This window comes from Photobacterium sp. SKA34, assembly GCF_000153325.1.
Lineage (GTDB): Bacteria > Pseudomonadota > Gammaproteobacteria > Enterobacterales > Vibrionaceae > Photobacterium.
In genome coordinates, this window is record NZ_CH724143.1 from 309987 (window position 1) to 367657 (window position 57671).

The following is a 57671-nucleotide window of genomic DNA, read 5'->3' on the forward strand; positions in this document are numbered from 1 at the left end:
TGACGGGGGCCCGCACAAGCGGTGGAGCATGTGGTTTAATTCGATGCAACGCGAAGAACTTACCTACTCTTGACATCCAGAGAACTTTCCAGAGATGGATTGGTGCCTTCGGGAACTCTGAGACAGGTGCTGCATGGCTGTCGTCAGCTCGTGTTGTGAAATGTTGGGTTAAGTCCCGCAACGAGCGCAACCCTTATCCTTGTTTGCCAGCACATAATGGTGGGAACTCCAGGGAGACTGCCGGTGATAAACCGGAGGAAGGTGGGGACGACGTCAAGTCATCATGGCCCTTACGAGTAGGGCTACACACGTGCTACAATGGCGTATACAGAGGGCTGCCAACTAGCGATAGTGAGCGAATCCCAGAAAGTACGTCGTAGTCCGGATTGGAGTCTGCAACTCGACTCCATGAAGTCGGAATCGCTAGTAATCGTGAATCAGAATGTCACGGTGAATACGTTCCCGGGCCTTGTACACACCGCCCGTCACACCATGGGAGTGGGCTGCACCAGAAGTAGATAGCTTAACCTTCGGGAGGGCGTTTACCACGGTGTGGTTCATGACTGGGGTGAAGTCGTAACAAGGTAGCCCTAGGGGAACCTGGGGCTGGATCACCTCCTTACCTAAAGACTTGCTGTTTAATGCAGTGTCCACACAGATTGCTTGGTTAAAATGTAAGAGAGCCACTTAATGTTGCCCAACAACATTAAGTATGAACATTGTCCCGTTCGTCTAGAGGCCTAGGACACCGCCCTTTCACGGCGGTAACAGGGGTTCGACTCCCCTACGGGACGCCAATGGGTCGTTAGCTCAGTTGGTAGAGCAGTTGACTTTTAATCAATTGGTCGCAGGTTCGAATCCTGCACGACCCACCATTTCCTTTCCACGAAGGAAAGCTAGTTTGAGTTTACTTTTTAAAGTGAAAACAAATAGCAACTATCGTGGGCGATTAGCTCAGTTGGGAGAGCACCTCCCTTACAAGGAGGGGGTCACTGGTTCGAGCCCGGTATCGCCCACCACTTCTTTCTCAAGAAGTAAAATATGGGGCTATAGCTCAGCTGGGAGAGCGCTTCGCTGGCAGCGAAGAGGTCAGCGGTTCGATCCCGCTTAGCTCCACCACTTTCTAAAGACATTCTTTGAGTGTGATTAGAAAGTGGATCTTTAAATAGAAACACAATGCTCTTTAACAATCTGGAAAGCTGACTAGTAAATTCAATCGATAGATTGATTTTAAAAAATGTTTTTATCTTTAGATAAAAACGAGTTCTCAAACAATACACATTCAAGTGTCTTGTATCGAGTCCGGCGAAAAACCAACGTTTAATACTTTTTTGATCGAAGTGTTGAACACAAACCTTGGTTGTTTGAACATACGAAACCTCTTGGGGTTGTATGGTTAAGTGACTAAGCGTACACGGTGGATGCCTTGGCAGTCAGAGGCGATGAAGGACGTATTAACTTGCGATAAGCCCAGAGAAGGTAGTAAAAACCGGTGACTCTGGGATTTCCGAATGGGGAAACCCACGTGCATAAGCACGTATCGTGTTGTGAATACATAGCAGCACGAGGCGAACCGGGGGAACTGAAACATCTAAGTACCCCGAGGAAGAGAAATCAACCGAGATTCCGGTAGTAGCGGCGAGCGAAACCGGATTAGCCCTTAAGCTAGTTCTGCGTTAGGTGAAAGTTCTGGAAAGTTCTGCGATACAGGGTGATAGCCCCGTAACCGACAACGCATTATCAGTGAAAACGAGTAGGACGGGACACGTGATATCCTGTTTGAATATGGGGGGACCATCCTCCAAGGCTAAATACTCCTGACTGACCGATAGTGAACCAGTACCGTGAGGGAAAGGCGAAAAGAACCCCTGTGAGGGGAGTGAAATAGAACCTGAAACCGTGTACGTACAAGCAGTAGGAGCCTACTTGTTAGGTGACTGCGTACCTTTTGTATAATGGGTCAGCGACTTAATTTTAGTAGCAAGGTTAACCGTTTAGGGGAGCCGTAGGGAAACCGAGTCTTAACTGGGCGTCATAGTTGCTAGGATTAGACCCGAAACCGAGTGATCTAGCCATGGGCAGGTTGAAGGTGAGGTAACACTTACTGGAGGACCGAACCGACTAATGTTGAAAAATTAGCGGATGACTTGTGGCTAGGGGTGAAAGGCCAATCAAACTCGGAGATAGCTGGTTCTCCCCGAAAGCTATTTAGGTAGCGCCTCGGACGAATACTACTGGGGGTAGAGCACTGTTAAGGCTAGGGGGTCATCCCGACTTACCAACCCTTTGCAAACTCCGAATACCAGTAAGTACTATCCGGGAGACACACGGCGGGTGCTAACGTCCGTCGTGAAGAGGGAAACAACCCAGACCGCCAGCTAAGGTCCCAAAGTTATAGCTAAGTGGGAAACGATGTGGGAAGGCTCAGACAGCCAGGATGTTGGCTTAGAAGCAGCCATCATTTAAAGAAAGCGTAATAGCTCACTGGTCGAGTCGGCCTGCGCGGAAGATTTAACGGGGCTAAGCTATACACCGAAGCTGCGGCAATGAAGTTTTACTTCATTGGGTAGGGGAGCGTTCTGTAAGCCGTTGAAGGTGAATCGTAAGGTTTGCTGGAGGTATCAGAAGTGCGAATGCTGACATGAGTAACGATAAAGGGAGTGAAAAACTCCCTCGCCGGAAGATCAAGGGTTCCTGTCCAACGTTAATCGGGGCAGGGTAAGTCGACCCCTAAGGCGAGGCCGAAAGGCGTAGTCGATGGGAAACGGGTTAATATTCCCGTACTTCTTATAATTGCGATGGAGGGACGGAGAAGGCTAGGTGAGCCTGGCGACGGTTGTCCAGGTCCAAGTATGTAGGCTGATGGTTTAGGCAAATCCGGACCATCTTAAGGCTGAGATACGATGTCGAGACACTACGGTGTTGAAGTCATTGATGCCATGCTTCCGGGAAAAGCTTCTAAGCTTCAGATTATAAGAAATCGTACCCCAAACCGACACAGGTGATCAGGTAGAGAATACCAAGGCGCTTGAGAGAACTCGGGTGAAGGAACTAGGCAAAATGGTACCGTAACTTCGGGAGAAGGTACGCTCCTAGCGGTGATGAGACTTGCTCTCTAAGCTGCCGGGAGTCGCAGATACCAGGTGGCTGCAACTGTTTATTAAAAACACAGCACTGTGCAAAATCGAAAGATGACGTATACGGTGTGACGCCTGCCCGGTGCCGGAAGGTTAATTGATGGGGTTAGACTTCGGTCGAAGCTCTTGATCGAAGCCCCGGTAAACGGCGGCCGTAACTATAACGGTCCTAAGGTAGCGAAATTCCTTGTCGGGTAAGTTCCGACCTGCACGAATGGCGTAATGATGGCCACGCTGTCTCCACCCGAGACTCAGTGAAATTGAAATCGCAGTGAAGATGCTGCGTCCCCGCGGCTAGACGGAAAGACCCCGTGAACCTTTACTATAGCTTGGCACTGAACATTGACCCTACATGTGTAGGATAGGTGGGAGACGTTGAAGCAACCGCGCCAGTGGTTGTGGAGTCAATCTTGAAATACCACCCTTGTATGCTTGATGTTCTAACGTTGGCCCCTTATCGGGGTTACGGACAGTGCCTGGTGGGTAGTTTGACTGGGGCGGTCTCCTCCCAAAGAGTAACGGAGGAGCACGAAGGTGGGCTAATCACGGTCGGACATCGTGAGGTTAGTGCAATGGCATAAGCCCGCTTGACTGCGAGAATGACAATTCGAGCAGGTGCGAAAGCAGGTCATAGTGATCCGGTGGTTCTGAATGGAAGGGCCATCGCTCAACGGATAAAAGGTACTCCGGGGATAACAGGCTGATACCGCCCAAGAGTTCATATCGACGGCGGTGTTTGGCACCTCGATGTCGGCTCATCACATCCTGGGGCTGAAGTCGGTCCCAAGGGTATGGCTGTTCGCCATTTAAAGTGGTACGCGAGCTGGGTTTAGAACGTCGTGAGACAGTTCGGTCCCTATCTGCCGTGGGCGTTGGATGATTGAGAGGGGCTGCTCCTAGTACGAGAGGACCGGAGTGGACGAACCGCTGGTGTTCGGGTTGTGTCGCCAGACGCATTGCCCGGTAGCTAAGTTCGGAATCGATAACCGCTGAAAGCATCTAAGCGGGAAGCGAGCCTCAAGATGAGTCATCCCTAGACCTTTAAGGTCTCTAAAGGGTTGTTGAAGACTACAACGTTGATAGGTCAGGTGTGTAAGTGCTGCGAGGCATTGAGCTAACTGATACTAATTGCCCGTGAGGCTTAACCATACAACACCCAAGGGGTTTTATACGGACTCCAAGTACACTTGAACGTGTAGAGAACAACTAGTTAGATTTTCCCAGATTGCTATTTATTGTCGATGATAATAAATAAACCGAATTTGCTTGGCGACCATAGCGTTATGGACCCACCTGATCCCATGCCGAACTCAGTAGTGAAACGTAATAGCGCCGATGGTAGTGTGGGGTCTCCCCATGTGAGAGTAGGACATCGCCAGGCTTTAAATTTAAGATATTCGTTTTGAGCTACGAGTATCGGATAAAACGAAAGTTTTATCTCCGTGTGGAGCGGTAGTTCAGTTGGTTAGAATACCGGCCTGTCACGCCGGGGGTCGCGGGTTCGAGTCCCGTCCGCTCCGCCACTTATATTAAGCCCTAGTCGAAAGACTAGGGCTTTTTTACATTTGGAATAAATGAGTTAAATGTATTTGAGTGAGTTGCTAGTTCAGTTGGTTAGCCTCTTTATTGGAGAGCTTAGCGACCTGTCACGCTGGGGGGCGCGGGTTCGAGTCCCGTCCGCTCCGCCACTTATTAAGAAGCCTCGCTAGAAATAGCGGGGCTTTTTTTCGTCTGTAGAAAATGGAAATGATAGTTAAGCTTTTTATTAAGACGCTTAGGCAACTCCCGTAATCTCGAGTACCAGTTTAAGATCTCAGTAGTTTTTCGTATGACCTGATGGCTGATAAGGTTCATATAGTTATCAGCTCAGGCTTTTGTTTTATGTTGTGTTGGAAACGAAGGTAAAGTGTTGAGGCAACAATAAAAGTGATTAGCTCTGCGATAGGTAAAGCAAAAAGAAATGAGATACTTGGGATAACATTTGCGAAGAGTAGAAGTAGTGATACAGGTAAAACTAACCCTCTTGATAAAGCGATAATCGATGATTGAAGAGGTCGGTGCATCGCTGTGAAATAACAAGATAGTAAGACATTTATTCCGCTAAAGATAAAACAGGGCCATATAACGCTTATGTAACTTAATGCTAATTGATAGGCGTCAGACTCTGTATTTTCAATGAAAAGCTTCGTTATTGAATCTGATACAGACAGCGCACTTACTATTAATAGTGTACTAATACTTATCACGGTAACGGTGGCTAAAAGCATGAATTGGTTGATGCGTGTGAAATTTCTTGCTCCATAATTTTGGCTTACCAGTATATGAAGAGCATCGATAATGCCGTAAAACAGCATCATGCTAATAAATAACATATAGTTTGCGACAGCGAAGCCTGAGATAGCGGTATTATCCTGCTCTTTCATCAATAGCCAATGAATAGTGAAAATAACAATACCGACAGAAATTTCATTGATATATTCTGAAATCCCATTAAGTAATCCTCTGAAGTAAGGCTTCAAGCTTGAATAACAGAGCTGAAATTTAATCAATCTTTGTTTCTTAGTGAAAAAAGTACAGAGGACTGATAGCTGTATGATCTGTGCTATACCTGTTGCCCAAGCGGCTGATTGAATTCCCCACTGAAAATAGCCAAGAAAAAGAACATCAAGCATGATATTAACGACAGAGCCCAAGACTAAAGCTGTTGTTGCTAGAGTTGGAAAGCCATCTGCGCGTACAAAATAATATAAAACCATCGTGGTTAGTTGAATAATGAGTACGACTGATATTACTTGGAAGTAAGCTTGAGTAAGGGGTGTTAATTGTTTATCAACACCAAGAAATAAAAATAAAGTCTCATTGAAAAATAAACTAATAATCGCCATCAAGGTAGCGAATAAAAAAATAGAGATTAACGATAAGGTAAAAATACCATTAGCCTCTTTATAGTTTCCTTCTCCGATAAATTTTCCTGCAGTTACTGTCCCACCAATAGCCACCATTAGACCCAATGCAAACATGAATGTGATGTAGGGAATAAGAATATTGATAGCAGCTAAAGCTTGAGGACCCAGATATTTACCTACAAAGATCCCGTCGACCAAACTTGCAGTAGTAATAGCAAGTAATGCAATGAGTGCAGGAAAAGCAAACAGGAAAAAAGTACTAATGATAGGGCCTTGAGTGACCTTGTTATACGTCATGATTTTTATGTTTTATGAATGAGCTTAATTATCCATTTTGAAGCGTTTCAATCATAAGTACGAGCATTGAAGTGCCATGCTTTGCTTCCGCATACATTTTTGTGTAACAAATGTAATCATTGTTGAAATGAGAATTAATATCATTAAAAATATTTAACTAATTTCTTATTTATCAATAAATAGTCGGTTCAACATGATGTTAACAGCAAAAAAAATAGCTGAAGTCGCTTCATTTCAGGCCCTCTTTAATTGTTACTTAAAAGAATGTAAGCAAGATTTATGGTATCGAACTGATGCGTGGATGGAAAAAAATAAATTATGTTGTTCACCATCGTGTCAGTGGATTATTGAAATAAGCTTGCCTAAAGAACATGTAGTTATTGCCGTTGAAGTGACTTATAAAACCATTGTTGGTCGCCATGCTTTTGGTGATATTTGGTCAAAAAACAATGATGAAAATTGGTATACCATCTCTGAAAAAGAAGCTGCAATTACGCTTTTAGATTCTTTTTTTGAGCACAAGACAATGTCACTAAAAAAACAGGAACTATTGATTCGCCTGTTAGAAAGTATGTCGCTCATGGAGTATTTTTTGGCGGAATATATGACAAAAAATGCACCGCCTTCTCGTTGTTTTATTGATGTTGAACAGAGTTTAGTTTTTGGACATTGGCAACATCCGACGCCTAAAAGTCGTCAAGGGATGCTTGATTTTCATCATCAATATTATGCGCCTGAATTAAAAGGGGAGTTTGCACTTCATTACTTTAATGTTGCCCGCTCTTTGATTTGCCAGCGCTCTGCATTATCAATTTCAGCTGAAGAGATCATCGCTTCTTCTCTAGAAACCTCAGACTTACAAATCTCAGATGAGTTTATAGTCTTGCCTATGCATCCGCTACAAGCGCAAAAATTATTACATGATCCCGCCATTCTGGATTTAATGACTCAGGGGCTAATTATTGATAGCGGACAGCATGGTTGTAAGTTCACAGCAACGTCCTCTGTGAGATCGCTATATAGTGCGCATTTATCTTGGATGTATAAGTTTTCGATACCTGTGAAAATTACGAATTCTCTTAGGGTAAATAAACGTCATGAACTTGATGCTGGCGTAGTTATGGCTGGACTATATCGTAAGACGGGATTTAGTGGTGATTATCCTAGCTTTAATGTTGTGACAGACCCTGCATACGTCACCGTATTATTACCAGAGCAAGAAGAAAGTGGTTTTGAAACTATTATTCGAGAAAATCCATTTCAGGCGGGTCAAGATCAGGATGTTCTTACTATTGCAGCATTGACACAAGATCCGCTACCAAATCAATCATCGTTATTAGCCTCCATTATTGTTGAATTGGCTACGAAAGAGCATTGCTCTGAATCTCATGTAGCGATGCGATGGTTTGCCCGTTATTGGGATTGTGCGATAGATCCTATGATCCGTTTGTATGATGAGCATGGCATTGCTTTAGAAGCACACCAACAAAATAGCGTTATTCAATTAGAGAGTGGTTATCCATCGAATTATTATTTCCGAGATAACCAAGGTTTCTATTTATCAAAAAGCTACCGCAGTTATTTAGAAAGTATGGAGCCTGAATCTAGCCGTGTTCATGACTTGTATTTTGATGATGAAATGATCTGTGAGCGATTCACTTATTATTTAATGATCAACCATCTATTTTCGATTATTGGTCGACTAGGCGCTGATCATATTATTGATGAAGCTTTATTACTAAATTTTGTTAAGCAACGGCTCACCGCATTACATAAATCATTATTGGGTGGCGGTAAATTATTTGTCGAGCAATTACTAACAAATAAGCAATGGGCAATGAAAGCGAATTTACTGACACGTGTCCACGATGTCGATGAATTAATGGTTGAGAACGAACAGGCGATATATTGCTACATCGATAATCCATTTATAACAGCTGATACCACAAGTCAGATAAAGGAGGTATCAGATGCCATTGCCTAATTGTCTTACGCTAGAACCTGAACAGAGAATCATTAAGCAACTTTTTGAAGCCATCATGTTTGAACAATTGGTTGAAATTGATGCTTGCTCTGAGAATGGTCACAACACGTTTACTTGGATCATGGCGGAAAAGCATTATCACGTTCGTGGTCACATTGGCGATTTTGGGCGTTATCGTTTAGATATTTCAACCTTAACTATTGATGGTCAACCTCAGCTTATCTCACAATCTTGGGAAGATATTGTTCGAGACTTGCCCGCCCTTGAGCAAGTTAAGTTATCTATTATCGAAGAGTTTAAACAAACCTCCAATTTTTGTCGCTGGAATCAAGACCATATTCCAGCTCGTGTTTCACGTCGGCAGGCAAGCTTTATTGAGTTGGAAACACAACTTGATGAAGGACATCCTTATCACCCATCTTTTAAAGCGCGAACAGGGTTTAACTTTCTTGATCATCAATGTTATGGACCTGAAGCTGGGGAATCATTTTGTTTGCACTGGATCGCGATAAAAAGAACACATTTTCGTTCACATTTACCTGATGAGCATGATCGTTTTTGGTCTAGTGAATTAGATCAAGAACACTGGCAAACACTTAGCTTTATTTTATCTCAGCAGCAAGGAAACTGGCAGGAGTATGCTTTATTGCCTGTTCATCCTTGGCAGTGGCGTCAATTACACAAAGAAGATTTTCCATCTTTACTTGATCAGAAAGTTATTATCGATTTGGGAGAGTTAGGGGACCAATATGTTGCTTCGCAATCGGTCAGAACTTTACTTAATGTGAGTAATACGGCAAAAGCCAATATCAAATTGCCATTGAATATGGTGAACACCTCTTCTAAGCGAACCTTAGCAGGTTATTCCGTTTGTTTGGCACCAGAGATATCAACATGGCTTGAAAACATTGTTAGTCAAGACCCTGAGTTGTCAGGATTAGACATATTAGCCGAATACGCTGGCGGGATTTATGTACCGTTTGGGAAAACAGTGGAGTGTGATCCTTTAAGTGACCAATTGGCGGTTATTTTTAGAGAAAGCTTAGAAAACAAATTATCGCCTGAGCAAACGGGGGTACCATTTAATGCGTTGATGATGGTCGAGCAAGATGGTAAACCATTTATTGATCATTGGATTGATAAATATGGCTTAGTGCCGTGGCTCTCGCAACTTATTGAGGTGGCAGTGATCCCAATTTGGCACTTATTGGTCAAGTATGGGGTGGGGACGGAGCCGCACGGACAAAACATGGTATTGGTTCACCGCCATGGTTGGCCTGAAAAGATTATTATTCGTGATTTTCATGAAAGTGTTGAATATCACTCAGAGTTCCTTAGTACTGAGTTTCCGGCACCTGATTTAGAATTATTAGAACCAACCTTAGCCAAGGCACCTCTAGATATATTTTATGCCATGAGTTCGGTAGAGCTTCTGCGTGAATTAGTAATGGATACCTTGTTCATTTATAACCTCGCAGAGGTTTCTCACCTAATTGAATGCCATTACGGTGGAACGGAAAGCCAGTTCTGGCAACTGGTTGAAAATAAGCTCGAACAGTACAGCGCTACGCATCCAGCGCTCGCTGATCGGATAGCTCAACTCGATTATCAATCTACTTCAATTGCAACAGAATCATTATTAGCTAGAAAATTTCAGGCTAAGAAACAAGAGTGTCACCATATCGTGGCGAATGCGCTTTCGTGCGCTTTTAAATAATAGGGATATTATGATTTACGTTAACGATGATTATATCGATAGTGCTTTTTTCTCACAGTGTTTCCAAATATTTTCAGCGCACCCTCAGTTAAAAGATTGTGCAGGAAAACGCGTTGCCGTGTGCCTACAAAATCCTGCTCAGCTGCTGGCGCTTTGTTTATATTTAAAAAGAAATGGTGGGTCATTTTATCCTATTTTAGCAACGACTCCGCGTTTAGCCGCAAAGCGTTTAGCAGACAAAGCAAACTGTCATATCGTTATCTTTGATATTGAGCTGACGGGACTGACTCTAAAAAGAGAAGACAAAGATCAACAAGCAGTGTTAGTACAAACTAGCTCTGGGACAACAGGTGAGCCGAAAGTGATCACTCGCTCTTGGTTGTCTATTGATGAAGAAATTGAGAGTTATGTGACAACCTTTACTGCACCTCAGTTCATGACCCCTTTAATTGCTTGTCCAATTACCCACTCTTATGGATTAATTTGTGGCGTACTTGTCGCGCTCAAGCGTGATTTAGTGCCTGTGATCATTACCAACATTAATCCTAAATACCTATTGAGAAAATGCTTAGATAATAGTGAGCACTTACTGTATTCGTCGCCAAGTTTACTGCATTCCCTTGTACAACTATATCCCAAACAAGAACAGCTAAATGCTGTAATGACGTCAGGAACGGTACTACCGCAAGCTTGGTTTGAAGCGATAAAGGTACGAAGTCAGTATTTATTCCAGCAATACGGCTGTTCTGAAGCGGGTTGTATTGCCGTCTGCGAAAGTCCTGACTATGCCAATCAAATGGGTTTTCCACTTCCACATCTAAGGGTATCAGCAGGGAGTGATGTAACGTCCCCACAAGAGATCGTCGTATCTAAAAATAAGCGTGATATTAAAACTCAAGATCTTGGTTTTTTTGATGTGCAAGGGCAGCTATGTTTCGTTTCCCGTAGCGATGACATGATCAATGTTTCTGGGTTGAATGTGTATCCACAAGATGTGGAAAACGTTGTGATGGAATTGGCTGAAATTACAGATGCGGTGGTATTTAAGCGTGCTGATGAGTTATCTGGTGAGCGTGTGTGTTTGCAGTTTGTGGCAGATACAATGATTGAACCAAGCCGTATTCGTCAATGGTGTGGAACGCGTTTAGCGAATCACCAGTTACCTGTAGATATAGAGCAGCGCGAGATTATCGAAAAAGCGTCAAACGGAAAGATAAATCGAAAAGCGTTATCACAAAGTAGTGTTTCAATTGCAGCGATTGGTTAAGGAAGAAAAATGCAGCGCGAAGAGATGATCCAAGCTATTAAAAAAGTGCTTGAAGAAAATATGCAAAATAGCCATATGGCGCTTTTTAGTCCATCAGCCAAATTGAATGAAGAGTTGTATTTAGATTCAGTGTTGATACTTCAGCTTATTTTACATTTAGAGCTCGATTTAGGATTGACCGTACCAGAGCAACATATTACAGCTGCAGATTATGCGACAGTTGCGAGCCTAGCCGACTTCCTCTGCCAAGTTAACAACGAGTCAGAGCTCGCACAGAAAGAGCCTGAGGTTGAATTTGAAGATGTAAAAGTACATTGCTTTGTTAGTTGTGTATGTGAAGCGTTAAAGAGCAAAGGCATTGATCATCGACCATTTTATTTTGCGGTATGGGATGCGACGTTTGATGTCAGTGAGCACTACCAACTGCAATACCATAGTGACGATATTAATCACCAATTATTTATTGATTGGTACCAACGTTTGTTTGGTGGCGAGCTTATCGCTTGGTATGAAAGTGAGAAAACCAAGCACGCGAATTTAGCAAGCATGAGAGCGTTACTTAATAATAAATCGAACCAAGATCACTTGATGGTGATGCTCGATCTTTATCACCTTCCTGAGCGTGAAAATAAATTTAATCAGAACCCATTTCCCCATTACGTTATGTTGACGGAAACAAGCACGCCAGAGCATTGGTTGATGTGGGATCCTGACTTTCGTTGGCAAGGTGAAATTTCACAAGATCGTATTGAAAATGCTATCTCTCAGCCGACTGTTGAGGGGGGGTATATTTTTAATGAAAACGCTCTGCACGATGCGCCGTTAAATGTGGTGCAAGATTATTTCAAGCTTTGCTTTATTGAAGATAAAAACCCGCTGACAAATGCCGTTCGTGAAATTATCCAAGCTCACATTGATGAAAAACAGGAGATTAGTTTATCAGATCTCCCACTTGCTTTACGTGAATTAAAAGTTATCGCGGTGCGTAAATATGCCTATGAACATGGCTTTGCTTATTTTGGTAGAGCGTTAGGTCAAAGTGATGATGATTTTGAATATTGGTGTGATGTTATTGAAGAATTAATTCAAACCTATACCAGTATTCAATATCAAGTAATGAAAATGGCAGAGACTAAAGATCTTAACTTATATATAGGTATTCAATACCTGTTGGATAAGCAAGACAGAACAGAAAAGCGTATTAAAAAAGGGTTATTTGATATGTATTCCGATTGGTGTGAATTAAACGACTTACCGTGTGATTCTGTTATGGAGGTTTGTTGATATGCAATTATCTATTTGTACTATTTCGTTTCGTCATCAATTAATGTCATTAGAACATTTAGCGCAATGGGCAAGATGCCATGACTTTCAAGGTATCGAGCTTTGGGGAGTACATGCCATAAGCCTGGAGTCACAACCTCAATACGATGCTCAATGGTTAAAGGAAATGGGACTCTCGATTTCGATGCTAAGTGATTACTTACCCTTAGTGGGGGACCCAATAGTCTCTCAACAAAAGTGTGCGCATATTTTTAAGTTAGCGAATTATTGGAACACAAATAAAGTACGTACTTTTGCGGGGCATCAAGCCAGCGATAAGGTTAATAAAAATGACCGAGAAAAACTAGTTACAAGACTACGGCATATTTGTGAATACGCGCATCAACAAGGGGTAAATGTACTTGTTGAAACCCATCCCAATACTTTAGCGGATACGACAGAATCAATTCTGCAGCTTTTAGATGAGGTTTATCATCCAGCTTTAAAAATTAATTTTGACAGCTTACATGTTTGGGAATCTGGTGCTGATATTAATTATTTCCATAATCAAATTAGTGATTTTGTCGATCATTACCACTTAAAAAATATCGCTTCCCGAGAATATTTAAATGTGTTTTCACCTGATAACGTTTATTCGCCAGCAGGTAGTCGTGAAGGAATGACACCTTTATTTGAAGGGGCATTAGATTATCAACATTTTATTGATGGATTATCTCGAAATAAAAATGCAACAGCATCACTTGAGTGGTTTGGTAATAATGTAAAGCAAACCTTAATAAATGATAAAAAAGCATTAGATAGATTTAGTACGAATATAAAACAGGCTGAATTGCTGTTTTAGTTTTAATTTGTATTTAACTTATTTCGATAAATAGTCATTGATTATAAAAAAACGCTCGTATACTATCAGATGTATAAGTGATAGTGATAACCATTATCAATAAAATGACAGGTGTTTGGCTAGGGATTGGCATGAATATAGATAAGGTCCATCATTCAAGAACAATCTTAATTGTGGAACCTGATCATAATTATGGTCAGCAGTTAATTGAACTGTTTTGGCGTGAAGGTTTTGTGATCAAACGTTGTCAATCTGCACTTGAAGCTGAAAACTTTTATAAAAATGCGATAGTAGATCTTATGTTGGTCTCTAATCAATTACCTGAAATGAAGGGGCTTACGTTTTTAAAACAGTGTCGACAAGTTTCTCATATTCCTTTTGTCTTATTAGCGGATAACTATAGCGATACAGAATGCGTAAACAGTTTCTTCCATGGTGTAGATGATTATATTTCTCGTAAACAGCCGATTAAGGAAGTCTTGTGTCGTGTTATTGCGATTTTAAGGCGTATTCAGCACCGGCAATTACCGTCAAATAAAACCAAGTTATTAATTGTTGATGATTTGAAAATGGATAAGCAAAGCTTAGCAGTCAGTTATAAAGAAACCACATTATCAATGACACCAATTCAATTTAATTTACTTTGGACATTAGCTTTTCAACAGAATCAAGTACTGAGTAAAGACTATTTATACCGACAAGTATTGTCACGTGAGTTTAGTTTATATGACCGCAGTTTAGATATGCACTTAAGCCGAGTTCGGCGAAAATTAGTATCGGCAGGTATGCCTGTTGAGCGACTGAAAACGTCTCATGGCGTTGGTTACAGTTTTAGTTAATAGAGAAAAAGCTCTTATCGAAAGGTAAGGGCTTTTTCCATATTTATTAAGTGGTTGTGCAGTTGTAACAATTGTAAAAAGTATTTACATCTTAGTGGTTAGAAGCAAAATAATGATAATTATTATCATTAAGAAGTGGAAATTAAGATGTTGAAAGGATGCAAATTCAAGCTGCTACCGACAACGGTTGCTGTTTCAAGTGCGTTGTTTACACAAATTGCGGTTGCCGACTCAGAAGGTGAACATGAAAAAATGGTTGTAATGGGGAACCCATTACAATCGACAGAAGTGTTTATTGATTCTGAGCAGCTTGAACGACAACAAGCCAACGATATCAATGATATTTTCCGCACAGATTCCGAAGTCAGCATCGGTGGTGGTACTGGCGTTGCTCAAAAGATTTATGTTCGTGGTTTAGAAGATAGCCAGCTAAACGTGACTATTGATGGTGCCGTTCAATCAGGCAATATTTTCCACCACCAAGGTCGTTTATCAATAGAACCAGAATTACTTAAACAAGTTGAAGTTGCGGCGGGTGCAGGACGTGCGACAGATGGTGCGGGTGCACTGGGGGGGGCAATTAGTTTTAAAACCAAAGATGCAGAAGACATGCTGCAAGGTAGCGAACGTTTTGGTGGCTTAGTGAAGGCGGGCTACTATGATAATACCGAAGGGTATAAAACTAGCGTTAGCGGCTATGGCTACCTTACTGACAATGTAAGCGTTGTCGCTACTATGGTGTATAGCGATTTAGGCAACTACACAGATGGCGATGGTAACGAGCAGCCGTTTACCGAAGCACAAAACAAAGTTGGCTTTATTAAACTAGTTGGTGATATCACTGACGCGCAAAAAATCACTTTAAGTTATGATCATCGCGGTGATGAAGCGTATCGTAACTTCCGACCTCACTGGGCGGAAAGTAGAAAGAACTTCCCACTTGACCAAGAGATGAACCGAGATACTTTCACGTTGAACTACGGTGTAAATCCTGCTGATAACCCATACCTTGAGCTTGATGTTACCGCATATAACACTGAAACTGAGCTAAAACACAAGAGTCGTCCAGACGCACCTCGTGAAACAAATAATATCGCGAAAACACACAGCTATGGCGGTGATATTCGTAATACGAGTAGCTTTAACTCGTTTGCAATCACTTATGGTGTTGATTACCGTAAAGATACAACAGATGGTACGTTTTTAGCTTATAGCCCAGATACTTATGAGTTCAAAGGCACTGTCGCTGGCGTGTATGTACAGAGTGATTTCCGTATTGTTGAGCCGCTACTTTTAAGTGTTGGTGGTCGTTACGATACATATGAATTAGAAGATTCTTACGGTACAGAAGTCGATCATTCAGGCTTTAGCCCTAATGTTAGCCTAAACTACAGCGTTATACCGGGCTTGAATGTTTATGCAGGTTACGCAGAAGCTTTCCGTGGCGCACAGATCCCTGATTCATTTATGACTGATATTGAGTTAGATCCAAACCGTAAAGCAGAGCGAGCACATAATACTGAGGTGGGTGCGAGCTGGGTAAACGGTGGTCTTAATTTATCTGCAACGGCGTACATTAATAAAATTGACGGTGTGGTCGGTAAAAGTGCGAAAAACCAAGGCGACTTAGAAACCAAAGGTTTCACTGCGCGTGCTGGCTACACCTTCAATGATTTAAGTATGTCATTAAGCTTCAACCACTCTCGCTCAGATCTTGATGGGCAACGTTTAATTGATGAGAACTTTGGTATCGGTACCTCTACGGGTGATACATGGGTTGCGGATATTAATTACTATGTACTTGATAACTTGTTAATTGGTTATACAGGTCGTTATGTTGATCGTCTTGATGATGCGGTAGAAGTGGTTGAAATCTATAAAGGTAAAGAGGAAATCACTAACTACAGTGAAAAGCCTGGTTATGCGGTGCATGATATTTACAGCCAGTGGCAACCATTATCGGGCGAAGAGTTAACGCTCTCGCTGGCAATTAAAAATCTCTTTGATAAAGATTATCGTGATCATGCTAGCTACGGTGATGTAAACGCTATTGCGAGTGCACCACGCGAGCCGGGTCGTGATATCCGCTTTAATGTTGCGTATGCCTTTTAAATAAATGAACAAGGAGAGACATCTGTCTCTCCTTTTGTCGTTTAAGGCTAGGTGAATGTGATCAAAGGGAAAGTTATGCCGCAATTTCTATCAATAAAAAATCGTCTTATTGCACTCCTCAGTGTTTGCTTGGTGTTATTTAGTACTCACAGTGTAGCGAAAAGCATCACTGTAACGGATTTAGCAGGGCGAGAAGTCGTAATATCTCAACCAGTGGAAAGATTACTGTTAAGTGAAAGTCGCTATATTCCCGCGTTAGCGATTTTAGAAGGCGATCAAGTTTTATCTCGCATTGTCGGTATGATGGGAGACATGAAATTAGTGGATCCTGATTCTTACCAACAATATCAAACTGCGTTTCCTGACATCGATAATATTCCTCTGTTTGGTAAAGGCGCAACAGAGAGTTTTAGTTTAGAAACCGCATTAGCGCTTAAAGCGGATGTGGCTTTTTTAGGTGTAGAAGGTCATGGGCCTAATGCGCGAAATAGCGAAATTATTGAAATTTTAGAGCGTGCGGGTGTAGCGGTCGTTTTTATCGATTTTCGCAAAGATCCGGTGAAAAATACCTTACGCAGCCTAGAAGTTATGGGCAAAGTACTTGGTCGAGAAGCGCAAGCGAAAAGCTATATTCAATTTTATAACCAAGAATTAGATAAGGTGAAGCAAGGTCTTGCCATGATTAAACCTGAAGATGTCCCGACAGTTTTTCTTCATAGCCGTGTAGGTGTTAACGGTGAATGTTGTGAGACCATGGCACGGGGGATGGTTGCTCAAATGCTTGACTTTATTGGGGTGAAGAATATGGCACAGCCATTACTTCCGGGATCTGTGGGCGTATTAAATCAAGAGTATTTATTAACGCATCAGCCTGATATTTATATTGGTACCGCTGTTGGTTCAACCCAAACTCAAAAAGAAGCACCGCAATATATCGTTCTTGGTACCAGTATTAGTGCCAAAGTGGCGCACCAGTCTTTGGCTGCCATTACTCAACGACCGCCACTTAATCAATTAACCGCAGTGAAAAATAAACGGGCTTATTCTATCTGGCACCATTTTTATAATACGCCACTCAATATTGTTGCTATTCAGACGTTTGCTAAATGGGCCTACCCAAAAACGTTTGCTGAGCTTTCACCACAAAAAACATTAGAAACACTATATCGTGATTACCAGCCAGTACCTCTTAATGGTACCTACTGGATGGCGTTATAAATTAAATATCAGTGTTGTTTTAATTAATTCAATGAGCCGGATGACGTCACTGTTATCCGGTTTTTGGCTTTGTAAGGTAAAGGAAATATCATGAAATCAGCCACATTAAGTGTTGATGAAAACCATCAAACAACCAGTTTATCACAGCGTTATCGGCGCTTTGTGATTAAACGAATTCTCTTGTTAAGTATGATGGCGGTAGCACTTGTCATTGCATGGGTTATTGATACTGCAACCGGCCCGTCTCAAATTGGCTTAAACCATATTTTTTCCGCGCTCTTTCAGCCTGAAGTACTCGATCCCGTCCAGCAAGTTATTATTTTTGATGTCAGGATCCCTTACGCTTTAATGGCCATTGTTGTTGGTGCTGCATTAGGGTTAGCGGGGGCTGAAATGCAAACCTCTTTAAATAACCCGTTAGCGAGTCCGTTTACCTTAGGCATTGGTGCGGCTGCAACATTAGGTGCGGCGGTTGCTATCTTATTTGATTGGTCATGGTTGCCGTTTCGCTTTGACTACATTTTGCCTTTGTTTGCTTTTGCTTTTGCGCTTTTAGCATCACTTTTGGTGGTGGTGTTATCACGAAGCCAAGGCGCATCGGTCAATACCGTTATCCTGTTTGGTATTTCACTCTTTTTTGCCCTTAACGCCTTAGTCAGTTTATTAATGTTTGTCGCAGACAGTAATGCTTTACAACAGATAGTGTTTTGGACCATGGGCAGTTTGGTGCGAGCAAATAGCGAAAAAGTGTTGATTGTCGCGCTTGTCTTTGCGGTCTGTTTCCCGCTTTCTATGCGTCAAGCATGGGCGATGACTGCTATTCGCTCGGGAGAGGATCAAGCAAGAAGTATTGGTATTCGCGTAGAACGCATGCGCTTAATGGTACTGTTGAGAGTGAGCTTATTAACGGCTGTCGCTGTGGCTTTTGTCGGGGAAATTGGCTTTGTTGGGTTAGTCGGTCCTCATATAACAAGAATGTTATTAGGCGAAGATCATCGCTTTTTTCTTCCGGGTAGTGCCATTGCCGGTGCATTGCTGTTATCGCTGGCTTCCATCGCTAGTAAGAGTTTGATCCCTGGTGTGATTTTACCGATTGGAATCGTGACATCATTAATTGGTATCCCATTCTTTATGAGCCTTATTTTATCAAGTAAAGGGAAGTTGTAATGTCATTAAATATTAATAGCCTTACTACGGGGTATGGTCAGCAAAAGATTATTGAGCAACTTTCTGTTGAGCCGATCCAAAATGGTGAGTTGGTGGCGGTATTAGGCCCTAATGGGGTAGGTAAATCGACATTACTCAAAGCGATAGCGCGATTACAAAAATACCAAGGCGATGTGTCTCTTGATGGCAAAATATTAAGCCAGTTAGCCCTTAGCGAAAGTGCTAGAAGAATAGGTTATTTGCCACAAACACTTCCTCAAGCAACCAGTCTTGTCGCTTATGAAATTGTCTTTAGTGCTTGCCGCGCGGTAAAACCTGAACTGAGTAAAAGTTATATTGAGCAAATCATTGAAAAAACATTTTCCCAATTAGGAATAACCCATTTAGCACTTAAACAGCTTGCACAAATGTCGGGGGGGCAGCGACAGATGATTGGTTTAGCACAAGTGCTGATTCGAGAGCCTCGATTATTATTACTTGATGAGCCAACCAGCGCGTTAGATCTGCATTGGCAAATTAGTGTGCTTCAGGCTGTGAAACAAAATTTGGCGCAAACAGGCGGCATTGGTCTTGTCGCGATCCATGACATAAATTTAGCATTACGTTTTTGCGATAAAGTGTTGGTTCTCAGTCCTGATGGGTTGGTCGTGATGGGCAAAGGAGAGCAAGTATTAACAGCTGAGGTATTACGTAATGCCTATGGCGTCAAAGGGCGAGTAGAGCAGTGTTCGCAAGGTTATCCGATAGTGCTGGTGGATGAAGCGATGAGTGCGTAATTAATTGCGTGCAGCCTTTTTAGCTTTTGGTATATATAAGGTAAAAAGCTGTACGTAATATTAAGTTTATATATATCAGCTGGTTATGTTTAACATTAGAAGTTGGCCTATAGGTGGTAAAAAACGAGCTTACCTTTGCGCTGTTTTTATGAGTGAAAGGTGTACACGTATAAATGTGAGAGTTTAGTCAGTATTGCTTTGTTCTCCTCAGTGATAGAATAAACCGATAATATAAATAAATCGGTTATCCACACAAAGGGCACAAGAATGAGCATAAGCAATACTGACAGTAACCATGTAGACAGTGATTTACTTACCGAGATCGCTATTGCTTATTATCAGGATGGTGCAACTCAAGAAGAGATCTCTCAGCGCTTTGGTATGTCTCGCGCTAAAGTCGGTCGTTTACTGCGTCGTGCGCGTGATGAAGGGGTAGTGGAAATTACCGTTAAATATCACCCTGTTTTTAGTGAGAAATTAGAACAACAATTGATTGAACGCTTTAACTTAAAACGCGCATTGGTTGCACTCGATCAACCTGATGATGAAACCCAACGTCAGCAAGTGGCAAGTCTGGTTTCGAGCTATCTAACGATGACATTAACTGATGATATGGTGGTTGCGGTTGGACAGGGGCGTAATATCGCGTCTATTGCTAATCATGTTGGTGTTGTGCCGCATCGTAAATGTCGTTTTGTTTCTGGTATTGGTGGTACGCACCGTTCAGGCAATGCAATTAATGCCGACCACATTTGTCGACAATTGGCGAAAAAATATGATGGTATTAGTGAAACCTTGTATGCTCCAGCTTATGTTGACGACATTATTGTGAAAGAAGCATTTATGAAAAATGGCACGGTAAAAGAAACGTTAGATCGTGCTCGTCGTGCTGATTTAGCGTTGGTTGGTGTGGGCGATATGAATGAAAATAGTCATATGGTGAAGTTAGGTTGGTTCACACCACAAGAAATTGTTGAAGCGCGAATTCGTAAAGGCGTGGTCGGTGATATTGCAGGTTATGATTTTTTTGATAGCCATGGAAAACAAGCCGATACCATGATGAGCGATCGTGTTATTGGTTTAACCATGGAAGAGCTACGACATATTCCTACAGTTGTGGTAACGGCAGCAGAAAATAGTAAAGCCCTAGCACTATTAGGTGCTCTGCGTTCTGGGGTCGTTGATGTATTAGCAACGAGTGTAAGTAATGCGCTAACTATTTTAAATTTAGATCAGCAAATGAAGTAGATTGATATTTAATCAGTTGATATTAAAAAACAGCTGCTATCCCTGAAATTGAGAGATAGCAGTTGATAATCATACCTTTAATGCATAAAATACGTCACACAAATGAGGAAGAACGGCGTATCCGGTGATGCGTCCGGATTTCAAATCCGGGTAGGGCTGCCAGCAGTCCTGGGTAGGTTCGACTCCTATGTTCTTCCGCCACTTCATTTTTTACTCTTTGAGTAACCCTTCATCACGCAGTTCGCGATAGTTAAATTTCCTTTTTGTAAAACCAATCCTGCGCACTTACGTGAAAAGCACTATCAATGGCAAGACGAAAGCCTAAATCATTTTGCTGCTGTTTTTCATTGTCAGCTAAAGCGATCAAGTGAGCTTTAAGCACGTCAACACCATCACCAGTAAATGCTGAGCAATGAAATATCTTTGGCTCGGTAAAACCTTGCTGAAATAAGAGTTGAGTGAGTTGTGCTTCTAATTGCTGCTGTTGCTCTAAGTTGGTGAGATCTGATTTGGTGATCACCACCGTTAGGCTATCCATGGCCAATAAACGCAAAATGGCTAAATGATCATAGCTTCATGCCTTTATCACCCGCGACAATCAGTATCGCATGATGGGCTGTACCGACACCGGCGAGCATGTTGCAAAGAAACTTCTCGTGACCCGGTACATCAATAAATCTGAGGGCTTCTCGTTGTTGCGTTTGCTCTGAGTGATAGGGCATAAATACATACCCCAAACCAATGATTAGCCCACGTTTTTGCTCTTCTGGTAAGCGATTAGCATTGGTGCCTGTTAGGGCTTGAAGTAAATGGGTTTTACCATGATCAACATGGCCAGCGGTGGCAATTATCATAAAGTCGCGTTATTAGTTCTTTGTTATTCGTGATTAGAAAGTGAAAGTTGAGCAAGCTGAGTCATAAAGTCTTGTTCATGGCTGATCCCACGTAAACATAGCCACAGTTTTTCATGGTGAATGCGACCGATAATTGGGATCTCCCCGCTTGCTAAAAGATCAGCAAGATCATTAAGCGTGTGGGATGTTTGATTATTGTTAACACTGAAACATAACGCGACAGATTCAAGCTGCTCGGTGGGTAGTGCGCCACTCCCTATTTGCCCCATTGAAGGCATCACCGTTACTGTAAAGTGCTGATTAACCAACTGTTGACAGTAAGGCATTAGACGTTCACCCAAATCTGCCAGCGTATTAAGGCTGCGAGTTAGCATAGACAGGGTGGGGAGCTCACAAGGTAAACGCTCAGGATGACGGTATAAATTCAATGTTGCTTCAAGGGCAGCTAAGGTCATCTTGTCACAGCGAAGTGCACGTTTAAGTGGGTGATGTTGCAGCTGATCAATAAGTTCAGATTTACCGGCAATGATCCCAGCTTGTGGTCCACCGAGTAATTTATCACCAGAAAAGCTCACTAAATCAATGCCATCTTGCAACATCTTTTGTGGCATCGGCTCGCTCGGTAGTCCGTATTGGGCTAAATCGATTAATGAACCACTGCCTAAATCGCTGATCACAGGTACTTGCATTGCACGTCCTAACGTACAGAGTTCAGCTTCAGATACAGCGCTAGTAAAGCCTTGGATCATGTAGTTACTGGTATGGACTTTCATCAGTAACGCGGTGTTTTCATTAATCGCTTGTTGATAGTCTTTTAAGTGAGTGCGATTCGTTGCACCGACTTCAACGAGCTGACATCCCGCTTGTCGCATGACATCTGGAATGCGAAATGAGCCACCAATTTCAACTAACTCACCACGCGATACAATGACTTCTTTTCCATTGGCAAGGCTGGCTAACATTAACAGTACCGCTGCGGCATTGTTATTCACTAAGCACGCATCTTCACAACCAATGAGCTGTTGCAGTTGTTCACTGATGGCTTGATCGCGGTGGCCTCGTTTACCTTTCTGGAGAGAATACTCTAAAGTCGATGGGAAACGCATGACTTCTGTCACCGCTTTTATTGCAGCTTCTGCTTGCAGAGAACGACCTAAATTGGTGTGTAAGATAGTACCAGTTAAGTTAAAAACGCGACGTTGTCCTTTATTACTCAGCGATTGTGTAGCTTGTTCTAATTGAGTCGAAAACAATTTAATACGTTGCTGTTTTTGTTGTGTTGGCGCTAGCCCATCACAGTTATCTAACGTTAACCATAGTGGCAATTGTTGCTGTTGTTTGATTTTATCACGGGCTTGATCGAGTAATTGACGAACAAGGGTTGTTATACATTCTTTCCCGTATTGATTAATTAAAGCTTGTTGTGATTGATGATTTAAAATTAGATCAACACTAGGTAGATTTGCGTAAAGGGCTTGGGCTGTCATATTGAACTCGGTATTACGGCATTGATAAGAAAGTTAAGTAGCAGAACCATGGTGGTATCTTCGCTCTGGTATGATTAAAGATTTACCATCAATATCGAAAGGTTGCAGGCGATAAGATCAAAGGTTTGGTTATTTTTTTAATAAAATCTTAAAGTTGCCATTAAATAAGCGATATCACTAATTAGTGATATAAAAACATGCTTTTATTGGAGACATGAAAATACATAAGCTATGATCTTTTTAATTTATCTTGATTAGGAATTAAGCAGTGCTAGGGAAATTTTTGACAGGATTGTTATTTGTAGCGTCAAGCACTAGTGTTCTCGCTACGCCATGGGAAAAAGTAAAAACACCAACACTGGGTGAATCAATGTCTATCGGTTCATATTCGAATGGCTGTTTGGCGGGAGCGGAAGCGTTGCCGTTAAAAGGAGATGGTTACCAAGTGATTCGTGCTGAACGTGGACGCTACTATGGAAATCATGAAACGATAACTTTTCTAAAAGAGTTAATGAAAACCTCACAGCAGTTGAAAATTGGTAATGTGCTGGTGGGAGATATTGCGATGCCTCGTGGTGGACGCTTTTCGTCAGGTCACGCGAGCCACCAAACAGGCTTGGATGCGGATATTTGGTTACGTATCCCAGAAAAACCGTTATCACAGAAAGAGCTAAAAACAGTTTCAGCTCTACCTATGGTTGATGTAAATAATTACAAAATCATCGAAAAGAACTGGAGCAGTAAACAAGCACATTTGATCCAGCTTGCGGCAAGTGATGATCGTGTAGCTCGTATATTCGTTCATCCAGTGATCAAAGAGCAGCTTTGTAAAACGGAATGGAAAGATCGTGATTGGTTACGTAAAGTCCGTCCTTGGTATGGCCATTACTACCATTTCCATGTCCGTTTAAATTGCCCTGAAGGAAGTGCCTACTGTGAGCCACAAACACCGCCACCACCAGGTGATGGCTGTGGTAAAGAGTTAGCCTCATGGGCACCAGACTTTAAAAAGCCTGAGTCAAACAAACAAGCGGTTAAACCCAAACCTAAACCGAAGCCAGTGTTACCTGCACAGTGTAAGGTTTTGATTAATAGTTAACTTTTCTAAATTGGTTATGTGTAGGTACAAAAAAAGCGCCGAAAGGCGCTTTTTTATTGTCTGATGGTTGGCTCGAGTAAGAACTAAGCAAGACCTTGCAAGGTAACAAACTTTTCTAGCAGTTCATTGTCAGATTCTACGTGATCAGGATCGGTAATAATGCAGTTGGTGATTGGACAAACCGACTGACAGGTTGGCTTATCGTAATGCCCTTTACATTCAGTACAGCGATCTGGGTTGATTTCATAGATGCTATCACCCATGGTGATCGCCTCGTTAGGGCATTCAGGATCACACATGTCGCAGTTAATGCATTTGCTTGTAATGAGCAGTGCCATAGTGCTTATTTACCGTCTTTAGGTGCGTGAGGGTTACGTGTATCTTCGCCATTACCCAAGTTACGCATTAACAGACCAAAATCAAGATCCATATCAGCAGGTACTGGGATAAATACGAAGTGACCATTACCTTTCGCGTCATCAATCACTTCAGACTTACGGTTTTCCATGGTTTCAAGGTTGAAGATAACGTTGCCTTTTGGTGTCATTACTTCAAGGCTATCGCCAACAATGAATTTGTTCTTCACTTCAATTTCAGCAAGATCGCCACGGCGTTTACCTGTGAACTCACCAACAAATTGTTGAGAATCAGAAATTGAGTAACCGTAGTCATAATTTTGGTACGTGTCGTGGGTGTGACGACGTAGGAAACCTTCAGTGTAGCCTCGGTGCGCTAAGCTTTCTAATGTGCCTAGTAGTGAGTCATCAAATGGCTTACCCGCAACCGCATCATCAATCGCTTTACGGTAAACTTGCGCAGTACGTGCACAGTAGTAGAACGACTTAGTACGGCCTTCAATCTTCAGTGAGTGAACACCCATTTTAGTTAGGCGCTCAACGTGTTGAACAGCACGAAGATCTTTTGAGTTCATGATGTAAGTACCATGCTCATCTTCAAACGCTGCCATTTTTTCTTCTGGACGGTGAGATTCACTTAGCAGCACAACATCATCAATTGGCTTACCTAGACCTAATGTATTATCAGGGCGCTCTTCAACATCTTGTGTTTGCACTGCATCTTGAATTTCAACGATTTGACCTGCATCGTTCTCAACTGCTTTTTCAGCTTTGTATTCCCAACGACAGGCGTTAGTGCAAGTGCCTTGGTTTGGATCGCGCTTGTTGATGTAACCAGAAAGAAGGCAACGACCAGAGTAAGCCATACAAAGTGCACCGTGCACGAAGATTTCTAATTCAGTGTCAGGGCAGTGCTCACGAATTTCTTCGATTTCTTCTAGTGATAACTCACGAGATAGGATCACACGCTCAACACCTTGGCTAGCCCAGAATTTCACTGTTGCCCAGTTAACCGCATTAGCTTGAACTGACAGGTGAATAACAACCTCAGGGAATGCTTCGCGAACCATCATGATAAGACCCGGATCTGACATGATTAGTGCGTCAGGGCCCATTTCTACGATTGGTTTAAGATCGCGAATGAAGGTTTTTAGCTTTGAGTTATGTGGTTGAATATTACATACCACATACAGCTTTTTACCTTGAGCATGCGCTTCATCAATACCAATCTTTAGATTTTCGTGATTGAACTCGTTGTTACGAACACGAAGGCTGTAGCGAGGTTGACCTGCATAAACGGCATCAGCGCCGTAGGCAAATGCGTAACGCATGTTTTTAAGGCTGCCTGCAGGTGAAAGTAATTCTGGTTTAAACATGGCTCTATATTCTCTTATTCTGATTCCAGATCAGTTCATATCACCTAGTGATACAAAGTTAAGGCAGGATTTTACGTTTTTCGTGACCTAAGTGCCACTTTTCTCATTGAGTTTTTTCTTTTTTGCAATAATTACATTCTGTAAAATCGTTTTAAGGCGGGTCGTAAATTATCTAATAGTTATGAAATTACAGATAAATAGTTGCTGCTATTAGGTTTACCTCATAATCTACGTCTATCGCATTTCATTTTCTTCATCTCATCGTCAGGACAGACTAATGACAACCAAACCGAAACACCGTCCCACATTAAATGATGTTGCAAAACAGGTGGGAGTAACAAAAATGACGGTGAGTCGTTATTTACGTGACCCTAGCTCTGTGGCTGAAAGTACACGAGAAAAAATCGCGGTAGTGGTGGAAGAGCTAGGTTATGTTGCCAGTCGTGCGCCTGATATTTTATCGAATCGTAACAGTAAGGCGATTGGGATCTTACTGCCATCGTTATCTAACCAAGTGTTTGCTTCTTTATTACAAGGGATTGAATCGGTAACCCAAAAAGAAGGTTATCAAACCCTGATCACCCACTATGGCTACAGTGCGGAAGAGGAAGAAGAGAAGATTGCTTCGTTATTGTCTTACCATGTTGATGGTTTGATTTTGACTGAAAGTATTCACAGCGAACGCAGTTATAAGATGATCAATGCTGCGGCTATTCCTGTAGTAGAAACGATTGATTTGCCTGAAAACCCAATTGATATGGCGGTAGGGCTGGATCACAAACAGGCGGCGTTTGATTTAGTCTCTAAGATGATTGAATACGGACGCTGCAATATTGTTTATTTCGCTGCACGATTAGATCGCCGTACCCAATTGCGTTGTGACGGCTATATTCAAGCGATGGAAGCAAAAGGACTAACGCCACGTATTGTATCGACAGAAGAGCACTCGAGCTTTACCCAAGGGCGAGAATTAATGCGTCAAGCTCTAGCGCAACACCCAGAGTTGGATGCTGTATTTTGTACCAATGATGACTTAGCGATTGGCGCTATGATGCATTGCCAAGAGCACAATGTCGCCATTCCAAATCAGGTAGCCATTGCAGGTTATAATGCCTTAGATATTGGTAAAGCGATTTCACCGACGCTGGCGAGTGTGAATACACCACGTGAAGAAATTGGTGCGGCAGCAGCGACATTATTATTGAAGAAATTAGCAGGAAAGAAAGTGGCTAACCCTATTCAAGATATTGGTTATAGCTTGTACTTAGGCGAGAGCTTAGGAAAGCCCGAAGTAGAAAGTAAGTGATAAAAAACAGCGCATGAGAGTATCGTGCGCTGCCTGCATTTATTCATCAATCTTTATTTATTAATAATTGATTGATTTAGCATTACGCTAATAGCGCTACCGCCTCTTGAGAAAGTTTGGTGATTTCTTCCCACTCACCATTATCAATCAGATCCTTAGGTAGCATCCAAGAACCACCAACTGTGGCAACACATTTCACCGCTTTGTACTGATCAACGTTTGCAGGGCTAATGCCGCCCGTTGGGCAGAATTGTACTTGTGGTAATGGCGCAGCAATAGCGGCGAGAGCTTTAGCACCACCATTCGCTTCTGCTGGGAAGAATTTTAGTTGCTGATAGCCAAGCTCTAACGCCTGCATGATTTCTGATGGCGTACTCACACCTGGAATTAAAGGTGCGGTACCAGATTTTGCATAGCTAAGTAATTTAGGTGTCATTCCTGGAGAAATCACAAATTTTGCGCCAGCTTCAACTGCAGCGTCATACTGCTCGCAGGTAAGTACCGTTCCAGCGCCCACCATCGCATCAGGTATTGCTTCTGCAATCGCACGAATTGCCTCAAGAGCAACAGGCGTACGAAGGGTAATTTCGAATAGAGTGATACCACCATTTTTTAGTGCTTGTGCCATAGGAACAGCGTCTTCTAAGCGTTCAATGATCATTACAGGGACTACAGGCGATGCGGCAAACACATCTTGTGGATTAACTTGCCAAGTATTCATGTTTTTCTTCCTATCCAATAACTTAAAAAATAGTGACACCAGTATCGGCACTTGAAACTTGCTTGCGTAAATTGGCGAATAAGTTACGACCAAAGGTAAATGCAGGTATGTCGTTTTCAATCGGTGCGCTACGAGCTGTAAGATCAGCGTTAACCGTTAGCTCACCTGTGATCGCATTTAATTCCATCATATCGCCATCTTTAATTAAACCAATTGCACCACCACGTAGGGCTTCTGGCGTAATATGGATTGCAGCAGGAATTTTGCCTGATGCACCTGATAAGCGACCATCGGTAACCAGTGCGACTTGATACCCTTTCTTTTGGATATTACCTAAAATTGGCATTAATTTGTGAAGTTCAGGCATACCATTTGCTGCAGGTCCGTTATGGGTCACGACAATAATCGAATCTTGATCTAACAAACCTTGTTTATAGGCTTTTTCAACCTCGTTTTGGCAACGGAATACTTTCGCTGGTGCTGTAATATGTTGATGCTGTTTTGCAACCGCAGACACTTTAATCACCGATGTACCAATATTTCCCTTTAATACTTTTAAGCCACCTGAAGGGTTAAAAGTGATCTCTGGTGTACAAATAACATCACTATCTGTTGAGTCTGCACAAGGCGACCATACCAGTTTGCCATCTTGTAAACTTGGCGTGGTCATTTGGTCAGTAAATTCACCAAACGCCGTTTTCACATTGGTATTGAGTAGCCCACGTTGATGTAATGTTTTTATTAAGGTTGGTACGCCACCGGCTTGTTGGAAAGCATTAATATCAGCAGGCCCATTCGGGTACATGCGCACCAATAAAGGAACCACATCAGATAAATCACTGATGTCATCCCACGTTAAAATAATGCCCGCACTACGAGCAATCGCCACCATATGTAAGCTATGGTTAGTACTGCCACCTGAGGCTAACCATGCCACTAAACCATTCACCAAACTTTCTGCCGTCATTACTTGATAAAGAGGGCGGTATTGGCTTGATTGCTGATTTGCTGCCGCAGCAATACGACAAGCGGTTTCTTCAGTTAATACTTTTCGTAGTTCGCTTGTCGGTGGCACAAATGCAGAGCCCGGTAGCATTAAGCCCATAACTTCTAAAATAAGTTGGTTAGTATTCGCAGTGCCATAAAACGTACAAGTACCCGGTGAGTGGTATGCCTGGCATTCCATGGTTAATAGCGCAGCGGAATCGACTTCACCAGCGGCATATTGTTGACGAACATTAACCTTTTCATCATTGCTTATGCCTGTACCCATAGGTCCAACTGGCACGAATGTTGTTGGAAGATGCGCAAAAGATAATGCGCCGATTAATTGCCCCGGGGCGATTTTATCGCAGATGCTTAATAGCAATGTGGCATCAAACGCGTTATGACTTAAGGTAATAGCCGTTGCTTGGGCGACAATATCACGAGAAAACAGCGACATTTCCATGCCCGGTTGACCTTGAGTAATACCGTCACACATTGCAGGAACACAACCTGCGACTTGGCTGGTATGACCGTATTCCGCCAGCGCTTTTGCAATAATGTCTGGGTAATATTTATAAGGTTGGTGAGCACTTAACATGTCATTGTAGCCACTGACGATAGCAATATTGGCATGCAGGAAATCTAAAATCGCGGCTTTTTCTTGGGCGCAATTAGCGGCAACAACGTGAGCTAGATTGCCGCAAGAAAGTTGACTACGGCCTTTACCCGCTTGTTCCATTTCTTTGGTCATGGCTAACCATTGCGGATAACTTTCAGCACTTCTTGCTTTAATGCGCTCAGTCACGGCTGAAATAATCGGATTCATAGATTTGCCTCACGTAATTGCTGAACAGCATCTTCAATAATTTCGTTAATAGAACCATCGATAGAGACTGTGAACACATCCATCTCATCAACAGGACGCTCAAGAGTTTCAAGCTGGCTAGTTAACATGGTGTCACGCATAAAATGGCCTTTACGGGCACGCATTCTTTCAAGGATCAATTCACGATCGCCATCTAAGAAGATAAACGAAACGTTTTTATTGCCTTCACGGATCTGATCGCGGTATTTCTTTTTTAAGGCTGAACAAACAATGATCCCAACTTCGTTTTTATTCTCGATGCTATAAGCGGCATCACGAATACGCTCTAACCAAGGTTCACGATCGGTATCGTTCAATGGTGTTCCACTGACCATTTTTTGGATGTTGACTCTTGGGTGTAAATCATCACCATCGATGAACTTTGCATTTAAGCTGTGGGCGATACCTTCACCAATCGTAGATTTCCCGCAACCACATACCCCCATTACAATTATGCTTTGACCTGCCATTTTTAACCTCTATCTCACTTTTGAACATCGGTTGTTCTATTTTCTTGTAAGTTACCATGTTACGGGTAACATGTTACGGGTACCATGTTACGGTAACATAAAGCGTTGTGAAGATACTCACAATAAAAATACTCACAACGGAATAAAACATTCTTTTTTGCTGGAGAGATCCTGTATGACGTTAGACCCAACCTACTTATTGTTCATCGCAGCATGTTCTATCTTATTGTTATTAATGACAATAATGAGATTTAAGTTACATGCTTTCCTAGCTTTAACGTTAGTGAGTTTTATTACAGCAGTAGTAACTGGTGTAAATGCTGATCAAGTTGTACCTACCATGATGTCAGGTTTTGGAGGCACATTAGCCTTTGTTTCTCTGCTTGTGGGCTTAGGTACCATGATAGGGCGAATTCTTGAAGTAACAGGGGGCGCTAAAGTACTAGCGGATACCTTAATTGGTAGGTTTGGTTCTGAAAGAGCACCTTTTGCGTTAGGTGTTGCGTCGCTGTTGTTTGGTTTTCCAATCTTCTTCGATGCTGGGTTAATGGTCATGATGCCTATTTTGTTTAGTGTTGCTAAACAATTTGGTGGCTCAACAATTAAGTACGCGCTACCTGTTGCCGGTGCTTTTGCTGTGATGCACGCATTCTTGCCGCCGCACCCAGGCCCTGTCGCTGCAAGTGATTTATTAGGTGCAAATATTGGTTTATTAACCATTGTTGGTTTGTTGATTGCACTGCCGACTTGGTACCTAGGCGCTTACCTTTACGGATTATGGGCGGGTGAAAGATTTAACCTTCCTTTGCCACAAGCTTTCTTAGCAACACAAGAAGTGATTGACGAAAATAACTTACCTAAGTTCTCAACAGTTCTTGCTATTTTGTTAATGCCTTTAGTGCTTATCTTTATGGACACGGGTTTACACACACTAGCAGTAATGGGTGTGGTAAATGGTGATGCAACGTGGGTTAATGCTTTACGTATGTTGGGTAAAACACCAATCGCATTGATGATCACCTTGTTGTTCTGTTTAGCACTGTTCTCTAAAAATTACGGCATGGCTAAACTTGAAAAGCTATGTGGTGATTCACTTGCGCCAATCTGTGCCGTTATTCTTGTAACGGGTGCGGGTGCGGGTGGTATGTTCGGTGGCGTACTACGTGCAAGTGGTATTGGTGATGCGCTAGCTAACTTAATGTCTGATACTGGTATGCCAGTGATTGTGGCAGCGTTCTTAGTTTCGACAGCATTACGTGTAGCGCAAGGTTCAGCAACGGTTGCTCTAACTACAACAGCTGCGCTGATTGCACCTATGGTTGCAGCCACTACAGGTCTAAGTGCTTTAGATTTATGTTTCATCGTGATTGCAATTGCATCGGGTGTAACGGTGTTATCTCATTTCAACGATTCAGGATTCTGGCTAGTAGGTAAACTGCTAGATATGGATGAGAAAACAACCCTAAAAACGTGGACGGTAATGGAAACCCTTCTAGGTACCATTGCCTTCACAATTGCTGCAACATTAAGTATTTTCTTATAAATTAAAATAACGTGTAAAAGCCAATATGGGAGTAGTGATACTCCCGTATTTTTTTATAAGGACTGTATTATGACAATCCCGAGTGCGCCAATAACTTGCTGCGACTGGGCAACAACCGATCCACTGTTACAGCATTATCACGATACCGAATGGGGCAAAAAAACGTGTGATGACAACGTCCTTGCCGAATGTTTTATTTTGGAGAGTATGCAAAGTGGATTGAGTTGGTTAACCGTACTGCGTAAACGTCCGGCTTATCGGGCTGCTTTTCTTGATTTTGATTTAGCTAAAATTGAAGCAGAATTATTGCCACAACCACGAGAAGTGTTAGTCGAGCATATTTGCCAGCAGTTTGATGTAATAAAACATCGCGGCAAAATAGCAGCTGCTTTAAATAACCTTGCCTTATTGATTGAAATTCGCAAAAAGATACCACTAGCCGTTTTTTCTGGCAGTTTGTAGAACATAAAACGGTCGTTAATCAATGGCAAACCATGGCTGAAATGCCAGCAGAAACTGAGCAATCTGCTTACATGAGTAAGGTACTAAAGAAGCAAGGATTTAAGTTTATTGGGGCAATAACCTGCTATTCTTTTATGCAAGCCGTAGGGATGGTGAACGATCATTTAACCACTTGTCATTGTTATCCTAATAACACGTAACCTATTTGATATTTTTGCATTTTTACTAAGACACATTTGCAAAGTTAGTTTGAGTGATAAAGCGATGTAATGCTTCATGTAAGCGTACTATGCTTAGCCGATATCTCTCTTATAAATAACAACAAGGTGTCTTCATGGAAAGTGGGGATAGCAATATCATCTTTCATGTCATTTCTGTGTTTTTTAACATGTCATGGCAAATATTCTGGCCATTAGCGTTTGGCTTAATACTCTCTTCTTTTATTCGCAATTTATTACCTGTTGATACCGTGGTGAAACACTTGGGTAAAACCGATGTGAAAAGCCTCAGCTTTACCACTTTATTAGGTATGATGTCGTCGTCGTGTTCTTATGCTGCCGCATCCTTGTCTCATACCTTATTAGCCAAAAAGGCGACAGTTGCCAACGCAATGGCATTTTTAGTATCCAGTACTAACTTGATAGTGGAAATGTTTATTGTGCTGGTGGCACTCATGGGCTGGACATTCTTATGGGGTGAAGTCATTGGTGGCTTGATCTTAATCGCAACCGTTGGCTTTTTGTTTAGTCGTTTTTATCCCAAAGATGTTGAACAAGAATTACGTCAGCATATAGCCAATGCCTTGCCGCAACAAAAAGCCAGTTGTGGTATGGACATGTCTGAAATGAAGCATGACACCAGTGACTGTGGCATGGATATGTCGAAGATGAAGCATGAGAGTAATGATTGCGGCATGGACATGGTCATCTCTAACATGGCTATGCCATCAAAAAATGACACTGGCGTAATGGCAAAAATCACCAAATCTGCTAGCTTTTTCCAAATGGATTTGGCAATGATAGGCAAAGAGATCTTAATTGGTGTTGTTGTATCATCAATCTTAATTGCTTTAGTGCCACAAGAAGGTTGGCGCGCCTTATTTATAAGTAACGATGTAGGGTTACCGGCTTGGTTACACTCGTTGCTGGATGTCATCATCGGTATTTTTGTCGCGATGATTGCTTATGTTTGCTCGGTGGGTAACTTAATTTTGGCAGCAGCACTATGGCATGGTGGTATTTCATTTGGTGGGGTGATTGGCTTTATTCTTTCCGATGTATTAACTATTCCAATGATGCGTGTTTATCAAAAATATTACGGTAAACGCCCAACTAAATGGATGGTGGGTTTACTGTTCATGGCGATTTTATTTACAGGGTTATGTGTTGATGCGATCTTCAATGGCTTTGGTTGGGTCACAACTGATCAAACCTTACGTACTTTAAACCAATCTGGTTTTGGTATGAACATGACCACATTGATGAATCTGATCTTTATTCCGCTTTCTATTTGGTATTACCGTTTAGGTAAAAAAGCCAATGCAGGCTTGGGAATAAGCATGTAATCAATTCGCGAGCCATTAAAAAAGCCGTGGTGCTCTTGGTTGTAAAAATAACAGAGCATCACGGCTTTTATTTTATGTATTCGATGTTGTTTTAATAAAAGGGATTAGCCTTTATTTTCTAAACCGCCAACCACTTCAAATAGATTTGGTAAGAACGCAGAGAATTCACCACCCATCAGTGATAAATCAGCATCAATACGTTGCGCCATATCTTCACGGTCGATATCTTCGTTTTGATCTTTGATTTCATCAGAGAACTTCAAACGTTTCACGGTTAAATCATCAGCAAGAACAAAGTCGACACGGTCTTGCCAGTTTAAAGCCAGCTTCGTTACCACCTTGTTTGCTTCGATATGTGCAAGAATTTCGTCACAGTTTAAATCTTGTTGCTTACAACGGATCACACCGCCATCTTCTTCAACCGCTTTAAATTCTGCTTCTTCACCGATAGTAAAACCATGAGGCGCTTGATTGCTACGTACCCACTCTGTCATGGTTAGGGCTAATGGTTTTTCAGGTACAACAGGCACAACAGGTAGGCTACCGATAGATTTACGTAGTAGCGCCAGCATATCTTCGGCTTTTTTAAAGCTGCCTGCATCAACCACAATATAGCCAAGCTTTGGCATGATTAGAGCGAAAGTTTGCGATTGACGACTGAAAGCACGTGGCAGTAAATCCATCACGATTTCATCTTTTAGTGTATCTTTCTCAGTCTTTTTCAACTTACGACCAAGATCTTTTTCCTGCATCTCAACTTTGTTATTCAGTGATTCTTTGATCACAGAAGCAGGCAGCATTTTTTCTTCTTTACGCGCACAAATTAAAATATTGTCGCCAGAAACATGGGTGAACATATCACCATGCTTGCCTAATGCGTGTGCCCAGCCAAATTTTTGGATATCTTGGCTACCACAAGGCGTGAAGCGAAACTCTTCCAGCTGTTTCTCCAGTTGGTCTGCATTTAAATCAATTTCACGCGTAAAGCGGTAGGCTAGTAAATTCTTAAACCACATCATGGCAGTCACACTTCCTAGGGTTAAACAGTTGGGTCGCACATATTAACCTAACCACTAAAAATTACTAAGAGGCGTTTGTGATTGAAGCTTAAGATTGTGTAATAACTTGCTGAACTGTGAGTGAAATTAAATTTATACAGCGTTTTTTTTTATTTCAACTCACCCAAATCATACCTAACTTCCCCAAACTAACTCTCTGACTTATTTATCAAAAATAAAATTCCGTGATAGCAGTGTAAGTCAGTGAAATAGCAGATGTGGTTTGGGAGATCTCACGGTACAATCAGCAGATTATTTCTGGTTAGGTTGCGCATTATATTATGAAAATTATCCATACCTCTGACTGGCACTTAGGGCATCAACTCCACGGTTATAACCGCGACTATGAACATCAAGCGTTCTTAGATTGGTTAGCCGATGAACTTGAAGCTCAGCAAGCAGATGCCTTGTTAGTTGCTGGTGATATTTTCGATACTGCCAATCCGCCCGCTAGCGCATGGCGCATGTTGTATCGCTTTTTGGCTAAGGTGTCGAAAACCCTACCGAATTTAGATGTCGTAATGATAGGTGGTAACCATGATTCACCAAGCAAACTTGATGCGCCTCATGAACTATTAAAAGCCTTTGATTTGCATATGGTTGGCGGCATCCATCGTTTAGACGATGGCTCCTTAGATGTTAAGCGTATGCTGGTACCTATCACCAATAAAGACAAAAAAACTGCCGCGTATGTATTAGCTGTGCCGTTTTTGCGTAGTGCAGATTTGCGTACCGATAACCTTGATGAAAACGACGACCGCTTAATTAAAGGGGTAGAAGTGTTATATAGCGATATGACACAAGCCGCCCGTGAATTACTTGCGTCAGAACAAGCGATGATCGGTATGGGACACGCTTACATGGCATCAGGGCAATTATCTGAAATGTCAGAACGTCGAGTACTTGGCGGTAATCAACATGCGCTACCAGCTTCCATTTTTGCCGATGACATGGGTTATGTTGCGCTTGGACATTTGCATTTAGCACAAAAAGTGGCGAAGAAAGAGCATGTGCGTTATAGCGGGTCGCCAATTCCACTATCGATGTCAGAGCGTAATTATAACCACCAAATTTTAGCGGTAGAATTTAATGGCAGTAACGTTAAAGCGATTGAAGAGATCAGTATTCCTCGCTGTGTCGATATGCTTAAAGTGCCAACCAAACCAGCGCCGCTAGATGAAGTGTTAGCTGCATTAAAAGCCTTACCTGACGATGAACTGCCACGTGAGCAACAACCCTTTTTAGAAGTGCATGTATTGCTTGATAAACCACAAGCCTTATTGCGTGAAAAAGTGCTGCAAGCATTAGAAGGTAAATCTGTTCGTCTTGCCAAAATCACGCCCCATTACAGCCAACGCGAGCAACAAGATAGCTTGCAACACCGTCGATTATCAGAGGTGTCACCGCAACAAGTGTTCGCATTAAGTTGGAATAAAAAATTCGATGGTGAGCCAACAGAAGCAATGGCTGAAGCGTTTGAAACCCTATTAACTCAAGTTGAAGAACAAGAATAAGAGAGATAATTACAATGAAAATCCTTGCGCTTCGTGGTGAAAATTTAGCGAGTTTACAAACCAAATTTGAGATTGATTTTGCGGGTGGCAGATTAGGCGACGCTGGCTTGTTTGCGATCACAGGTAAAACAGGGGCTGGTAAATCTACCTTGCTCGATGCGATTTGTTTGGCGTTATTTGATCGTATTCCTCGACTTCAAGCAAATAAACAGAAAGATGCTGAAATTGGTAGAGAAGGTGAAGACAACCGCATCAAAGCCAATGATGTGCGTAGTATTTTATCGCGCGGTAAAGGTGAAGGTTTTGCCGAAGTCGATTTTATTGCCAATGATGGTTCACATTGGCGTTCGCATTGGCATGTTCGTCGTGCTCGTGGTCGTGCAGAAGGCAAAATTCAAGCCGCTGAGCAGTGGTTAGAAAACATTGAAACAGGGCAGCGTTTCGCGGGTAAAAAACAAGAACTACAAGCAGAAATTGAAAAGCTGATCGGCTTGAGCTTCGATCAATTTCGTCGTGCTGTGATGTTGCCACAAGGTGAGTTTGCGGCATTTCTAAAAGCAGGGGCTGATGAACGTGCAGCACTGTTAGAGCGTATGACGGGCGGTGAAATCTACGGTCGATTATCCATTGCAGCTTATGAACGTGCTAAAGATGAAAAGCTTAAACTGACGCAACTTCAAGGTAAGTTAGGTGATATCGCACTGTTAACTGACGAAGAGCGCGAAGCATTAAATACTCAATTGGTCAGTGCTCGTGAACAAGTAAATAACCAGCAACAAAAACTAGAGCAACTTAAACAGCATCAAGATGTGTTGGTGAATGCTGAAAAACTGACGCAACGTATTGGTGAAAGTGAGCAGCAGTTAGTACAAGCCAAGCAAGACCAACAATTAGCCGCGCCGCGTTATCTGCAATTGACAAAATATGAGCAAGCGCTTCCTGCTCGCGGTGATTTCACGCTATTAACCCAAGCACAGCAACAAGTGCTCAAGTGGCAGCAATCACGACAATCAGTTACCGCTGAATTAACGGCTAAGCAGCAACAACAAGGGCAATTACAAACCCATGTAGAGCAAAGCCAGAAGCAATTAGCGCAAAAACAACAGCTGTTAACCGATCTTGAGCCAAAGCTAAAACAAGCGGCAAGTATTGAGCAAAAGCGTGATGCTTTACAGCAGCAAAGCGCAGAGTTACAGCAACAATTAGCTGGCTTAAATAAAGACCTCACGACCCAACGTGAGCAACTTGCGAGTAAGCAACAACAGCAACACGCCGCCCAGTTACAACAACAACAAGTGACCGCTGCACTGGCTCAAACTCAAGGGGGCAAAGCCTTGGCTGAGCAGCAAAATGCGATCAAAGATAACATCAGCCAGTATCAACAAGCGCAAAGCCAAATTGCACAGCTGCAAACTGACATAAAACAGCGTGAAAAAACGTTAGTGAGCGTGTCTCAGCAGCAGATCCAATTGGATAAACAGCTTTCTGCATTGGATCAGCAAAAGCTGCAATTAACGAAGCAAACCGCTTGTCACGATCTAACTGCATTAGAACAATTGCAAGATCAAGAACGCCAACATTATGCTGCGTATCAGCAATTAAGTAGCAAACTAAAAGAGAGTTTATTTGGCCTAGATAAATGGCATGGTTTGCTTCAACAGCGTGATAAATCTCAGCTTCAGCAGCAAGGTTTAGTGACGAATATTGCTAGCAGTGAGCAACGTTTATCTGCATTAGCGCCTGAGTTATTACAACTTGGTGCTCAGCATAAAGAAGTAGAGCTTCAGCTAAACCAAAGCCGTGCTGTAATGAGCTTAACTGACTATCGCGAGCAGCTTGTTGAAGGTGAAGCTTGCCCACTGTGTGGCTCTGAAAATCATCCCTATCAGCAGCATAATCCGCAAGTTGAAAGCATTATTAACCAACAACAACAGCGATTACAGCAATTAGCCCAGCAATTGCAAGATGCTAATGCCGAGCAGCGCCAGTTAACTCAATCTGCTTTGCAAGATAAGCAACGTCAAACTGACATTGAGCAAGAAATTGCAGGTTTTAATAATACGATTCAGACGTTAGTTAATCAGCAGCAATGCCATTGGACCGATCTCATGGCAACGGATCTAAATGCCACTACTTTGACTGAAATTACGTTATCGACTGATAGCGATGTAGCTCAGCTTTCTCATTATCAAGCACATTGGTCACAAGCAGTCGATGATGCTAAATCGCAAATGCAGCAGATTAAAGTTCAGGGTGAACAGCGCAAAGTGCTGATTGAAGAGGTCAAGCAACAACAGCTTCAATTACAGCAATTAACTAAGCAAGAAGCGGAGCTGAAAGAGCAATGCTATCTGCTAACTCAGCAGCAAACTCAAGCGCAAGAACAATGTAATGCTTTTACAGCACAAGCTAATAATGTGCAAAACGTGATAGCTGAAAGACAGCAGGCGTTAATGACAATCTATGGTAATGATGCATGGATAAACGCATTAGCTCAGAAAGGTAAATCGAGCTTTATTGCCGATTTAGAACACCAAGTTCAGCAATATCAAACCAATATTGAGCAACAATTACTGCTTGAAAAACAGCTGACAGAGCTTGTACCAGTGCTCGCAACATTAACCAATAGCGTTCAGCATGGTGAGCAACAAGCCCATGAGTTAACGGCAAAAGTAGCCCGTCTTGCGAAAGAGCAACAGGTTTGTTGGCAACAACGTATTGAGCTTATTAGCGATCAGCCACTCGATACGATTGAACATTCAGCTAAAGCCGATGTTGACGCACAGCAGCAACAATGCCAACAGCTACAAACACAATTAAACCAATTGGCAGAAGTGATTGCCGCAGAGTTAACCAAACAGCAGAACGCGACCCAACAACTAGCAGAATCTAAAACGGCGCAACAGAATCTACAACAAGTGTGGCAAGCATGGTTAGAAAAGCTTGCGTTAACTGAAGCGGAATTAACGGCGTTATTAAGTCACGATGATGCATGGTTACAGCAAGAGCGCAGTGAGCTAAAACAGCTAGAGCAAGCGGTGTCTCAAGGTGAAACCATTGTTAAAGAAAGACAGCAAGCACAGGTGGATTATCAGCCGACGGTTGAATTAGCCAAGCAGTGGTTTAGCGAACATGACATTAGTGATGACGCCTTAACTCAACAGCAATTGTTTATCCAATGGAAGACGGAAAAATCGCAACTTGATGATCAAGTCTTCCAATTGCGTCAGCGCTTAGATTTAGGCGAGCAAGCCGAGAAACAAGCAGGGGATTTACGATCTGCATTAGCGACCCAGCAAACGCAAACTGAGTTGTGGATGGAAATTAGTGATTTAATTGGCCAAGCAAACGGCAATAAATTCCGAACCTTGGCACAAGGGTTAACGCTGCAACAACTAGTGATTAATGCCAACCATCACTTACAAGATCTTGCGCCACGTTATGCGTTACAACCTGTACCAGGAAGCCCGTTGGCGTTGCAGGTTATCGATCATGATATGGGTGATGAAGTACGTAGTGTGGAATCGCTTTCGGGGGGCGAGAGTTTCTTAGTGTCGTTGTCTTTGGCTTTAGCCTTAGCATCACTGGCGGCAGACACTCGACAGCTCGGCTCTCTGTTTATTGATGAAGGATTTGGCACTCTAGATCCTGATAGTTTAGAAATGGCATTAGCCTGCCTTGATGCACTTCAAGCGGATGGTCGACAAATTGGTGTTATCTCCCACGTTGGCACTTTAGTTGAGCGCATCGGGGTGCAAGTGGCTGTTGAAGCACAAGGTGGTGGGCGTAGTCATATTGCCATAAAAGGTTAATGTAAATACGTGTTAACTCATTGTAATTATTTAATATTCATCTCTTTATTTTATAAATAACGAGAATGTTTAAATCAGATATATTCAACTTGGTTTATACTTTTATTACAGTGAGTCACAAAAGTGTAATATTAAGAACACATAATGGCGCATGTCAGATGAAGCAAACGACTAGGTATATTTGATTATGGTAAGACGGATTCTTGTGGTAGAAGATGAAGCTCCAATTCGTGAAATGTTATGTTTCGTGTTGGAGCAAAAGGGCTATCAAGCGATCGAAGCTGAGGACTATGACACAGCACTAGAAAAAATGTGCGAACCTTATCCTGAGCTTATTCTAATGGACTGGATGTTACCCGGTGGTTCAGGTATTAACCTGATCAAACACCTTAAGCGCGATGAACTTACACGCCAAATCCCTGTTGTAATGTTAACAGCACGTGGTGAGGAAGAAGATAAGGTTCGTGGTCTTGAAGTAGGTGCGGATGATTACATCACTAAACCATTCTCTCCAAAAGAATTAATGGCACGCTTAAAAGCCGTTATGCGTCGTGTATCACCAACAGCATTAGATGATGTGATTGATGTGCAGGGATTGAAACTAGATCCTGTATCGCATCGTGTGACATCGGGTGATGAGCCATTAGAGATGGGACCAACAGAGTTTAAAATGTTGCACTTCTTTATGACGCACCAAGAGCGTGTTTATAGTCGTGAACAGTTACTTAATAATGTTTGGGGCACTAACGTCTATGTTGAAGATCGTACTGTTGATGTTCACATCCGTCGTTTACGTAAAGCGTTAGAATCAGGTGGACACGATAAGATGGTGCAAACAGTACGTGGTGCAGGTTATCGCTTCTCAACTCGCCCATAGTAGTGATTTACAACCCACACTCGGGTTGGTTATATAAAGAAAAATACGAGCCTTCACCCATTATCGCAGTTCGATAAGGTTGGAGGTTGTGTTGTTTATACGAGTAAAGAAATTTAATGTAACGGATCCATACCATAACTCCGTTACAAGGAGTAAAGCATGGTCGAAAGATTGTCATGGAAAAAATTGGTATGGGAATTAATTCTGTTTTATCTACCGTGGATCATCCTTGGTATGATTTTCGGTTATTTACCATGGTTTTTACTCGTCGCAACTTGGATCCAACTGATTTGGCATTTCCACAATCAATTGAAAATGTCAGATTGGTTATGGAAAGATAGAAGTCTTACTCCGCCTTCTGGCTCCGGTAGCTGGGAGCCTCTATTTAATGGCATGTATCGTTTACAACAACGAAATCGTCGTCGCCGTAAAGAATTAACCACCCTCATTCGTCGTTTCCGTAATGGTGCTGAATCATTGCCCGATGCCGTTGTTGTGTTTCGCAGTGAAGGCAATATTGTTTGGTGCAATAAATTAGCGCAGCAACTGTTGGGTTTACGTTGGCCAGATGATGCAGGGCAACCTATCAGTAACTTATTAAGAAGCCCTGATTTTGTTCGTTATCTAGCAAAACAGTCTTTTGATACGCCCTTAGAAATCACTTCACCAATGAACTATGACCGCACCCTAGAGCTGCGGATTATGCGTTATACCGAAGGTGAGTACTTGATGGCGGTACGTGATGTATCTCAGCTTAAGCAACTTGAAGGTATGCGTCGTAATTTCTTTGCTAACGTTTCTCATGAATTGCGCACGCCAATGACTGTACTACAAGGTTATCTAGAAATGTCGTCAGATCCTGATATGTTATCAGGACCGATGTGGAATCGCGCACATGGTGTGATGACGGAGCAATTAGCGCGAATGAATGCGCTTGTTGAGCAGCTATTAACCTTATCAAAAATTGAAGCGGCTCCAACCATTGAGTTAGAGGAAGTGGTGGATGTGCCTGCGATGCTAGATATTTTAGAAAAAGAAGCGATCTCACTCAGTGGGGATAAAAATCAGCTCTTTAACTTCGAGATTGATCAGAGCTTGAGTGTATTAGGTGATGATGATCAGCTACGTAGTGCGATTTCTAATTTAGTTTATAACGCGGTTAAACATACTCCAAGTGATGCTGATATTACGGTTCGTTGGTATCGCTCGCCTAACGGCGCAAGGTTGGAAGTAACAGACAGTGGTGATGGGATTGAAACACAGCATATTCATCGCTTAACAGAGCGTTTTTACCGTGTGGATAAAGCCCGCTCTCGTGAAACTGGCGGTAGTGGTTTGGGACTGGCGATTGTTAAACATGCTTTGAGCCACCATGACTCCCATTTAGAAATTGAAAGTGAGCTTGAAAAGGGCAGTACCTTTGCATTTACGCTACCGTCTCGTTTAATTGCAGATAACACTCAAACGGCTGAATTAGCAGATGATATTTAGAAGTGATTAAAGAGATGAAATGTATGGTTCAGCGATTGAAATCTTTTGCTGGGGTATTGTTGTTATTACTGGCTGGCAGCGCTCAGGCTGAAATTGAAACATCCAGTATAGAAACATCAAGCGTTAAAGCAGCAGAAACAAGCTTATTGCCTTATCAGAAAGTAAGCGGCATTTCGGGTAACTTGTCGTCAGTTGGTTCGGATACCTTAGCGAACTTAATGACTTATTGGGCGGAAGAATTTAAACGTCGCTATCCAAACGTTAATATTCAAATTCAAACGGCAGGTTCATCAACAGCGCCAACCGCATTAATTGAAGCGACAGCGCAACTTGGCCCTATGAGCCGAGTAATGAAAAATAAAGAAATTGAAGCATTTGAGCAAGAGTATGGTTATAAACCGACTGCGATTAAAGTTGCCGTCGATGCGCTTGCGGTGTTTGTTCATGAAGATAATCCATTAAAGGGGATTAACTTTGAGCAGTTAGATGCGATTTACTCACGAACATTGCGTTGTGGTGCATTAAAGCCAATTACCGAATGGGGCCAGCTAGGCTTACCGGGTAGCTGGAAAGATCGTAGTATTCAAATCTATGGACGAAATTCAGTCTCAGGAACGTATGGTTATTTTAAAAAGCATGCGCTGTGTCGAGGCGATTTTCGTAACAATGTTAATGAGCAACCGGGATCGGCATCGGTTGTACAATCGGTATCAACCTCATTAAATGCGATTGGTTATTCTGGGATAGGCTATAAAACAACGGGTATCAAAGCGATACCTGTGGCACGTGAAGGGAATGACTACGTTGAAGCGACGATAGAGAATTCAGTCAGTGGTCATTACCCATTATCACGCTTTTTATATGTTTATGTGAATAAGCACCCGAACAAGCCGTTAGCACCGATGGAAGGTGAATTTTTGAGGTTTATTCTATCGAGTGATGGGCAGAAAATTGTCCAAAAAGATGGTTATATTCCGTTACCGGTAAAGGTTGTTGAACAAAATATGGCTGCGCTTGGGCTGTAACAGTGGATAATTTTTACGGCCTAATAAACTAAATATAAATGTTCAATTAACAACGTCAGCATATCGCTGACGTTGTTGTTTTAACTGTTAGGATTAACTATTAGTCACTCAATTCATTAATTTCTAACATCCATCCCGCTTTATGCCAATATTCTTGTTCTGTACGCATATCAGCTGCGAGTAATTTATTTTCTGTTGTCCAACCTTTAGGTAAAGTTAATTGCCAGTGCTCTTTATCGGCCTTAACTTTTATATGTGGTAATGGTTCATCACTGCGCTGTCCATTTAACACTACGGCAATACGTAACGTACGAATTAATGGATAAAGATGTTTACGTTTATAGATAGTCAATTCGGGCATTTCAGTCAGTTTTAATGTTTTACGCTGATAGCGTACTAACGTTGAAAGTACCGTTTGTTGTTCGATATTGAATCCTGGCATAGTGCTATGGCGAAGTAAGTATGCACTATGGCGGTGAAATCCGGGATAGCTTATGTTTAGCCCAACCTCATGAAGTAACGCGCCCCATGATAGCAAGGGCGATAATTCGTCTTTTTTCATGCCTGGTTGAGTATCTATTTGATCGTAAATTTTAATCGCAGTTGTCTGTACACGTTTTGCTTGTGTAGTGTCGATATTGTATTGTTTTGCCATTGCATCAGCGGTACGAATACGGATATCACTGTGGCGGAATCGTTGCTCCATTTCATACAGTAGCCCCTCGCGTAATGCGCCACTGGAAAAGTGCATATCTTCAATATCAAGTGCTTCAAATACGGCACTTAAAATAGCTACTCCGGCGGCAAAAACAGGTTTTCTATCGTCGGTTAAGCCTTGAAGTTCGAGATCATCTTGATGTTTAAAGGCACTAATTTGATCAAGTAATCGGCTTAAACGAGATGATGTGATCACGCCATCGCTATGGCCTTGAGCGATTAACACTTCACGGATAGCTTTAATGGTGCCAGACGAACCCAAGGTTTTATCCCATCCAATATCGCTATATTTACTGGCGATACTTTCAAGTTTCTGCCGTGCTGCAAGTTGTGCCGCCGCAATGTTTTTACGACTGAGTTTTCCATTAGAAAAAAAGAGTTTGTTGTAGCTTACACAGCCCATATGCTTACTATATAAAATATGGGTATCAAATTCTTCACCAATGACTAATTCAGTGCTACCGCCACCGATATCGACGACCAGTTTTTTACCTTTATCGGGTTGGGTATGCGCAACCCCAAGATAAATTAAACGAGCTTCTTCCGTTCCGGGAATGATCTCAATGGGAAAGGGTAAAATACTCTCTGCCCGTTGGAGAAAAATATGTGCATTTTGCGCTTGACGTAACGTGTATGTTGCCGCGATACGGACATTTTTAGGTGTAAAACCTTGCAGTCTTTCAGCAAACATTGCAAGGCAGCTTAAGCCGCGATTCATGGCGGCTTGATCAAGGTTTAAATGCTTATCAAGCCCAGATGCAAGGTGGACTCGTTGTTTATGACGGCTGACAATTTGAAGGCTTTGACCAACAATGCGAGCCACAACCATATGAAAGCTATTTGAACCGATATCGATCGCTGCTATTTCGCGAGGTTGTGGCGAAGAATTAGTTTTTGTCATCGTATTTCTCTGTTTTTTCAGCGTGCTTTTTCAGATTCTTCTCGCTGTGTTTCAGATAATCATAAATGGCCGTTTGTGAGCGAATTTTGCGTCTATTGCCTCGCGGTACATAATGGTTATGCATGCCTTCATCGATAGTGCGTGCTTTGACGGTATCGCAAAGCTGGATATTGAGAATATCGATAATTCGTTGTTTTAACACCGGTGAATTAATAGGGCACCCAACTTCAATACGGTTATCAATATTACGGCTCATCCAATCAGCAGATGAAATATAAACGTCATTATCACCATTATTTTCAAATACCGCGACGCGAGGGTGCTCTAGAAATCTGTCGATAATACTGATCGCAGTAATGTTGTCACTGATCCCTTTAATGCCGGGGATTAATGAGCACATACCTCGAATAATTAATTTGATTTTCACACCGTTATTACTGGCTTGATATAGCATATTAATCAAGCCTCTATCGACGAGGTTATTGACCTTAAGTGTAATACCTGATGGTAACTTTTGCTTGGCGTGAGCTATTTCTCTATCAATTAGTTCATACAGCCGAGAACGAGAGTTACGAGGAGAGACGATTAAATGGTTAAATTCAACGGTGCGATATGGGTTCGCAATATAAGCAAAGACTTGTTTTACTTCATCGGTAATGGATTTATCACAGGTTAGCAGTGAAAAGTCGGTATAAATTCGGGCGGTTTTTTCATTAAAGTTCCCCGTACCGATATGCGCATATCGAACCAGTTCGCCTGACTCTTTACGGGTTATTAAGCAAAGTTTAGAGTGAATTTTTAACCCCGGCACACCAAAAATAACGTTTACCCCAGCCTCTGTGAGGCATCTCGCCCATTCAATATTGGCTTCTTCATCAAAGCGCGCTTGCAGCTCAACAACGACGGTTACATTCTTACCGTTGTTGGCTGCATCAATCATAGATTCAATAATGCGCGAATTTTTAGCGACACGATAAATATTGATTTTAATGCTACGAACTTTGGGATCGTAAGAGGCTTGTCGTACCAACTCTGTTATATGACTAAAGGTGTGGTACGGGTAATACAATAATATATCTTGCGCTTTTATAGCATCAAAGGCATTACGAGCTGATGTGAATTGATAGCTTTTAATTGGCGGGAGATCTTTGTTCTCTAAATAGCTTCTACCGACATTAGGGAAACCAATAAAGTCTTTAAAATTGTGATAACGGCCACCGGGGATCACACTGTCATAGCTTGATACTTGGAGTTTATTGCACAACACATTGATCATGTCACCGGGCATATCGCGTTGATATACAAAGCGTACAGGCATGGCAGTTAGGCGTTGATTTAACCCTTCTGACATTTGTTCTAGCAAGCTGTGTTCAACTTCTTGGCTGAGATCGTATTCTGCATCACGGGTCATTTTCATCGCAAATACGGTAAGATCGTCATATTCAAAAAAGCCGTTGAATAAATCATCGATACAAAGTCGAATAATATTATCAAGCAAAATAAGGGTTTTATGGCGTTTCCCCTTAGTTTTTGGCAATTGAACAAAACGAGGCAGTTGATCGGTTGGGATCTCTATTAACGCATAATGTGTCTCACGGTTTTTAGTCATAGCGACGGCTAGATAGGAGCATTCATCCTTGAGGACTTGCAGTATGTCGACATCGTCAGTAAGTAAAATAGGGGTAACATGAGGCAATATGGCGTGTTGGAAATAATGTTTTAACCACGCTTTCTGGCAGTCTTCTAACTGTAATTCATTGACTAAAAATATATGACGGCGCGCCATTTCTAACAATATTTCATTGTATAGCGTGTCAAAATCTTGATTTAACTTTAGTACTCGACTTTGGATCTTACTCAATAATTGCTTGGCTTGATCAATACCACCTTGTTCTTCATGAATTAAGATCTGGCGCTTCACATCAGCAAAGCGCACTTTGTAGAACTCATCTGTATTGCTGGAAAAAATACCGAGAAATCGTACTCGTTCAATGAGTGGAACAGACTTATCTGCTGCTTCTTGTAACACTCGTTCGTTAAAAGAGAGCCAACTTAGCTCTTTTTCTATATATAGATTTTCGGTAGTCATGCTCGGTGTTCGTCCTTGTTGCTTTGCATTACAAAATTAAGCTGTTTGTGGCAAATATAAGGTATTAGCGTTACAGTGAGATGTAAATTTGAGTGATTGTTTTATCAGCCAAATATTCTAATTATTTTTCAACATCTATGGTTAAATCATCGGCTAATAATTCTAATTGTTCTTGTACAGTATCAATGGTGAGATCGGTTGGCAGATCGAGTTGAAATTGCGCTGTAAAAATCGGGTATCCCCAGTTAGGTGCGCTTTCCGTTTTAGTTTTGAGCTTGTAGATGTTTATGCCTAGTTGATGCAGGTGGGTAGTGACGTCTTTAACAATCCCTAACCGATCATTACCTGTCACGGTTAACTTCTGCATTTGCTGTTGTGAGGAAGCTTTGATTTGTGCCTCGACAATGTGGATCTGTAGCCCCGAAATTTGCGATAATGCATTACTAAGCTGTTGAATATGTTGAGGGAAAACTTCAACCTGAACAATTCCAGCAAATTGGCCACTCAGTTGAGTTAATGAACTTTTTAGCCAATTTGCATGATTGTTATATACCGTGTCTGAAAGTTGCTCTACCAGTCCAGTTTTATCTTTACCTATAACAGTAATAATGAGTTGTTTCATTACAGCTCTCCTTATTTGTAATGGTTGTTGATGCAGTGACAATTAAGCAACAAACTGATTGATACTTATCAATAATTATCCTAATTACAATTTATGCTGTCTATGGCTGAAATGGACACAAATAAGTAAATGCGTAAGTTGTCATGATTTATTGATTGCTAATGACATTCTCTTTCAGTTCTGATTTATAAATCTGTGCGATATGTAATATTTTGAAAATATCATATGTAATAAAAGTGTCATGTAATAGAAATATACTTTAGCTCGTATAAATAGGTTTGAGGTAATAATGGCACACGCCAGTTCGTTTTTAATGGGAGAAAATCATCTTCGCCGAATGAAAGATAAGTTAGCGCGCTTAGGTGTGACGGCTGGCGGTATTTTTGTACTTGTAACCTTGGTACTGATTTTTTTCTATTTACTCTACGTTATTGTTCCAATCTTCTCTTCTGTTTCGGTTAAACCAACCTACCATTTCTCTTTGGCCTTGCCGGGTAACACTGCGCGGGTAGGTATTGATGATAGTAATACCTTAGCTTATCGTTTTACCACGGAAGGTCAGCTAGATTTTATTCGCTTATCGCCACCACCTGCATCAGGACAGGTGATTAAACAACAGACACTTGTTAATGATCCTACTGCCGTTGCAACCAGCTTGCCGCGGGATGGGTTGGTTGCCTATGCATTGGCGGGTGGGCTAGTGAAAATAGTGAAAGCTGATTTTAATTTCACGTTTGATCAAAACAAAAAGCACCTATTTCCTGTTATCGATTATCCTGTTGGTAAAGCGCCGTTATCTGTCGTTGCTAAACAAGATGTTATTGAGAAATTAGCCGTATCTGGACGTGATAACACTATTATTTTAGCCGCTTACACTAACCAAGATAAGCTTTCAGTGGTTAGGTTCTCTCATTCTGAAATGAGCGCGTCAAATGATAAAACATGGCAGCAATTTCAAATTAATGATGTGCCAGCTAATGTTGAGCAACTTGTATTAACGCCTGACGGTAAAACACTTTATGTATTAAGTGGTACAACACTCTTTACTTATTCTCTTCAACAACAGCAAGCGGTATTAAGAGAAACCACAAAACTATCTAATGATAAAACAGTAACGCCTGAGCGGATTAATTTATTATCAGGGGCGAATTCCTTATTAGTAACAAACTCTAATAATACGATTACCCAATGGTTTGAAGTGGTCAAAGATGGGAAACGTCAATTGGTAAAGGTGCGAGATTTCCTTTTTTCTTCTAGCCCTATTGTGAAAATCGTCCCTGAGTATTACCGCAAAGGCTTTTTTGTTATTCAACAAGATGGTCGAGTATCGGCTTATTATACTTCTGAGCGTGATGTGATTTATCAAGAGCAGATATTTGATACTGTCCCCCAAGATATCGCTATATCGCCAAAAGCGAATATGTTGCTCACGCTAGATAATGGCAAGTGGCAAACGTATAAAGTGAATAACTCCCATCCGGATATTGGTCTTTCATCACTGTGGCAAAAAGTGTGGTATGAGGGATATCCTGAGCCTGATTACGTTTGGCAATCAACGTCAGCAAGTGATGAGTTTGAACCAAAATTAAGCTTGGTACCGATTATTTTCGGTACATTGAAAGCTGCGGTTTATTCGCTGTTATTTGCGATACCGTTGGCACTGGCGGGGGCGATTTATACTGCTTATTTCATGTCATCTAAAGTGCGCCGATTAATCAAACCAACGATTGAATTAATGGAAGCTTTACCGACGGTTATCTTAGGTTTTTTAGCTGGAATTTGGCTTGCACCTATCGTTGATCAAAATCTGACTGGGGTTGCCTTAAGCTTTATTACCTTACCTATAAGCATGATTGTGATTGGTTTTATTTGGTCAATGTTACCTGGGCAATGGCGATCACGTATCCCTCATGGTTTTCATATCGCTATTTTGATCCCGATGATAATACTTGTCGGGTATGGTTGTTTTGCTGTTAGTCCTTGGTTGTCCCAGTGGTTATTTGGCAGCGATTTACAAAGTTATTTATCTCACCATTATGGTATTGGGTACGATCAACGTAATGCGTTAATTGTCGGCATCGCAATGGGTTTTGCGGTGATCCCCACTATTTTTACGATTGCAGAAGATGCGGTGTTCTCTGTACCTAGTCATTTAACGAAAGGCTCACTGGCATTAGGTGCGACTCAATGGCAAACCTTAACCAAGGTGGTATTGCTAACAGCAAGCCCGGGTGTTTTTTCTGCGGTAATGATGGGGCTAGGTCGAGCTGTTGGAGAAACGATGATTGTATTGATGGCTACGGGGAATACCCCTGTCATGGATTGGGATTTATTACAGGGGTTAAGAACGTTGGCAGCAACCATTGCGATTGAAATGCCTGAATCGGAAGTGGCAAGTTCGCATTATCGAGTATTGTTTTTAGCCGCATTTGTATTATTCGTCTTTACCTTTGTATTCAATACAATCGCTGAGGTTGTGAGGCAACGTTTACGTGAAAAATACAGTTCACTATAAGAGAGGGGGATGATCATGATTAAATGGTTTAAATCCGGCTCTCCTTGGATTTGGGTAACTGCGGGGGCGGTTAGCTTAAGCCTTGTTGCTGTTTTAGGATTGCTATTACTTATTGGTTATAAAGGCTTAAGCTACTTTTGGCCTTCACCTGTTTATCAATTCGATATTGATATAGCAGGTAAAAACCAAACCGTGATTGGTGAGTTGTATGACAGTAAAGCGATCCCGTTGCAACAATTGCGTGAAGCTGGGGTTGATGTTTCTCATATGCAAGGTCCGGTTGAGATGCGTTATCTCATCAAGATTGGTAATCGTGAACTAGTGGGGACTGACTTTTTTACGGTATTAAAAAGCCAAATAAAGCACCAAGAAATAGCGAAAAATATTGCTGTTGTCGATCGAGAAACGAATGGTAAGTTTTATGGTTATCCTATCGCAATAATGGCAAATGGTGTGCGTAATAGCATGGATTATTTGCCTGTTGCATTAAGTGAAGCTTCTGAAATTCGAGCCGAATTAAAGAAACTACAACAGATTGAAATTGCAGATACGAATTGGCATTTAGAAAAGCTACGTTTAGAAAAGCGTCAATTAGTCTTCAAAGATAAATTAACGCCGGATGACAAAACGCGAATTGAGCGTGAGGAACTGAACTATAAAACGATTTATAAAAACATTGAAAATCGTTTGTTTTCCCTACAAGCTCAATTAGATAGTGCTAGTTTATTACTTCGAGATAGTCAGGGTCAAACGATCACCTTATCGATGTCTCAAGTATTAGATATTTGGTATCCCAATAATTTAACCTTCATTGAAAAGTTTCAGCATTGGGGGAAACAGGTTTATAAGTTTTTAACCGAAGCACCCCGTGAAGCTAATACCGAAGGCGGTGTATTTCCTGCAATCTTTGGTACGGTATTTATGGTATTGCTAATGAGTGCCATGGTGACGCCATTAGGTGTGTTAGCCGCAATTTATCTTTATGAATATGCAGGGAATAATAATTTCACAAAGGTCATCCGTATTGCGGTGATTAACCTTGCGGGTGTACCGTCTATTGTATATGGGGTATTCGGGTTAGGCTTTTTTGTGTACATGGTAGGGGGGACAATTGATGATGTCTTTTTCTCAGCCCAGCTGCCGACACCAACATTTGGTACCCCTGGGATTTTATGGTCGGCATTAACATTGGCGATCATGACATTACCGGTTGTTATTGTTTCAACGGAAGAAGGTTTATCGCGAATTCCGAGCTCTGTGAGAAATGGCTCTTTGGCATTAGGCGCGACTCAAGCTGAAACCTTATGGCGTATAGTACTCCCGATGGCAAGCCCTGCCATTATGACGGGATTGATTTTAGCGGTCGCAAGGGCGGCGGGTGAAGTAGCACCTCTGATGTTAGTTGGGGTCGTAAAAATGGCACCAACATTGCCCGTTGATGTTCATTTTCCTTATGTTCACCTTGATCGTAAGTTTATGCATTTGGGGTATCATATTTATGATGTTGCGTTCCAAAGCCCGAATGTTGAAGCGGCAAGACCTTTGGTTTACGCGACGTCATTTTTATTAGTGACGGTGATTGTAAGTTTGAATTTAACCGCAATTGGGATCCGTAATCATCTGCGTGAAAAATTTCGCTCGTTAGAGTTGTAATCAAACGTAGTGGGATGAATAGTCGATTATTAACAGAGAGAACATTATGTATTCTGCTTCACCATCAATAGGTTTATTTGAACCCGTCGATCTCTCTTCGTTACCAGATGAGCAAACGGCATTATCGATTGAAGGTTTGAACCTACACTATGGTAAAACGCAAGCTTTGTATAATATCAATATGCGTATTCCTAAAGGACAGGTCACCGCATTTATCGGCCCTTCAGGTTGTGGTAAATCAACGTTATTAAGTTGTATTAACCGAATGAACGATTTGATTGAAGGCTGTCATGTCGATGGTAAAATCATGCTACATGGGCAGAACATCTACGATAATAAAGTTGATGTTGCGTCATTACGCCGTCGTGTAGGGATGGTGTTTCAACGCCCGAATCCATTTCCTAAATCCATATATGAAAATGTGGTTTATGGTTTACGTCTGCAAGGGATCAGTGATCGACGTATTTTAGATGATGCGGTTGAAAGTTCATTGCGTTCGGCAGCTTTGTGGGATGAGGTAAAAGACAGGTTGCATGAAAATGCGTTTGGTTTATCTGGAGGCCAACAGCAGCGTTTAGTGATTGCGCGTGCGATTGCTATTGAACCTGAGATTCTACTTCTTGATGAGCCGACATCAGCACTTGATCCAATATCAACCTTAACGATTGAAGAATTGATCAATGATCTAAAAGCCAAATATACCGTGATTATCGTGACACATAACATGCAGCAAGCGGCACGAGTGTCAGATCAAACAGCTTTTATCTATATGGGAGAGCTGGTGGAATATTCGAGCACCAATGATATTTTCACCACCCCAAGAGAAAAACGTACTGAAGATTATATTACAGGACGTTATGGTTAAGGACATACCATCATGTTAAATAACATTAGCCTTGGTCGACATATTTCAGGTCAGTTTAATCATGAACTAGAAAGTATTCGTACCCATGTTTTAGCGATGGGCGGCTTAGTTGAACAGCAGTTGGCAGATGCCTTAAAAGCACTGCATAAACAAGAAGAAGATTTGGCGAAACGAGTGATCCAAGATGATCGCAAAGTCAATGCAATGGAAGTTGCAATCGATGAGGCATGTACGCGTATTATTGCTAAGCGCCAACCTACAGCCAGTGATTTACGTCTTGTTATCGCTATTATAAAAACCATTACTGACTTAGAACGTATTGGTGATGTGGCGGAAAGTATTGCTAAAGTCGCATTAGGGAATTTTACCAACAAACAATATAACTTGTTGGCATCGTTAGAATCATTAGGTCAAAACGCAGTGCGCATGCTACATGAAGTGTTAGATGCTTTTGCTCGTATGGATGTAAAAGCAGCGATTGATGTGTACCAAACTGATGATCGAATTGATCGAGAATATGAAGCAATTATTCGTCAACTTATGACTTACATGAAAGAAGATCCCGACTCTATTCCAAGTGTGATGAAGGTGATGTGGGCGGCGCGCTCTATTGAGCGAGTGGGTGATCGTTGCCAAAATATTTGTGAATACATTATCTATTTCGTGCAAGGTAAAGACATTCGCCACACTAATCCAGAAGATATTACCAACTTCCTATAATACACTGGATATATGAATCATTAAGAAGGGCGCTTAGCTTTATTTAGAAGCTTAGCGCTCTTTTTTATTTATGTTCATTTACAGGGTTTATTCTCTTCTCAGCTTATGTTTGACAATTTTGATCGTATCTATATTTGTCACTGGGATTTGGAAATCATCAAAGACGGCGTTACCCATATGTGCACTTGAAGTGCGATTTAATATTTTACTGGATCGTGTTGTTTTACCAGAAAGATGCACTTCTTTTATTCCCGTCTCAGCAACTAAGGTTTGAACATTATCTGGTGTAACGCCAGCGCCTGCCATAATACTGAGCCTATCACCACAATAGTTGACCATTTTTTTGATCATGGCTGTGCCTTCAGGAGCGGTAGTTTGAAGCCCTGATGTCAGTACTCGCTCGCAGCCACAGCTCATTATGGTATCTAATGCTGCGAAAGGGTCGACACATTGATCTATAGCACGATGAAAAGTAACCCCTAAGCCTTTAGCTTGTTTGATTAAGCTCGAAACGGTTGTGCTATCAATAAGGCTTTGTTCTGTGAGTGCGCCAATGACTATTCCTTGTAATCCTGCTTGATGGGCTGCATGAATATCAGCAAGCATGATCTCAATATCGCCATCATTAAATAAAAAGTCACCTTGGCGTGGTCTGATCATAGCGTAAACGGGAATGTGTGCTTGTCTAGCGGCTAATTGCATAAAACCAGCACTTGGCGTTAATCCGCCAAGTGCAAGTGAGGAGCACAACTCGATGCGTGATGCGCCACCTTGTTGGGCATAGTGGAGTGATTCAAGATTATCGATACAAACTTCAAGTTGAATAGACATAATTTTTAATGAAATAAAAAGTGTGTCTGCAGTGTAGAGGATTGGCAAGATAGGAGCGAATAGAGACAGGATATAATGTGCGGTTGGTTCTAAATTATAGATAAAAAAAGGGCCTAGTATAATCCAGGCCTCATTATATCTCTTATCTTTGAGCTGACTTTAGCTTTATGTATAGCTTAGTGCCAGAATAACACCGTGAGCATGGTGTTTTAAGGTAATTACTTCTTACCTAGGTCTGCAGTGTGCTCAGATAGGTAGTCAGCTACACCTTTTGGTGATGCGTCCATACCTGCTTTACCTTCTTCCCACTGTGCTGGACATACTTCACCGTGTTTTTGGTGGAAGTTTAATGCGTCAACCATACGTAACATTTCGTCGATGTTACGGCCTAGAGGTAGGTCGTTAACAACTTGGTGACGAACAAGGCCATCTTCGTCGATTAGGAAAGAACCACGGAAAGCAACGCCTGCTTCTGGGTGCTCAACATCGTAAGCTTTACAAATTTCATGCTTAACGTCAGCAATTAGTGGGTACTTAACTTGACCGATACCGCCGTCTTCAACAGCAGTGTTACGCCATGCATTGTGAGAGAATTGAGAATCGATAGAAACACCAATTACTTCAACACCTTTTGCTTGGAAATCTTCGAAACGCTTGTCAAAAGCGATTAGCTCAGATGGGCATACGAATGTGAAGTCTAGTGGGTAAAAGAAAACTACCGCTTTTTTACCTTTAGTGAACTCTGCAAAGTTGAAGTTATCAACGATTTCGCCGTTACCTAGAACAGCTGCAGCAGTAAAATCTGGTGCTTGACGACCTACTAGTACCATTTTGGTGCTCCTGAAATATTGGGTTTTGCTAACCTTCGGTGATTAGCTCCATACTTGGACGAGACAAACTATAGCCAAACTGTTAAATTGAAAAAAGCGGAATAAACAGATTGAAGTAATCGAAAAATACGATGAATAAGTTTCCCTCGTTAAAACAATTGCATTACCTAGTTACTTTATCGGAAACACGGCACTTTGGCGAAGCGGCAAAAAAGTGTTTTGTGAGCCAGTCGACACTTAGTTCAGGGATCCAGAATTTAGAAGATTTATTGAGTTGTCAACTTATTGAACGTGATAATAAATCCCTTGTGTTTACCAGTATGGGGGATGAGGTTGTTGTGCGTTCTCGTGAACTACTGGCACGCAGCCAAGATTTAATTGAACTGTCCCATTCTGCCGGTGATGGCATGGAAGGTCCTCTTCGTGTGGGATGTATTCCAACGATAGCCCCTTTTCTACTATGTGATTTGGTGCAGGAGGTTAATCGACGTTATCCCAAACTTAACCTACTTCTACGAGAAGATACGACCACGAATTTACTTGCCGCTTTACGCAATGGTGAAATGGATGTTCTGATCCTTGCACTACCGATTGAGATTAACGGTATGCACAGTAAAGTGGTTGGGCGTGATGCATTTAAAATGGTGATCAGTAAAAACCAAGCTGAACGTGTCTCTGTACCGTTACGTTATGCTGATTTACCTGATGAATCCGTTTTCTTACTAGAAAAAGAGCATTGTTTAACTGAGCACGCTGTTTCTGCGTGTAAGCTAACAACGAAAGAAAAAATTAATCCATTCACTGCAACTAGTTTGCATACATTGGTTCAGATGGTGGCCAATGGATTAGGTACCACATTTATTCCTCAAATGGCTATTGAACACGGTATTTTAGATAACCAAAATCTGGTGGTGATTGAGCCACCAGGCCAAGCGGCATTTCGTGAAATTGGATTGGTTTGGCGACCAACGTCTAGCAGAGTTAATACCTTTGAAAAGCTAGCCTCTCTCGTCGAAACCTTATTATAAGTAAATTATCCCTATATTAGAGAAGTCTGAATGAATGTCGTTATTATTTGAGATGATAATAAGTGGTATTTTTCAGGCTTTTCTTATTTAACTTTGTCGTCATAATAAAAAATCATTAATTTAGGTTAAAGTATCGAAATTTAAAAATTAAACAGTGTTTTAATCTTTTTGTTGTGATGGGTTTAAGTTGCTGTTTTGATGGATTATTTTGTTTTGCGTTACAAACAAAGAATAGTGATATTTATCAGTATATTCTTCCTTTGTTTAACTACAGTCTTAATTATTACTTTTAAAATATATTAAATCAGATAATTACCTGCATTTGATAAAATTATTTTTGTTTAAAACAAATATTATCAATAAATTCAAACTGCCTTATTCTGTAATTAAATTACGTAACTACCTACAAAAAATATCATGATTAAAACAAATTATTGATTCCGAGTTATTTACTGACTTTTGTTTTAATTTAGTGTTTTGACTTTTTACTCTAATTTTTTTAAGTTTTTGTTTTTATTTGTATTTGTTGTTTTATTGTGATTTTGATCAGAAACGGTGAAATTTGCTTTTTGTTACATGTTGCGGCAACGTAAAGGGAAAGTTAAGAATTAACTGGTATTAAAAAGCTCTTGAGGCTTATTGATAAAAGTAGTGATTAAGTTACAAGGATGGGGCGTTATGGCAGATACAGCGGTTCAATCTAATTACCAAATGAAATTATCATTACAGCAACCGTTAACAGAAATTCAGCGTGAAGTCCTAACTGATGAAGCGTTACTTTTCTTAGAACGCTTAGTGGATCGTTTTGCAGAACGTGTTCCATTGTTGCTAGAAGATAGAGAACGTCGTCAATGCCAAATAGATAAAGGGCAATTACCTGATTTTAATCCTGAAACAGAATCTATTCGGCAAGCTGAATGGAAAATTCAAAATATTCCTGCAGATTTGCAAGACCGACGAGTTGAGATAACAGGACCTGTCGATCGTAAAATGGTTATTAATGCACTTAATGCCAATGTGAAAGTGTTTATGGCTGACTTTGAGGATTCCTTCGCGCCTGCATGGGATGAAGTTATTGAAGGCCAGCGCAATCTGCGGGATGCGGTGAATGGCACGATTAGCTATACCAATCCCAACACTGGCAAGCATTATCAACTTGCGGATGATCCTGCAGTATTAATCTGCCGTGTTAGGGGATTACACCTTCCAGAAAAACATGTGTTGTGGAATGGAAAACCCA

At 41.6% G+C, this 57671-nt stretch carries 41 protein-coding genes, 6 tRNA genes, 2 rRNA genes, 1 pseudogene and 1 other annotated feature (1 of these 51 only partly in view); of the genes and pseudogenes, 35 read left to right on the forward strand and 15 right to left on the reverse strand.

What is annotated here, in order from left to right; all coding sequences use genetic code 11:
* Positions 1-609, forward strand: a sequence feature (16S ribosomal RNA rRNA prediction is too short).
* Between the two features lie 112 nt (positions 610-721).
* From SKA34_RS14380 to SKA34_RS14410, 7 genes are all read left to right on the forward strand, one after another.
* Positions 722-797 (forward strand) — tRNA-Glu (locus SKA34_RS14380).
* A gap of 2 nt (positions 798-799) precedes the next feature.
* Positions 800-875: transfer RNA gene (locus SKA34_RS14385), tRNA-Lys, on the forward strand.
* Positions 876-943: 68 nt separating this feature from the next.
* Positions 944-1019 (forward strand) — tRNA-Val (locus tag SKA34_RS14390).
* Positions 1020-1043: 24 nt separating this feature from the next.
* Positions 1044-1119, forward strand: a tRNA-Ala gene (locus SKA34_RS14395).
* 275 nt (positions 1120-1394) lie between these two features.
* Positions 1395-4286: ribosomal RNA gene (locus tag SKA34_RS14400) — 23S ribosomal RNA — on the forward strand.
* A 116-nt stretch (positions 4287-4402) separates the two neighbouring features.
* Positions 4403-4518 (forward strand): 5S ribosomal RNA (gene rrf / locus SKA34_RS14405).
* A 65-nt stretch (positions 4519-4583) separates the two neighbouring features.
* Positions 4584-4660: transfer RNA gene (locus SKA34_RS14410), tRNA-Asp, on the forward strand.
* Positions 4661-4987: 327 nt separating this feature from the next.
* On the opposite strand, the gene SKA34_RS14415 is transcribed toward SKA34_RS14410, so the two are convergent.
* Complete coding sequence (locus SKA34_RS14415) at positions 4988-6340, reverse strand: MATE family efflux transporter (protein ID WP_006646256.1); 1353 nt, start codon at positions 6338-6340, stop codon at positions 4988-4990.
* 193 nt (positions 6341-6533) lie between these two features.
* Between SKA34_RS14415 and SKA34_RS14420 the strand changes: the two genes are divergently transcribed.
* The 12 genes from SKA34_RS14420 to SKA34_RS14475 all read left to right on the forward strand — a co-directional run bounded on the left by SKA34_RS14420 (position 6534) and on the right by SKA34_RS14475 (position 20994).
* On the forward strand, positions 6534-8324 hold the full coding sequence (locus SKA34_RS14420; protein ID WP_006646257.1) for an IucA/IucC family siderophore biosynthesis protein: 1791 nt from the start codon (positions 6534-6536) through the stop codon (positions 8322-8324).
* Positions 8311-10041 (forward strand): IucA/IucC family siderophore biosynthesis protein, encoded by a 1731-nt coding sequence (locus tag SKA34_RS14425; RefSeq protein WP_006646258.1) that lies wholly within the window; start codon positions 8311-8313, stop codon positions 10039-10041. Before SKA34_RS14420 ends, SKA34_RS14425 begins: the two co-directional genes overlap by 14 nt.
* 10 nt (positions 10042-10051) lie before the next feature.
* Positions 10052-11308 (forward strand): AMP-binding protein, encoded by a 1257-nt coding sequence (locus tag SKA34_RS14430; protein ID WP_006646259.1) that lies wholly within the window; start codon positions 10052-10054, stop codon positions 11306-11308.
* A 9-nt stretch (positions 11309-11317) separates the two neighbouring features.
* A complete protein-coding gene (locus SKA34_RS14435; RefSeq protein WP_006646260.1) occupies positions 11318-12592 on the forward strand; it encodes a DUF6005 family protein in 1275 nt (424 codons plus the stop codon).
* 1 nt (position 12593) lies between these two features.
* Positions 12594-13433 (forward strand): sugar phosphate isomerase/epimerase, encoded by an 840-nt coding sequence (locus SKA34_RS14440; protein WP_006646261.1) that lies wholly within the window; start codon positions 12594-12596, stop codon positions 13431-13433.
* 131 nt (positions 13434-13564) lie between these two features.
* A complete protein-coding gene (locus tag SKA34_RS14445; RefSeq protein ID WP_039860688.1) occupies positions 13565-14272 on the forward strand; it encodes a response regulator transcription factor in 708 nt (235 codons plus the stop codon).
* A gap of 147 nt (positions 14273-14419) precedes the next feature.
* On the forward strand, positions 14420-16384 hold the full coding sequence (locus SKA34_RS14450; RefSeq protein ID WP_006646263.1) for a TonB-dependent receptor domain-containing protein: 1965 nt from the start codon (positions 14420-14422) through the stop codon (positions 16382-16384).
* A gap of 75 nt (positions 16385-16459) precedes the next feature.
* Positions 16460-17602 (forward strand): ABC transporter substrate-binding protein, encoded by a 1143-nt coding sequence (locus SKA34_RS14455; protein WP_232284282.1) that lies wholly within the window; start codon positions 16460-16462, stop codon positions 17600-17602.
* A gap of 90 nt (positions 17603-17692) precedes the next feature.
* Positions 17693-18769, forward strand: a complete 1077-nt coding sequence (locus tag SKA34_RS14460; RefSeq protein ID WP_006646265.1) for an iron ABC transporter permease — start codon at positions 17693-17695, stop codon at positions 18767-18769.
* Complete coding sequence (locus tag SKA34_RS14465) at positions 18769-19545, forward strand: ABC transporter ATP-binding protein (RefSeq protein WP_006646266.1); 777 nt, start codon at positions 18769-18771, stop codon at positions 19543-19545. Before SKA34_RS14460 ends, SKA34_RS14465 begins: the two co-directional genes overlap by 1 nt.
* A 267-nt stretch (positions 19546-19812) precedes the next feature.
* The gene (locus SKA34_RS14470; RefSeq protein WP_006646267.1) at positions 19813-20793 is read left to right on the forward strand and encodes a sugar-binding transcriptional regulator; all 981 of its coding nucleotides are present in this window, start codon (positions 19813-19815) and stop codon (positions 20791-20793) included.
* A gap of 106 nt (positions 20794-20899) precedes the next feature.
* A tRNA-Sec gene (locus SKA34_RS14475) sits at positions 20900-20994 on the forward strand.
* Positions 20995-21043: 49 nt separating this feature from the next.
* Here the strand turns inward: SKA34_RS14475 and SKA34_RS23685 are convergent.
* Genes SKA34_RS23685 through selA form a run of 3 tightly spaced genes read right to left on the reverse strand, consistent with a single transcriptional unit; the run spans position 21044 to position 23134 of the window.
* A complete protein-coding gene (locus SKA34_RS23685) occupies positions 21044-21331 on the reverse strand; it encodes a hypothetical protein (protein WP_006646268.1) in 288 nt (95 codons plus the stop codon).
* A 28-nt stretch (positions 21332-21359) separates the two neighbouring features.
* Complete coding sequence (locus SKA34_RS23690; RefSeq protein ID WP_006646269.1) at positions 21360-21647, reverse strand: GTP-binding protein; 288 nt, start codon at positions 21645-21647, stop codon at positions 21360-21362.
* A gap of 23 nt (positions 21648-21670) precedes the next feature.
* The gene (gene selA, locus SKA34_RS14490; protein WP_006646270.1) at positions 21671-23134 is read right to left on the reverse strand and encodes an L-seryl-tRNA(Sec) selenium transferase; all 1464 of its coding nucleotides are present in this window, start codon (positions 23132-23134) and stop codon (positions 21671-21673) included.
* A gap of 268 nt (positions 23135-23402) precedes the next feature.
* On the opposite strand from selA, the gene mepA reads away from it, so the two are divergent.
* The gene (gene mepA, locus SKA34_RS14495; protein WP_006646271.1) at positions 23403-24233 is read left to right on the forward strand and encodes a penicillin-insensitive murein endopeptidase; all 831 of its coding nucleotides are present in this window, start codon (positions 23403-23405) and stop codon (positions 24231-24233) included.
* A gap of 83 nt (positions 24234-24316) precedes the next feature.
* Here the strand turns inward: mepA and SKA34_RS14500 are convergent, their stop codons facing one another.
* Together SKA34_RS14500 and yegQ are read right to left on the reverse strand one after the other, a co-directional pair.
* Complete coding sequence (locus SKA34_RS14500) at positions 24317-24571, reverse strand: YfhL family 4Fe-4S dicluster ferredoxin (RefSeq protein WP_006646272.1); 255 nt, start codon at positions 24569-24571, stop codon at positions 24317-24319.
* Between the two features lie 5 nt (positions 24572-24576).
* Positions 24577-25965, reverse strand: coding sequence for a tRNA 5-hydroxyuridine modification protein YegQ (yegQ, locus tag SKA34_RS14505; RefSeq protein ID WP_006646273.1), 1389 nt, complete (start codon positions 25963-25965; stop codon positions 24577-24579).
* A gap of 277 nt (positions 25966-26242) precedes the next feature.
* Here yegQ and SKA34_RS14510 point away from each other — a divergent pair, with 277 nt between their 5' ends.
* Entirely contained in the window at positions 26243-27271 is a 1029-nt protein-coding gene (locus tag SKA34_RS14510; RefSeq protein WP_006646274.1) for a substrate-binding domain-containing protein, read from the forward strand.
* Between the two features lie 82 nt (positions 27272-27353).
* On the opposite strand, the gene SKA34_RS14515 is transcribed toward SKA34_RS14510, so the two are convergent.
* From SKA34_RS14515 to SKA34_RS14525, 3 genes are read right to left on the reverse strand one after another with little or no spacing between them, the layout of a single operon-like run.
* Positions 27354-27992 (reverse strand): bifunctional 4-hydroxy-2-oxoglutarate aldolase/2-dehydro-3-deoxy-phosphogluconate aldolase, encoded by a 639-nt coding sequence (locus tag SKA34_RS14515; protein WP_006646275.1) that lies wholly within the window; start codon positions 27990-27992, stop codon positions 27354-27356.
* A 22-nt stretch (positions 27993-28014) separates the two neighbouring features.
* Positions 28015-29805: a phosphogluconate dehydratase gene (edd, locus tag SKA34_RS14520; RefSeq protein WP_006646276.1), complete on the reverse strand. Its 1791-nt coding sequence runs from the start codon at positions 29803-29805 to the stop codon at positions 28015-28017.
* Entirely contained in the window at positions 29802-30314 is a 513-nt protein-coding gene (locus SKA34_RS14525) for a gluconokinase (RefSeq protein WP_006646277.1), read from the reverse strand. Before SKA34_RS14525 ends, edd begins: the two co-directional genes overlap by 4 nt.
* A 175-nt stretch (positions 30315-30489) precedes the next feature.
* On the opposite strand from SKA34_RS14525, the gene SKA34_RS14530 reads away from it, so the two are divergent.
* From SKA34_RS14530 to SKA34_RS14540, 3 genes and pseudogenes are all read left to right on the forward strand, one after another.
* Entirely contained in the window at positions 30490-31857 is a 1368-nt protein-coding gene (locus SKA34_RS14530; RefSeq protein WP_006646278.1) for a GntP family permease, read from the forward strand.
* Positions 31858-31926: 69 nt separating this feature from the next.
* Positions 31927-32519, forward strand: a pseudogene (locus SKA34_RS14535) (DNA-3-methyladenine glycosylase I).
* A 134-nt stretch (positions 32520-32653) separates the two neighbouring features.
* Positions 32654-33883, forward strand: a complete 1230-nt coding sequence (locus SKA34_RS14540) for a permease (RefSeq protein ID WP_006646281.1) — start codon at positions 32654-32656, stop codon at positions 33881-33883.
* A gap of 104 nt (positions 33884-33987) precedes the next feature.
* On the opposite strand, the gene rdgC is transcribed toward SKA34_RS14540, so the two are convergent.
* Positions 33988-34899 carry a recombination-associated protein RdgC gene (gene rdgC, locus SKA34_RS14545; protein ID WP_198138499.1) on the reverse strand — a complete coding sequence of 304 codons (912 nt, stop codon included), beginning with the start codon at positions 34897-34899 and terminating at the stop codon, positions 33988-33990.
* 323 nt (positions 34900-35222) lie between these two features.
* On the opposite strand from rdgC, the gene SKA34_RS14550 reads away from it, so the two are divergent.
* The 5 genes from SKA34_RS14550 to SKA34_RS14570 all read left to right on the forward strand — a co-directional run bounded on the left by SKA34_RS14550 (position 35223) and on the right by SKA34_RS14570 (position 43660).
* On the forward strand, positions 35223-36455 hold the full coding sequence (locus tag SKA34_RS14550; RefSeq protein ID WP_006646283.1) for an exonuclease SbcCD subunit D C-terminal domain-containing protein: 1233 nt from the start codon (positions 35223-35225) through the stop codon (positions 36453-36455).
* 14 nt (positions 36456-36469) lie between these two features.
* Positions 36470-40267, forward strand: a complete 3798-nt coding sequence (locus SKA34_RS14555; protein WP_006646284.1) for an AAA family ATPase — start codon at positions 36470-36472, stop codon at positions 40265-40267.
* 187 nt (positions 40268-40454) lie between these two features.
* Positions 40455-41144, forward strand: a complete 690-nt coding sequence (gene phoB, locus SKA34_RS14560) for a phosphate regulon transcriptional regulator PhoB (protein WP_006646285.1) — start codon at positions 40455-40457, stop codon at positions 41142-41144.
* A 159-nt stretch (positions 41145-41303) separates the two neighbouring features.
* Positions 41304-42635 carry a phosphate regulon sensor histidine kinase PhoR gene (gene phoR / locus SKA34_RS14565; protein WP_006646286.1) on the forward strand — a complete coding sequence of 444 codons (1332 nt, stop codon included), beginning with the start codon at positions 41304-41306 and terminating at the stop codon, positions 42633-42635.
* A 14-nt stretch (positions 42636-42649) separates the two neighbouring features.
* Positions 42650-43660, forward strand: coding sequence for a PstS family phosphate ABC transporter substrate-binding protein (locus SKA34_RS14570; RefSeq protein WP_039860692.1), 1011 nt, complete (start codon positions 42650-42652; stop codon positions 43658-43660).
* Positions 43661-43760: 100 nt separating this feature from the next.
* Here SKA34_RS14570 and ppx read toward each other — a convergent pair whose 3' ends face one another.
* The 3 genes from ppx to SKA34_RS14585 form a co-directional block, all read right to left on the reverse strand.
* A complete protein-coding gene (gene ppx, locus SKA34_RS14575; protein ID WP_006646288.1) occupies positions 43761-45278 on the reverse strand; it encodes an exopolyphosphatase in 1518 nt (505 codons plus the stop codon).
* On the reverse strand, positions 45265-47367 hold the full coding sequence (gene ppk1, locus SKA34_RS14580) for a polyphosphate kinase 1 (protein WP_006646289.1): 2103 nt from the start codon (positions 47365-47367) through the stop codon (positions 45265-45267). Before ppk1 ends, ppx begins: the two co-directional genes overlap by 14 nt.
* Before the next feature lie 121 nt (positions 47368-47488).
* Positions 47489-47989 (reverse strand): glycine cleavage system protein R, encoded by a 501-nt coding sequence (locus tag SKA34_RS14585; RefSeq protein WP_006646290.1) that lies wholly within the window; start codon positions 47987-47989, stop codon positions 47489-47491.
* Positions 47990-48278: 289 nt separating this feature from the next.
* On the opposite strand from SKA34_RS14585, the gene SKA34_RS14590 reads away from it, so the two are divergent.
* From SKA34_RS14590 to phoU, 4 genes are read left to right on the forward strand one after another with little or no spacing between them, the layout of a single operon-like run.
* Complete coding sequence (locus tag SKA34_RS14590; RefSeq protein WP_006646293.1) at positions 48279-50504, forward strand: ABC transporter permease subunit; 2226 nt, start codon at positions 48279-48281, stop codon at positions 50502-50504.
* A 15-nt stretch (positions 50505-50519) separates the two neighbouring features.
* A complete protein-coding gene (gene pstA, locus SKA34_RS14595) occupies positions 50520-52157 on the forward strand; it encodes a phosphate ABC transporter permease PstA (RefSeq protein ID WP_006646294.1) in 1638 nt (545 codons plus the stop codon).
* A 46-nt stretch (positions 52158-52203) separates the two neighbouring features.
* Positions 52204-53022: a phosphate ABC transporter ATP-binding protein PstB gene (pstB, locus tag SKA34_RS14600; RefSeq protein ID WP_006646295.1), complete on the forward strand. Its 819-nt coding sequence runs from the start codon at positions 52204-52206 to the stop codon at positions 53020-53022.
* 12 nt (positions 53023-53034) lie between these two features.
* Positions 53035-53742: a phosphate signaling complex protein PhoU gene (gene phoU, locus SKA34_RS14605; RefSeq protein ID WP_006646297.1), complete on the forward strand. Its 708-nt coding sequence runs from the start codon at positions 53035-53037 to the stop codon at positions 53740-53742.
* An 87-nt stretch (positions 53743-53829) separates the two neighbouring features.
* Here the strand turns inward: phoU and SKA34_RS14610 are convergent, their stop codons facing one another.
* Together SKA34_RS14610 and SKA34_RS14615 are read right to left on the reverse strand one after the other, a co-directional pair.
* A complete protein-coding gene (locus SKA34_RS14610) occupies positions 53830-54573 on the reverse strand; it encodes a copper homeostasis protein CutC (RefSeq protein WP_006646299.1) in 744 nt (247 codons plus the stop codon).
* A gap of 218 nt (positions 54574-54791) precedes the next feature.
* Positions 54792-55403: a peroxiredoxin C gene (locus SKA34_RS14615; RefSeq protein ID WP_005369328.1), complete on the reverse strand. Its 612-nt coding sequence runs from the start codon at positions 55401-55403 to the stop codon at positions 54792-54794.
* Between the two features lie 131 nt (positions 55404-55534).
* On the opposite strand from SKA34_RS14615, the gene SKA34_RS14620 reads away from it, so the two are divergent.
* Positions 55535-56431 (forward strand): hydrogen peroxide-inducible genes activator, encoded by an 897-nt coding sequence (locus SKA34_RS14620; protein WP_006646300.1) that lies wholly within the window; start codon positions 55535-55537, stop codon positions 56429-56431.
* A gap of 678 nt (positions 56432-57109) precedes the next feature.
* Positions 57110-57671: the start of a malate synthase A gene (gene aceB / locus SKA34_RS14625; RefSeq protein WP_006646302.1), read on the forward strand. It continues 1052 nt past the right edge of the window; only the first 562 of its 1614 coding nucleotides appear in the window; it begins with the start codon at positions 57110-57112; the stop codon falls past the right edge of the window.

Bases quoted from the DNA above. Each gene is read 5' to 3' on its own strand.
- SKA34_RS14415 (WP_006646256.1), bottom strand. From the start codon at position 6,340: ATGACGTATAACAAGGTCACTCAAGGCCCTATCATTAGTACTTTTTTC.
- SKA34_RS14420 (WP_006646257.1), top strand. From the start codon at position 6,534: ATGATGTTAACAGCAAAAAAAATAGCTGAAGTCGCTTCATTTCAGGCC.
- SKA34_RS14425 (WP_006646258.1), top strand. From the start codon at position 8,311: ATGCCATTGCCTAATTGTCTTACGCTAGAACCTGAACAGAGAATCATT.
- SKA34_RS14430 (WP_006646259.1), top strand. From the start codon at position 10,052: ATGATTTACGTTAACGATGATTATATCGATAGTGCTTTTTTCTCACAG.
- SKA34_RS14435 (WP_006646260.1), top strand. From the start codon at position 11,318: ATGCAGCGCGAAGAGATGATCCAAGCTATTAAAAAAGTGCTTGAAGAA.
- SKA34_RS14440 (WP_006646261.1), top strand. From the start codon at position 12,594: ATGCAATTATCTATTTGTACTATTTCGTTTCGTCATCAATTAATGTCA.
- SKA34_RS14445 (WP_039860688.1), top strand. From the start codon at position 13,565: ATGAATATAGATAAGGTCCATCATTCAAGAACAATCTTAATTGTGGAA.
- SKA34_RS14450 (WP_006646263.1), top strand. From the start codon at position 14,420: ATGTTGAAAGGATGCAAATTCAAGCTGCTACCGACAACGGTTGCTGTT.
- SKA34_RS14455 (WP_232284282.1), top strand. From the start codon at position 16,460: ATGCCGCAATTTCTATCAATAAAAAATCGTCTTATTGCACTCCTCAGT.
- SKA34_RS14460 (WP_006646265.1), top strand. From the start codon at position 17,693: ATGAAATCAGCCACATTAAGTGTTGATGAAAACCATCAAACAACCAGT.
- SKA34_RS14465 (WP_006646266.1), top strand. From the start codon at position 18,769: ATGTCATTAAATATTAATAGCCTTACTACGGGGTATGGTCAGCAAAAG.
- SKA34_RS14470 (WP_006646267.1), top strand. From the start codon at position 19,813: ATGAGCATAAGCAATACTGACAGTAACCATGTAGACAGTGATTTACTT.
- SKA34_RS23685 (WP_006646268.1), bottom strand. From the start codon at position 21,331: ATGGATAGCCTAACGGTGGTGATCACCAAATCAGATCTCACCAACTTA.
- SKA34_RS23690 (WP_006646269.1), bottom strand. From the start codon at position 21,647: ATGATAATTGCCACCGCTGGCCATGTTGATCATGGTAAAACCCATTTA.
- selA (WP_006646270.1), bottom strand. From the start codon at position 23,134: ATGACAGCCCAAGCCCTTTACGCAAATCTACCTAGTGTTGATCTAATT.
- SKA34_RS14500 (WP_006646272.1), bottom strand. From the start codon at position 24,571: ATGGCACTGCTCATTACAAGCAAATGCATTAACTGCGACATGTGTGAT.
- yegQ (WP_006646273.1), bottom strand. From the start codon at position 25,965: ATGTTTAAACCAGAATTACTTTCACCTGCAGGCAGCCTTAAAAACATG.
- SKA34_RS14510 (WP_006646274.1), top strand. From the start codon at position 26,243: ATGACAACCAAACCGAAACACCGTCCCACATTAAATGATGTTGCAAAA.
- SKA34_RS14515 (WP_006646275.1), bottom strand. From the start codon at position 27,992: ATGAATACTTGGCAAGTTAATCCACAAGATGTGTTTGCCGCATCGCCT.
- edd (WP_006646276.1), bottom strand. From the start codon at position 29,805: ATGAATCCGATTATTTCAGCCGTGACTGAGCGCATTAAAGCAAGAAGT.
- SKA34_RS14525 (WP_006646277.1), bottom strand. From the start codon at position 30,314: ATGGCAGGTCAAAGCATAATTGTAATGGGGGTATGTGGTTGCGGGAAA.
- SKA34_RS14530 (WP_006646278.1), top strand. From the start codon at position 30,490: ATGACGTTAGACCCAACCTACTTATTGTTCATCGCAGCATGTTCTATC.
- SKA34_RS14540 (WP_006646281.1), top strand. From the start codon at position 32,654: ATGGAAAGTGGGGATAGCAATATCATCTTTCATGTCATTTCTGTGTTT.
- rdgC (WP_198138499.1), bottom strand. From the start codon at position 34,899: ATGTGGTTTAAGAATTTACTAGCCTACCGCTTTACGCGTGAAATTGAT.
- SKA34_RS14550 (WP_006646283.1), top strand. From the start codon at position 35,223: ATGAAAATTATCCATACCTCTGACTGGCACTTAGGGCATCAACTCCAC.
- SKA34_RS14555 (WP_006646284.1), top strand. From the start codon at position 36,470: ATGAAAATCCTTGCGCTTCGTGGTGAAAATTTAGCGAGTTTACAAACC.
- phoB (WP_006646285.1), top strand. From the start codon at position 40,455: ATGGTAAGACGGATTCTTGTGGTAGAAGATGAAGCTCCAATTCGTGAA.
- phoR (WP_006646286.1), top strand. From the start codon at position 41,304: ATGGTCGAAAGATTGTCATGGAAAAAATTGGTATGGGAATTAATTCTG.
- SKA34_RS14570 (WP_039860692.1), top strand. From the start codon at position 42,650: ATGAAATGTATGGTTCAGCGATTGAAATCTTTTGCTGGGGTATTGTTG.
- ppx (WP_006646288.1), bottom strand. From the start codon at position 45,278: ATGACAAAAACTAATTCTTCGCCACAACCTCGCGAAATAGCAGCGATC.
- ppk1 (WP_006646289.1), bottom strand. From the start codon at position 47,367: ATGACTACCGAAAATCTATATATAGAAAAAGAGCTAAGTTGGCTCTCT.
- SKA34_RS14585 (WP_006646290.1), bottom strand. From the start codon at position 47,989: ATGAAACAACTCATTATTACTGTTATAGGTAAAGATAAAACTGGACTG.
- SKA34_RS14590 (WP_006646293.1), top strand. From the start codon at position 48,279: ATGGCACACGCCAGTTCGTTTTTAATGGGAGAAAATCATCTTCGCCGA.
- pstA (WP_006646294.1), top strand. From the start codon at position 50,520: ATGATTAAATGGTTTAAATCCGGCTCTCCTTGGATTTGGGTAACTGCG.
- pstB (WP_006646295.1), top strand. From the start codon at position 52,204: ATGTATTCTGCTTCACCATCAATAGGTTTATTTGAACCCGTCGATCTC.
- phoU (WP_006646297.1), top strand. From the start codon at position 53,035: ATGTTAAATAACATTAGCCTTGGTCGACATATTTCAGGTCAGTTTAAT.
- SKA34_RS14610 (WP_006646299.1), bottom strand. From the start codon at position 54,573: ATGTCTATTCAACTTGAAGTTTGTATCGATAATCTTGAATCACTCCAC.
- SKA34_RS14615 (WP_005369328.1), bottom strand. From the start codon at position 55,403: ATGGTACTAGTAGGTCGTCAAGCACCAGATTTTACTGCTGCAGCTGTT.
- SKA34_RS14620 (WP_006646300.1), top strand. From the start codon at position 55,535: ATGAATAAGTTTCCCTCGTTAAAACAATTGCATTACCTAGTTACTTTA.